Source organism: Flavobacterium hercynium, assembly GCF_002217285.1.
GTDB lineage: Bacteria > Bacteroidota > Bacteroidia > Flavobacteriales > Flavobacteriaceae > Flavobacterium > Flavobacterium hercynium.
Genome location: NZ_MUGW01000008.1, coordinates 158,707 through 216,377, shown reverse-complemented (window position 1 = coordinate 216,377; position 57,671 = coordinate 158,707). Strand labels below are relative to the sequence as shown.

The following is a 57,671-nucleotide window of genomic DNA, read 5'->3' as shown; positions in this document are numbered from 1 at the left end:
TATTTTTGAAGAATCTCTTTTACTCTTTGTGCACAGTCATAATGCTCATTTCCTAAGATTTGAGGAGTCAAAATTCTTGAAGTAGAATCTAACGGGTCAACCGCTGGATAAATACCTAACTCAGCAATTTTACGAGACAATACTGTTGTAGCATCTAAGTGAGCAAACGTTGTTGCAGGAGCCGGGTCAGTTAAGTCATCCGCAGGAACGTAAACCGCCTGTACAGATGTAATAGATCCTTTGTTTGTAGATGTAATACGCTCTTGCATAGCTCCCATCTCTGTTGCCAAAGTTGGTTGGTATCCTACTGCAGAAGGCATACGACCTAAAAGTGCTGATACTTCAGAACCTGCTTGTGTAAAACGGAAGATGTTATCAACGAAAAACAATACGTCTTTACCTTGATCTGTTCCTGCTCCATCACGGAAATACTCAGCGATAGATAATCCTGAAAGTGCTACACGGGCACGAGCTCCAGGAGGCTCATTCATTTGTCCGAAAACGAAAGTAGCTTTAGACTCTCTCATTCCTGGCATATCTACTTTAGATAAATCCCATCCTCCATTTTCCATAGAGTGCATGAAATCATCACCGTATTTAATAATTCCTGACTCTAACATCTCACGAAGCAAGTCATTTCCTTCACGTGTTCTCTCTCCTACTCCTGCGAATACAGAAAGTCCACCGTGACCTTTTGCGATATTGTTGATCAACTCCTGAATCAATACTGTTTTACCAACACCGGCACCACCAAACAATCCAATTTTACCTCCTTTTGCATAAGGCTCAATCAAATCGATTACTTTAATACCTGTAAATAAAACTTCAGATGAAGTTGATAAATCTTCGAATTTAGGAGCTTGTCTGTGAATAGACAAACCGTTTTCTCCTGTTTTTGGCAAGTTTCCTAAACCATCAATTGCATCTCCAATTACATTAAATAATCTTCCATATACATCTGGACCGATTGGCATTTGGATTGGATTTCCTGTTCCAACTACTTCATATCCTCTTGACAAACCGTCTGTAGAGTCCATAGAAATGGTACGAACAGTGTTCTCTCCAATGTGAGATTGCACTTCTAGAACTAACAATGTTCCGTCTTTTTTAGTGATTTCTAGTGAATCATAAATTTTTGGAAGTTCAACATCTTTACCGTTGAAAACTACGTCAACTACTGGTCCAATGATTTGAGCAACTTTTCCTATTACTTTTGACATTACTTATGTGTTTATTAAATAGCTATTTAGGTTTATCGAAAATACCTCTTTTTTCAGAGCGCAAAGATAATTTTTTAAAATATAAAATCAATATTTTTTTTATAAAAAATACTACGATTTTGTTTGATTAGTAAAAGACAGCCTATAAATATGTAAAATAACAATTATTCTTTCATTAAAAAAAGCCACAACATTTTAGAAATGCGTGGCTTTCTTGTTTATAAAATGGCTTTTTTATAAAGTTGACGGATATTGAATAGGATATGCTCCCAAATCAACATGTCTTAAAGTTGAACTGTATTTTACATTTATAGCATCTATAAAAATATTCGCTATTAAGGCATATCCTCTTGCACTTGGATGAATTCCATCTAAAGAAAAGGCTCCTCCTGTAACATAAGTCGAAGACATAGTATAATTCCCAAATCGGTATCCTCCGTTTGAAAGCTGCGTCATAATAGCGCGTGTATCAACAAAAGCTAACCCTTTTTCATTTGCTACCGCTTCAATAGTTACGTTGTAAGCATCTGTCGCTTTTTTAATTTCTGCTATTTCTGTCGGGATCAATACGTGTTTATCCTGCAACGGAAAAGTAACTCCAAATTTATCTAACGGTGCAGGCGGTGCAAACCCAACTCCGGAATCAGCAGCTGTAGGTGCAACACCAATAGCGTTTCTTGTTGGTAATATTACAATATCTGTAGCTTTAGCTTGTCTCGCCTGCCCAAAGACAGCGCCATAAAAAGCTGCATTTTGCGCTCCTAATGTTGGTGTAAAAGCCGCCGTTAACTGAGCAGACAAATTAAGAAGGGTTTCATCTTTTATCAAAACCGGATTTGAACCTGTCTCTGATAATAACGCAATTCTGTCTCCCGCATCAAAAGCGGTTAACGCTTGCTTTAATGGACCATATAACTGTAAGTTTAATGCTTTTATTGTTGCTATACCAACTGCCTCATTATTTGCACCCAACGATTTTGCCGTAAGAGGATTATAAGGAACTGTTGTAAAATAAGGTAATGTCGTAATATACGGCAAGTTGGCCACCACTCCTTTTGCCCCTGTTCCGGTTAAAGTTGTTGCTAATGTTGAAAATACATTAGCAAACACCGTTGGGTCTGTAATATCATTACTTCCGTAAGTAGCCGGATTCACATTTCCGGTCTGATCTTTCCCTACTCCTCCTGATGTTGCGTAAGCCAGAACATCATTCCCTCCAATAAACAAAGAGAAAAAAGTTGGTGCCTGCGCTACCGCATCTGCAATAACCGTAGTAGAAGGTGAGCTTGCAAAACGAACAAAGTAAGGATTTGAAGCTCCAATCGCTAAACCTGCAGGATTACCATATCCAGCCGCGACTAAGTGAAAACTTTTTGCACCTGGAATACCTAAATTATTAAACGAACCTGAAAGGTGCGCCATAACTTCTGTCGTTGGTGTTCCGCTTACAGGAACCGGCCCTGTACCATTAAAATATAATCGTACTCCAAAGGCAGGATTTGGCTGACCACCAAACAACAAACCTCCAACATTATCATTCATAAACGGAGTCGTAAATGCTCCACCTCCTGCTGCAGCAAATTGTTGTGCCAAAATATTAGTATAAGCACCTTCCTGCCCTCTTTTGAATAACGCATTATCACTATATCCCGCAGCAAAAGAATCTCCTAAAGCTACATATTTTGTAAAAACTGCTGACCCTGCAACAACTGGAACCTCTTCTGTTGTCCCATCACTATCATCATTATTACATGCTGCCAAGGTTAAAGAAACCAACAACAGCCATTTTATATTTTTTATCATGTCATTTCGTTTAAAATTATTATTTCTCCCTTTTCTATTTTATCCGTACAATAAAAGAGAGACAATCCTGTTTTTCCAAATCAGTTCACTCCAATTAAGGATTAATTGTCCAAGAAGCAAATACCAGTTTACCAATTGCTCCAGCTCCAATAACCTGAAGATAATCTGTTCCAAAAAGATTTGTTGCCCCTACCTTAATAACAGATTTTAGTTTAGGAATACCATAATTTATCTGAGCATCAAGAACAGTGTTCTCCGGAATCATTCCGTCTCCGAAAGAGGATTGCCATAGATATTCTGAATTCCATCTCACATTCACATTAAATCCTAAATTTTTAATCACGTTTGCATTTCCAAGTGAACCTTTGATTCTGTGTTTTGGTGTATTAAATCCAGCAATAAAACTTGGATCTTCTGCCTGATCAAAATCAAATTGAGCGTAATTGTAGTTCACTCCTAATTCAAAATCTTTGTATACTTTTTTAGCCAAACCTACACCAAAACCTAGTGAAGAAATTTGCGCTGCAGTATTGGTATACACTTGATAGACTCTTCTGTCTCCGAAAGCCAAAGCAGCATAACTCATCTGTACATTAGGATCTGAAGCATTTGTACCCGCAGTACCATAGTAAGGAGAAATAACTCTTGACGTATTCATGAAGTCATTGTAAATATTGTAATAAGCATTTAAATCGATTGACAAATCGTTTTGAACTACCGATCTGTACCCAACTTCAAAAGCGTGTACTTGCTCCGGTTTTACTAATCCGATATTTGCTACTACAAGATCTGCTGTATTTCCCGAAGCACTAAATGCCTGCACAGATGCTACTGTATACGCGTTGGTATAAGCATTGCGACCAGATAAATTTACAGTTGCAGGAGCCCCCATAGCCTGACCGGCAGCACTTACGTCTTTCGTCTCCTGAAAACGATCTAAATTTTCAGCTGCAGAACCAATTAAAGCAAATGGCCCTAAATCTAAACCAATGTATTGATCCTGTGTAGTTGGATTACGAAAACCTGTTTGATATGACAATCTGAAGTTGTGTCTTTTTGATTCTCCTGCTGAGTATACAAATGAAACTCTTGGCGAAACATTTCCATCAAAGTTTTGACTTTTATCATAACGTAACGATCCTGTAAATTTCAATCTGTCGTCCATGAATTTTTTTACCAATTGCGCATAAGCACCATATTCTCTGTATTCAATTGGTCCGTCATAATCTGTAAAAATTGTTCCTTTAGAATCCATGTGGTATTTTCTCCATGAACCCCCTACTTGAACTTCAGCAAATTTGATGATGTCTCTAAAATTATAGTTAACATCTGAATGGTACAATTTTGACTGATCGATAAATTTTGCTCCCTGTGTTAAATCAGGATTTTCTTTAACCATTGCCAGCGCATTATTAAACTCAGGAGAACCCGGTTCGAATCTAGGTTTTCCTGCTGGCGCCACCTGAAATTGTGACAAAGATTGTAATGCAGCAGGTAATCTGTTATAATCTGCATATTCTCTTGCGATTGCAGCAGATTGATTTGCATTTGATCCCATAACTGCCCCCGAAAGCTGGTACGCTGTTGCATAATTCGTAAACCATTCCTGATCTGATTTTGCAGCTCTGTTTACGTTCCAAGCAGCAAATCTCATGTCATAAGAATTTCCCGCATCTTCATCTGTAGTATAAAATCTTGCGAAAAAGTTTTTCCCTTTTACTTCAACTTTTGCTTGTTGCATCATGAAGTCTTTCAGTGCGTATCGGTTTGCACCTTGATAAATAGTACTTCCTAAACCAATTTTATATTGAAGAATAACTTCTGTTTCATCAGCCCAAGGTTTAATGTGTGCAGAGAAATCTGCTTTTATACTTTTTACTTTGTTATCTGTTATATCTTGTTCACGGTACCCTGTTCTGCTTACTTGTCCAACATTCGGAATAAAAGTTGTCACCTCGTCTCCGTAAAGGTTTAGTCCGTCATAATTTTGATTGTTTGCATGTCCTACAGAACCTCCGGTCATACTTCTATCATCAGCCGCGATCCATTCTGTAGCTGTCATATAGGTAAAGTTCCCTTTTAAAGCAAAGTGTTTTGTAAATGCTTTTGCAGCACGGATTCCAAAATCATTATAATCATTTGTTCCTGCTACTTTTTGACTTGTTTGTCCGTATTTGTAATAAACACTAATTCCCTCATTTGTAAAAGGACTTTTACTATTCATAAACATAATACCATTAAATGCATTGGCACCATAAAGTGCAGAAGATGCACCCGGCAAAAGTTCTACATTCGCTACATCAATATCTGAGATACCAATCAGGTTACCCAAAACAAAGTTTAATGCCGGAGAAGAGTTATCCATTCCGTCTACCAATTGCATAAAACGTGTGTTGGCTACAGAAGCAAATCCTCTGGTATTAACAGATTTGAATGATATACTGCTGGTATTGAAGTGAACTTCTTTTAAGTTTTCTAACCCATCATAAAAAGTTGATGCAGTTGTATTTTTAATTTCCTGAATTCCCATTCTCTCAATTGTCACAGGAGATTCGATTACACGTTCCGGTGTTCTGGAAGCCGAAACTACAATTTCGTCAAGTTTTGTTTCTTCATCTTTCAAAATCACATCTACTCTTTGACTGAATGAAGTAACGTTAATTGTTTTCGTCTCGAATCCTACTGCAGAAACCTTAAGAGTAAAAGGCGGCTTTGCCGTGGTATTCAGTTTAAATGAACCATCAAAATCGGTTGATGCTCCACCTGAAGTCCCCACGATATTGATATTGGCACCAGGAATTGATTGTTTGTTAGCATCGGTCACAGAACCGGTAACAGTCTGCTGCGCAAACGTAACTCCGCAGCATAACAACATTGTTAATAAATACACTTTCATTGGGCTAGTTTTTGTTAGTTTATCTAGCCAAATTACAAATAATTTTGATATTAATAAAAAAACGTTAAATTAAATTAATATTTACATTCAATTTTGCAACAATTTTAACTATTTAGCAATTCATTTTATTAAAGTAAAATCAAATAATAGATATGGAATAATTAAAATACTATGCATACATATAAATATTCTGTAATTTATTGAGGATTTACTAAAAATGATCTGCTTGAAAAAAACATCCGACAATAAAAAAAAGCAAGACGTAAATCTTGCTTTTTTAACAGTTCTTATTCTTTTGTTTAAAGAAATTAATCTTACTTTCTTCTTACTTCGGCTTCTAAATCAGATAACCTCTCTGACAATGATTTAAGAATTTTATTTTCTTCTCTAAGTTCTTTAACTTCTTTATTCTGCTCAATCATATAAAGTGTCAACTCTTCAATTTTCTTAAGCAAGCTCATATTCATTTCTGCCAGCATTAATCCCTTTGCTTCTATTTCTTTTGCAGATGGAATTTCCGGTAAATGATTATTTTGTTTGATATAGTCTTCTACTTCCTGCAATGATTTTAATTTATAATCATTGGCAAAGACATAGTCTGGAACAACAACACCTGCATTAAGTGTTACTTTAACCTCTCTGGCATGAATATTTCCAGCCACTGTAAGTCTTGAATCTGGATTCTTTGTTCCAATACCAACGTAACCATTAGCATCAATACGCACTTGTTCTGTATTGTTATTCGTACTAAAACTAATACCTCCTCCAATAGTACTACCCCCTCTAAAAAAGCTAATAGAACTATTTGTAATACCAAAGAAACTATGTTCAATGGCAAAACTTTTTCCATTTACAATTGAATTGCCATACCCCCTTACTCCCAAAAAAGTTCCTTCACCCGAAGTATCCCCTTCTGGCAAACGACCAAATACTGTCCCTAGAAGACCATTTCCAATAATATTTGCAACATCTAATGCCGCACGTGGCGCATTTGTACCCAAACCAACATACCCATCATTACCCCTCATGTAAAGAATATTATTCCTGTATCCGTTTCCGGTATGAGCACTAAATTTTATAAATCCCTTTTGCCCATCAAAACCCATGTCCATTCCGGCTACCGTTCCACTAACAAGACTTGTATTAAAAAGATCATCATTATTTATCTTAAAACTACCTAAAGCATACTCCTTTTGAGCAAAGCTGGTTTGAAAAACAAACAACACAATTATCAAGTAACTATTCTTCATCTTTTATTTTGTTTCTACTTTAGCTAATCTACTTTCTAATATAATCTGATTAGCTTTCATAACTTTATTTGCTTCTTGCAATTCATTCATTACTTTATTTTGCTGAATCATGTAAAGCATCAATTCTTCGATTTTCTTAAGCAAGCTCATATTCATTTCCCCCAACATTAATCCGTTTGCTTCGACTTCTTTTGCAGAAGGAATCTCTGGTAAATGACTGTTTTGGTTAATATATTCTTCTACTTCCTGCAATGATTTTAATTTATAATCATTAGCAAAAACGTAGTCTGGAACAACTCCCGCATTAAGTGTTACTTTGACCTCTCTTGCGTGAATATTTCCTGCCACTGTAAGTCTTGAATCTGGCGTGGTAGTTCCGATACCTACATTACCAATAAAATCAATACGCATTTGTTCTGTATTGTTGTTTGTACTAAAACTAATACCACCACCAGTAGTGCTATTTCCTCTAAAAAAATTAATCGCACTATTTGTAATACCAAAAAAGCTATGCTCAATTGCAAAACTTTTTCCATTTACAACTGAATTACTATATCCCCTTACCCCTAAAAAAGTTCCTTCACCATTAGTATTTCCTTCTGATAATCTTCCAAATACAGTACCTAGAAGACCATTCTCGATAATAGTTGCTACATCTAATGCTGCGCGAGGCGTATTTGTTCCCAAACCAAGATACCCATCAACACCTCTCATGTAAAGAATATTATTTCTATTACTATTACCGGTATGAGCACTAAATTTTATAAATCCCGTTTGTCCATTAAAGCCCATATCCATTCCTGCAACATTACCACTATTCAGACTCGTAAGATAAACATCATCATTATTGATTTTAAAACTACCTAAAGCATACTCCTTTTGAGCAAAAATGCTTTGAAAAACAAACAACACAATTATCAAGTAACTATTCTTCATCTTTTATTTTGTTTCTACTTTAGCTAATCTACTTTCTAATATAATCTGATTAGCTTTCATAACTTTATTTGCTTCTTGCAATTCATTCATTACTTTATTTTGCTGAATCATATAAAGCGTCAACTCCTCGATCTTCTTAAGCAAGCTCATATTCATTTCCCCCAACATTAATCCGTTTGCTTCTACTTCTTTTGCAGATGGAATCTCAGGCAAATGGCTGTTTTGTTTGATATATTCTTCTACTTCCTGCAATGATTTTAATTTATAATCGTTGGCAAATACGTAGTCAGGGAATACACTAGCATCAGCCGTCACTCTTACCTCCTCAGCTTGAATCCTACCTTTTACAGCAAGTTTTGACAATGGGTTTGTAATACCAATACCAACATTACCATTCCCAAGAATCCTAACTTTTTCCGTTTGACCTGTAAGATATGAATCTTGTGTAAAAAACTGCATTCCATAGATATTTGAAGTTGCACTTCCAGTAATTGATCTTATAGAAGTACCAAAAGTATCAAATTCACCTTCATTAATAGAATGCGCAATCATAATCGCAGAGCTATTATTAGCATTTAAAAGATTTCTAACAAGAATATTTCCATGTCTAACCTCAAACTTTGCCAAAGGAGTTGGAGTTCCTATACCAAAATTACCGGATTGAATACTTGAATTTGCACCATCTCTAAAAACCACATCTCTACCTATTCGTGTACCTCCCTTAAAATCACTTTCAAAATTAAGCATTAATACATTATCAGCACCGTGCACTATTGCTCTTCCTCCCGCACCATGATCATTATATCTCAAATTAACATCTGCTTTTCCAGTATAAGTAAAGAAATTTAATCCGTTTGGTGAATTAATTTGCGAAAAAGCATTCATTCCTATTATAAAAAACCCCAAGATGTATATTTTTTTCATTTTTAAAATTATTTCGATTTTATTAAATTATGATTGTCCGCAAAAGTAACGTTAAAAAGCCAAATCCTACAAATGAAACGTTAACCAATAATTAAAAAACCATAAAAAAAGCGAGACTTTCGTCTCGCTTTTTTTAACACTTTATATTTCAAACAATTACTCTACCGTAACTGATTTTGCCAGGTTACGAGGCTGATCTACATTACAACCTCTCATAACAGCAATGTAGTATGAAAGCAATTGCAATGGTATAGTCGTAATCAGTGGAGATAATGCATCTGAAGTTTCAGGAATCTCGATTACATAATCAGCTAATTCACGTACTTGTGTATCACCTTTAGTAACTACTGCGATAATTTTACCGCTTCTTGATTTAATTTCCTGAATATTACTTACAATCTTATCATAATGACCTTGTTTTGGTGCAATTACAATAACCGGCATGTGCTCGTCGATTAATGCGATTGGCCCGTGCTTCATTTCTGCAGCCGGATATCCTTCTGCGTGAATATATGAAATCTCTTTTAGCTTTAATGCTCCTTCAAGCGCTACAGGGAAGTTATAACCACGACCTAAATAAAGACAGTTTGGTGCATCTTTAAAAGTTGCAGCAATCTCTTTTGCTCTTTCGTTGGTTTCTAATGCCTCAGCCACTTTTTCAGGGATAATTTCTAATTCCTGTAAGTAGGCATGGAAATCACCATGAGATAAAGTTCCTTTTGCTTTTCCTAATCGCAAAGCAATCATAGTTAAAACCGTAATTTGAGTTGTAAATGCTTTTGTCGAAGCTACTCCAATCTCCGGCCCTGCGTGCGTGTAAGCACCTGCATGACTTTCTCTTGAAATAGAAGAACCTACCACATTACAAACACCAAAAACAAAAGCACCATTTTCTTTCGCTAATTTAATAGCTGCCATAGTATCTGCTGTTTCTCCTGATTGCGAGATAGCAATTACAACGTCATCCTTATTGATGATTGGATTACGATATCTGAATTCTGAAGCATATTCTACTTCTACTGGAATACGAGTAAATTCCTCAAAAATATATTCTGCCACTAAACCTGCGTGCCATGAAGTACCACAAGCTACGATTAGAATACGTTTTGCATTTAGGAATTTTTCAATATTATCCTCAACACCTGCCATCTGAACGATTCCTTCATTTGCATGAAGTCTTCCTCTGTAGGTATCTTTAATAACACTTGGCTGCTCGTAAATTTCTTTTAACATGAAATGTTCGTAACCGCCTTTTTCAATTTGCTCCAAGTTCATTTGAAGCTCTTGAATGTAAGGATCTACCAACGAGTCATCTTTTATTTTTCTAACCTTCAAAGGTTTGTGCAATCTAATGTTTGCCATTTCCCCATCTTCAAGGTAAATTGCATTCGAAGTATATTCGATAAAAGGCGATGCATCTGAAGCGATAAAAAATTCTCCTTCTCCAACACCAATAGCCAATGGACTTCCTAATCTCGCTGCTACAATTTCGTTTGGATTCTTTTTATCGAAAACCGCAATTGCATAAGCTCCCACAACCTGATTTAAAGCAATTTGCACCGCTTTACCCAATTTGATTCCTTCTTTCTTCTGAACTTCTTCGATTAAATTTACTAAAACTTCCGTATCGGTATCCGATTTAAAAGTATATCCTCTTTTGATTAATTCTTCTTTTAGAGGGGCATAATTCTCAATAATTCCATTATGAATAATAACCAATTCTCCTGAATTAGAAAGATGCGGATGTGAGTTCACATCATTAGGCACACCATGAGTAGCCCAGCGTGTATGACCAATCCCTATGGAACCAGCTATATTAAGTTCACTTTCAGCCTTAGCTTCAAGATCTAATACTTTACCTTTTGTTTTGCATGCTTTAACACCTGTCTCAGCATCATACAACATAACACCTGCACTATCATATCCTCTGTATTCGAGTCGTTTTAATCCTTTTATGATAATAGGATACGCCTCTCTATGACCGATATATCCAACAATTCCACACATATATATTTATTAATTTGGTTTCGTGTAATAAATTTGAAGCTGTAATCTTTTGTCCTCTGGGACAGTAGATTTTCCACCATACAATATTGTTCCTTGCGGACTCATTACTGATGCTCTTGGTGCTTCTGAAATTTCAGCATTTTTCAGCTTTAATCTGTTTGATGTTATCGTATTGATGTCTTCTGTAACCACCAAACCTAATGTTACATTCTTAGCAGTTGCATCTTTTATTAAATCACGAATATGATTCGTTAATCTAATTTTATAAGTCGCACCTTTTTTTGAAGCATCTAAATTAATGATTCCACTATAAACAATTCTTGACAATTTTACATTTCCCGACGGATCCGTACTTGAATCTGCATAATCCAAAATAGGCACATTATTAGTCAAGTCATACAAATACACTCTTTTTGGCTCGCTTGTATTCGTCATTTTTTCTGCATCAATATGAAATGTCAAATTAGCTTCGTTGATCAGCCACTTATTTGTTCTGATTTCCTCTAATTTAGCAGCAAAATCATTTAGTTTAATAACCGCAAGTGATCCTTGACCTCCTTTTAAATAAAGTCTTTCATCTCCTTGTTGCGTATCAACACCTGTTGTTACTGCAGTTTCAAATTCAGGCGTTTTTGTACTGGTAAGCAAACTAGCAGTAGCTCCCTTAAACTCAATAGTCAACGTCTTATCTTCTTTTGTTTCATCAGGATCTGTAGTGATCGCAGTTTTGGCTTTGTAATTAATTACAATTTTTCCTTTCGTAAAATCAAGCAATGCCAAAGCAGGATTACCTCCGCTTCTTTCAACTTTAAAATACAAACCTCTAAAATACTCTTGAAAAAGATCTGCTTTAGAAAGTTTTGAAGCATCAGCATTCAAGATTTTCTCCTGAAAAAATTGTGCATTCAATTTTAAACGCATTTCAGGTGCTACTTTACTTACTGTAACTTTACCATCAGTGCCTGTTACAGAATTCTCTAATTGAGCCGGATTAAAAAAGAATGTTTCATTTTGCCCTAAATCTGTCGCATCATCATTTAATGGTTTTCCTGATGTATGTATTTTTTTGTTTGTATCAAAATCACCATCCTGATCTGTATAATACATCTGAGCATATTGCGAACCATTATCAAAATAAGAAGCACGCATTTGAACTCCAGATTCATATACACTTAATTTAATTTTACCCTCACGATTTCCATAAATAGAATCTAAAGCATAAATATTAACATTGTCAGCTTTAGCCTCAGTAACATGACTAAAGTAAGGCACACTAAGGACTACACTTTCAACTACTGGTTCTTCTCCTATTGTTGGCGCATAAGTAGTAAGACTAACTTGTGTTACAAAATTGGCTGTAGTCGAACCAAATACAGGGTCATCATAAATACCTAAAGCATTAACCAGCAACGCATTGGATTGAATTGGACTTATTTCCTGATTGTATGACAAAACATCATATTTTACCGATTCCAATCCAAAATGATTATCACCAATCAGCCCTTCGCCGATGGCATTAAAATCTTTGTCGCAAGAATATAAAAGAACAACCGAAGCTGCTAGTACGATTTTCTTAATAAAAGAAGTATTATGCATGTTTAATTATAAAGTTAAAATTTAAAGCCCCATATCTTTGTAGAAATTTGTATACGCTTCTGCGAATGCATCTTTCGTGGCGAAAGGTAAAAAAGGTTTTCCTGAAGATTCTATAAATTTTGTTAAACTTGAAGATACATTTGGCGATGCAATAATTACAGCGTCAGAATGCAAAATACTGGCTTTCATTACATTTTCGTAATTTGGGATTTCCAAATCCGCAACTGAATCATGCGGAACACCATCAAATTTAACCTTATTGATCATCTCTAAATCTAAATTCTCATCGAAAGACTGACCATAAACAGAGGTTACAATTTTAGTTTCAGAAAACAAGGCTTCATTTTTATAATAATGTTTCATGTAAATTGGCAGCATCGCTGCAAGCCAACCGTGTACGTGAATAATATCAGGAACCCAATTTAATTTTTTTACAGTTTCAACAACTCCTTTTGCAAAAAATATAGCACGTTCGTCGTTATCAGGATAAAGAACACCTTCTTCGTCAGCAAAAGTTGCTTTTCGCTTAAAATATTCATCATTGTCAATAAAATAAACCTGAATTCTTTCCTTCGGGATTGAAGCTACCTTGATAATCAATGGCATATCTAAGTCATTCACTACCAAATTCATTCCTGAAAGTCTAATTACTTCGTGTAGCTGGTGTCTTCTTTCGTTTATATTTCCATACCTTGGCATGAAAATTCTTATCTGACCTCCTTGATCGTTGATCATTTTTGGAACGTCATAAGACATTAAAGAAACCTCATTTTCAGCCAAATAAGGCACGACTTCAGATGATACGTATAATATCCTCTTATCTTTCATAATAGTATTTTACTTAATTTTTGGTAATAAAAACGTTGCAAAATTACAAAAATTTATGCAGTTATTAACTAATATATTATGTTTGCACTAAATTTTAATAATACCCTCATGCATATTTTCTACGGTAAAGTCGCTCTGATAGCTTATTTAAAAACTATCAAAACCGCAAATTCGACCATCGGGTTTGTACCAACAATGGGCGCTTTACACCAAGGGCATCTCGCTTTAATGCAACGATCTCTAAAAGAAAACGACGACACTGTTGTTAGTATTTTCGTCAACCCCACTCAATTTAATAATCCTGAAGATCTGGAAAAATATCCAAGAACTCTGGAAGAGGACGTAAAAAAAATGCGCGTTTTAAGCGACAAAATCATTTTATATGCTCCTTCTGTTGAAGATATTTATGAAGGAAACACGGTTTCTCAAAATTTTGACTTTGACGGACTTGAAAATCAAATGGAAGGTAAATTCAGACCTGGACATTTCAATGGTGTTGGTACGATCGTGAAACGCTTGTTTGAAATCGTTACACCAACCAATGCTTACTTTGGAGAGAAAGATTTTCAGCAATTGCAGATTGTCAAAAAAATGGTTGAAAAAAATGACATTCCTGTGAATGTTGTTGGTTGTCCCATTTATAGAGAAGAAAGTCAATTGGCAATGAGTTCCCGAAATGAGCGTCTAACAGCCGAAGAACGAAAAGAAGCTGCTATCATTTATAAAGTTTTAACAGAGGCAAAAGCTATTTTCCAGACGGGCACTCCTGAGGAAACGATAGAATTTGTAGAAAATTCTTTCAAAGACAACAAGATGTTTGAACTAGAATATTTTGTTATTGCTGACGAATCAACATTATTACCTATCGATCTTAAAAGTAAAGACAAAAATTACCGTGCATTTATAGCGGTATTTGTTAATTCTATAAGGTTGATTGACACCATTTCATTAAATTAAATTACCTTTGCAAAATGCAAATTCAAGTTATAAAATCAAAAATTCATCGTGTAAAAGTAACTGGTGCTGATTTAAATTATATTGGCAGTATTACTATCGACGAAACATTACTGGAGGCTTCAAATATTATTGAAGGCGAGAAAGTATCTATTGTAAATATTAATAATGGCGAACGCTTTGAAACTTACGCGATTAAAGGAGAAAAAAATTCAGGTGAAATTACACTGAATGGTCCTGCAGCCAGAAAAGTTCAGAAAGACGATATTATTATCATTATTTCTTATGCAACCCTGGAATTCGAAGAGGCAAAAACCTTCAAACCATGGATCATTTTTCCTAATGAAAATGATAATTCGCTGACTTAAACTTTTTTTACACTTTCTTTCTCTCGATTTGTCAAATCTATTTTGTCAAAGAAGCTTGCTTTTGCCTGAAACAAAATAAATTTCAAGCAAGACCTTTATTCTTACTTTTTAAAATTACTAAATAATAAAAACGTAAATAAAGTGTTATATTGCTACATTATTTCAATACTTGATATTCACTGAAATGAACCAAATCATGAAAAAAGTTTACTTATTACTTACTTTAATCTCAGTAACTGCTTTCGCACAAAAGAGATTCGACAACATTAAATCTGTAAAACTTGGAGAAGAGCGCAGAATAACCATCGGACTTCCTGAATCTTACGAAGCAAATCCAGAAAAAAAATATCCTGTTTTATACCTTTTAGATGGTGATTATTTATTTGATCCTTTCTCGGGAGCTGTTAGTTATGGTTCTTACTGGGGTGATTTGCCGGAAATGATTATTATTGGTATTCATCAAAACAAAGATCAGGAACGTTATGACGATAGTACTATTGATGAAATAAATGGTCTTCCTTTTGAAAAAGGTGCAGATTTTTTTGAATTCATTGGGGCAGAATTAATTCCGCATATCGAAAAAAAATACCGTACCTCTCCTTTCAGAATTATTGCAGGTCATGACATTACAGCAAGTTTTATTAATTTCTTTTTGTACAAAGAGAAACCTTTATTCAACGGTTACATTTGCTTAAGCCCTGAACTTGCACCTAAAATGGAAGTTCGTGTTCCTGAAAAATTTGCTAAAGTAACAGAACCTTTCTTCTATTACCTTTCTGTAGCAGATGGTGACATCAAAAAAATCAAAGAACCAATCGAAAAACTAAACAGCAATATTAAACTTGCTAACAATCCTTTAGTCAATTATAAATTTGATGTTTTCAAAAACACAACTCACTATACTGAAGTTTTACCTTCTATTCCAAATGCCTTATACCAAATTTTTGAAGTATACCGCCCTATAAATTCAGCAGAATTTAATGATAAAATTGCCATACTTGAAAGCGGTTATGCTGATTACTTAGAAAACAAGTACAATACTATGTCTAAAGTTTTGGGTGTACAAATTCCGGTTAGAATGACTGATTTTAAAGTAATTGAGAATCTTATCCTAAAGAAAAACGCCTATGATGAATTAGGTAAAATGGCTGAAATTGGAAATGTACATTATCCAAAATCGATGTTGGGTGAATATGAATTGGGATTAATGCTTGAAAAAATGGGCGATCCTAAAAGAGCTTCAAAAAAATACCAGAATGCTTCGCAAATGGAGCCAATTGGCGATTTGAACAAGGATTTGATGTATGACAAGATTGATGAAATGAATACGCTTGCAAAAAAAACCAAATAATGTCAAAAGTTAAAACTTCTTTTTTTTGTCAAAATTGCGGAACTCAATATGCTAAATGGCAAGGACAATGCAATGCTTGCAAAGAATGGAATACTATTGCTGAAGAAATTATTCAGAAGCAGGAGAAAGTAGCCTGGAAGAGCGAACCTACTCCAACAAACAAAGCACCACGTCCGTTAAAAATTAACGAGATCGATTCGGCACAAGAAGTAAGGATGAACACCACCGACGGAGAACTAAATCGAGTTCTTGGCGGTGGATTGGTTCCCGGATCTTTAACACTTTTAGGGGGTGAACCGGGAATTGGAAAAAGTACGCTTTTGCTGCAAATCTCTTTAAAGTTACCTTATAAAACACTTTATGTTTCCGGCGAAGAAAGTCAGAAACAAATAAAGATGCGCGCTGAACGTATCACTCCAAATAGCGACAATTGTTATATTTTGACGGAAACTAAAACGCAAAATATATTCAAACAAATCGAAGCTATGCAACCTGAAATTGTCATTATTGACTCTATTCAGACTTTGCATACAGATTATATCGAATCAACTGCGGGAAGTATTTCTCAGATTAGAGAAACTACCGCTGAACTTATCAAATTTGCTAAAGAAACTAATATTCCGGTTATTCTAATTGGACATATCACCAAAGATGGAAACATTGCGGGACCAAAAATTCTGGAGCACATGGTTGATACCGTTTTACAGTTTGAAGGCGACCGAAACCATGTATACCGAATTTTGCGCTCTCTTAAAAACCGTTTTGGTTCTACTGCTGAATTAGGAATTTACGAAATGCTGGGAAGCGGTTTACGAGAAGTTTCTAATCCGTCAGAAATATTGATTTCCCACAAAGACGAAGAAATGTCTGGAACTGCAATTGCCACAACCATGGAAGGCATGCGACCGTTGATGATCGAAATACAATCGCTGGTGAGTACAGCCGTTTACGGAACACCTCAGCGAAGCACTACGGGATATAATGCTAAAAGGCTAAACATGATTTTGGCGGTTTTAGAAAAAAGAGCCGGATTTCGTTTAGGTGCAAAAGATGTTTTTCTAAACGTAACAGGTGGAATTTCTGTTGATGATCCTGCCATTGACCTTGCTGTTGTTGCTGCAATTTTATCGTCTAACGAGGATATTCCGGTAACCAAAGGTTTTTGTTTTGCCGGTGAAGTAGGTTTGTCTGGAGAAATTCGTCCGGTGAATCGTGTAGATCAACGTATACAAGAGGCTGAAAAACTGGGCTTCAACACGATCTTTGTATCTAAATACAACAAAATTGCATTAAAAAATACAGGAATAAAAATTGAACTTGTAACTAAAATTGAGGATGTAGCAAGCATTCTTTTTGGTTAATCTTTTTTCAAAACTACCTTATGAAATTTCCGAAACAAAAAATATATAAAGCACTCTTAATATTCATTTTGATATTAGTAGTGCTTTTTTTGGGCTTTTACTTTTTTCGTGATGCGCTTCTAAAAAAAGCAATTGCGAAAGTAACCACTAAAATGGATACCGAATACAACAGTACTTTTTCTGTAAAAACGGCTTCGTTTGAAGGTTTATCAGGTATAAAATTAACCGATGTTATTCTGGTTCCTAAAAATGCAGATACACTTTGCAACATCAAAAAAATAGAAACCAGCGTTAACTTATCAAGTTTGTTAGTTGGAGATGTTCAACTTGGAACTTTAAAAATCAACAATGGCTACATTCAATTTGTAAAAAAAGGAAAAGTACGCAATTTTGATGCTTTTCTAAAAAAGGATAAAACAGATAAGGATAATAATGAAAAGCGAAAATATGCCACATTTGCTTATCGTATTATTTCAAAGCTATTGAATCTGGTTCCTACTGACATGAAATTAGAGAATCTTAATTTCAAGATTGATGATAATGGCAAAAAAGCGACTGTAGCGGTAAATAAGCTCGTTTTAAACAACAAACAGCTCGAAACAAACCTTCATGTTCAAGCAAACAATTTTGACCAACGTTGGAACATAAAAGGTTTTGCTGATCCGAGAAATAAAAAAGCAGATATTCGATTTTTTAATCTCGATACAGGAGCAATCAAAGTTCCGTATCTGGATGAACGTTATAATTTGAAAGCAAGTTTTGATTCTATTCGTTTAAACGTAGCCAATATTGAAAAAGACGGAAGTGAATTGCACATCGACGGCTATACTTCTATCGCCAACTTGACATTAAATCATCCTAAAATTGCAAGTAAGGATGTTGTCATCAAAAGTGCACGTTTCGATTACCGCTTTTTATTAGGCGACGACTTCATTTCAATTGACAGCACATCTTCAATGCAGTTGAACAAAACAAAAGTTAAACCTTATGTTTCCTACAATACAGAATCTGATACTATTTATACACTGAAAGTTGAAATTCCTAAAATGCAGGCTCAGGATTTTATTGTTTCATTACCAGACGGTTTGTTTACCCATTTTCAGGGAATGGAAGCTACAGGAAGTTTTAATTATAGTCTTGATTTCAAATTCAACAAAAACAAACCCAATACTTTAGTCTTTGACAGTAAACTGAACAAGGAAAATCTAAAAATCACCAAATACGGTGAAGCAAATCTTAACAAGTTAAATGGCGAATTTGTTTACCGCGCTATTATTCAGAATGTAATGCAGAGACCTGTTTTGGTTGGCAATGCAAATTCGAATTATACGCCTTTAGATCAGATATCGCCTTATTTAAGAAAATCTGTTCTTACGACAGAAGATCCTTCTTTCTTTTCGCACCGCGGATTTATTAATGAAGCCTTCAAGCAATCGATCTTAAAAAACATTAAAACCAAAAAGTTCTCCCGTGGAGCAAGTACCATTAGTATGCAATTGATTAAGAATGTTTTTCTGACCCGAGAAAAAACCTTATCACGTAAACTTGAAGAAATCTTACTGGTTTACATTCTTGAAAACAATCGTGTGGTAAGCAAAGAAAGAATGCTGGAAGTTTATTTCAACATTATCGAATGGGGACCAAATGTATACGGAATTGGCGAAGCAAGTCATTTTTACTTCCAGAAAAGTCCATCTACATTATCGCTTGACGAATGTTTGTTCCTGGCAACTATAATTCCGAAACCACGAAAGTTCATGTATCAATTTAACGATCAGGGAAATTTAAAGGATTATGCTATAAAAAACCAAAAATTCCTAAGCAATTTAATGTTGCGACGTGGTGTTCTGATTTCTGAAGATACAATTAATCAATTGCCTGTTTATATTTCCGGAAATGCTCGTTCGTTATTACGAATTAAAGCACCGGATTCTACTGCAATAAAGCTTGATTCACTCGCTATTGAAGGTGAATTTGATTTATAAGATTCCGGATTGTCACGCAAAGTCGCAAAGTCGCAAAGTTTTTATTATACCTGACGCAAAGAATGAAATTGATCTTTGTGGATAAACTTGTGTGATTTACTTTGTCTATTCGCTATCTCTTCCTACTCTGTCAAAAATGACAAAAACTTTGCGCCTTAGCGTCTTTGCGTGAATAAACAAATTACTTAAAATTTCTTAAAAACTCCTCTTTATAAGTAAGAGAAACTTCAATTTCTAATCCGTCATTCAAAGTTACCAATCAGAAAAATCTAAAGGATTATGCTATAAAAAACCAAAAATTCCTAAACAGTTTAATGTTATGACGCGGGCGTTCTGATTTCTGAAGATACAATTAATCAATTGCCTGTTTATATTTCCGGAAATACTCGTTCGTTATTGCGAATGAAAGCACCGGATTCAACGGCTGTTCGTGCTGATTCTTTGGCTATTGGTGATGAATTTGATTTATAAGGTTCCGGATTGTCACGCAAAGACGCAAAGGCNNCTTTGCGTCTTTGCGTGAAAAAACAAATTACTTAAAATTCCTCAGGAACTCCTCTTTATAAGTAGGTGAAACTTCAATTTCTGCACCATCGTTCAAAGTTACAATACCGCCTTTATTGTATGATTTAACGCAATTCACATTGATAATATGTGATTTATGAACACGGATAAATGGCAAAGGTAGGATCTCTGAGAAATGTTTCAAAAACCTGCAAACCATTTTTTTACTTCCGTCATTCAAATACAAGTCTGTAAAATTTCCGTTGCCACGCAAACGCACGATTTCTTCCATTTTTACGACTTCAAAACCTTCCAGTGTTGGCAAAATAACTTGTTGCTTTTCTGGTTTTGATTCGCGAAAATTCTCTACAATGATTTTGTTTCGATTGAACAGCTCATGATTCATAATTTGATGGTGTACTTTATTTACCGCAACAATCAATTCTTCGATACTGATCGGTTTCAGCAGATAATACGCCGCGCTCTGATTCAATGCTTTTAGAGAATACTCCGAAAAAGCAGTTACAAAAATGGTTTCGAATTGTAAATCTTTACACGCTTCGAGAACATCAAAAGCGTTTCCAAAAGGCATTTCTACATCCAGAAAAACCAATTGCGGCTGTATTTCGTGCAACAACGGAACGGCTTCTTTTATATGCTGTGCCTCACCTACGACTTCGATCTGCGGACAATACTTGCTTAGATAATTTTTGAGTACTTCGCGTGCCGCCAATTCATCTTCGACAATTACACTTCTTATTTTTTGAAAACTCATCATAATTTGTCAATTAATGGAAAAACAATTTCGACAATTGTTCCGGATTCAGGCAATTCTTTTTCCTTAATGCTAAAAGAAATATTCTTTTTGTATAACTCGTTCAGTAATCCAATGCGTTCCTTTGTATTATTCAATCCTCGCGATTCATGTGCTTTCTGATTACTTGTTTTGAGTTCCTGACTTTTAACCAACCCAATTCCGTTATCTTCGATGATGACATGAACTTTTTGCTTTATAAAATTAAACTTCAAATGTAAAAAACCCTTTTTATCCAGATAACGAAGTCCGTGCCAGATTGCATTTTCTAAATGAGGCTGAATAATCATATTCGGAATAAAAACACTTTCGGCATCGAGCTGCTCATCAACCGTAATTTTAAAATCGAATTTATCCGCAAAACGTAAATGTTCGAGATCAAGATATTTCTTTAATTGTCCCACTTCCTTATCCAGCAAAATGAAATCTTTATTAGAATTTTCCATCATATTACGCATCAAATTCGAATAGGAAGTCAGGTATTTATTGGCTTCGAGTTCTTTGTTTTCTGCAATAAACTGATTGACGCTATTTAGGCTATTAAATATAAAATGCGGATTCATTTCTCGACGTAACGATTGCAAAGCGATTTCCTTATTTTTTGTTTTGATCGCATACAAAGCCTTTACTATAAAGAGAAACAATAGCAAGAGCAGTGCAACAGATCCTAAAAGAAAGTAATTGAAGGTATTTGTTTTGGTAATCAATTCGTCTTTTAAACCTTTTTCTTTTTCCAATTGGCGAATTTTACCTTCCGTAATCTCAAATGTTTTGGCGTTAATCAAAGTAGTATCGGACTTAATCAACTGATCGAGATTTTTAAAAAACGATTCATAAAGCTTCATACTTTCCTTGTCATTTCCAGCTGCTTTGTAATAATTCACCAATGCTGCGAGGCTGTTTTTCGCTTCCGCGGAATTTCCCTTTTTAGATGCCAGTTCATAAGCTTCTTTTAATGATACTAACGCCTTTTGCGGTTCTTCCTTTTTTAAATAAAGTGATGCTAACGATTGCAGCTGTTTGATTTGTGTATTGAAATCTTGTTTGGTTTTGGCTTCCGCCAATAATTTTTCGTTGATCCCAATTGCTTCTTCAAACTGATTGTCAGAAGCATACACATTGGCAATCTCGTTTTTAATTTTAATCACCGCTTCCGGTTTATTCTTTGCATAAACGAGTGCTTCTTTATAACTTTCTAATGCTACTGCTTTATCTTTCTGTTGCAATGAATTTTCGGCTTTCTGAACATACGCATCAGCTACTTCTTCTGATTTTTTCTCTTTTTTAAGCAACTCGATATTCGATTCCACGTATACCGCCTGCGCTACGGGAGCTGCTTGTGTTCTCAAACGCTTGGCATCATTTAGATTTATTTTTTCTTCGCTTTCATCTTTAGAAAAAGAACCTGCTGCTTCATAATTTTTAATGGCTGAGCCAAAGTTCTTTTGATTCTCCTGAACCTTTGCGAGACTTCTGGTCACACGCGTTTTATCTTCAGCTAATTTAAGTTTGGTAAAACCAGCTAATGCTTTCTTAAAGTATTCTTCCGCTTTCGCATTGTCACCTTTATTTAAAAACTCAACAGCAACTCGTTCATAATCGCGTGCAATTTGTCCTTCGTCATTTTTATCTAACGATACTTCCAGACTTTTGGTCGCGCTTCTCATCTTTGAGGCCGGTGCTGATTTTTTTCTGACAATGGTATCCTGTCCCATTACATTCAAAGAGGAGAAGAACAGCATTGTGACAAAAACGGATATTGATAGTAATCGATTCATAATTATGCATTTTAAATCACCAAATTCTAAAAGTCCATTACACTACTTTTCGATCTTAGCAACTCAGATTTTAAGCAACTTAGAACCTCAAAAATTAATACTGTAAAGTAAAGTATTTTATATCCTGTTTACAACTTGTTTCACCAAGTGAAAACCGCGTTTCACCCTTTCTGCAAAAAACGAACACTTTTAGTTTATAAGTTTGATCTGTAATTCAACAATTAAAAATCAGAAACTATGAAATCAAATATCTTTATCTCGACCATTTTTGCAACTACCATTTCATTAATAAGCTGCAATTCTTCTAACGCAAAATCAGTTGACAATCCTCCTGTTGAAAAAACAACAGCGGCTGAAACTACCAAAATACAGGTTGCATTATTACTAGATACCTCTGGAAGTATGGACGGTTTAATCGATCAGGCAAAATCACGCCTTTGGAATATTGTAAACACATTGACAACTTTAAAATATGACGGAAAAACTCCGGATATCGAAATTGCTCTTTACGAATACGGCAATGACGGATTATCTCAAAAATCGAACTACATCAGACAAGTTGCACCGCTTTCTACTGATTTAGATTTGATTTCAGAAAAACTTTTCGCGCTAAAAACTAATGGTGGAAATGAATATTGCGGAGCTGTTATTCAGGATGCAACCAAACAATTAAAATGGGCAAAAGACAACAACAATATGAAACTCATTTATATTGCCGGAAACGAAGAATTTAATCAAGGCGGAATTAATTACAAAGAAGCAATTAGTGATGCTTTAAAAAATGATATTTATGTGAATACTATATATTGTGGCGATAGAACGGAAGGCATCAATATTTTGTGGAAAGACGGTGCTGATTACGGAAAAGGGAAATACTTTAATATTGATTCTAACGAAAGTATCCGCTATATCGCCACTCCTTATGATGAAGAAATTACAAAATGTAATGAAAAAATCAACAAAACGTATATTGGCTATGGAGCAAAAGGTTCTGCTAAAAAGATGAATCAGGAAACGCAGGATAAAAATGCGCAACGTGTTTCTGCTGCAAATTATGCCGAACGTGCTGTAAGCAAATCAAAAGCGGTTTACAAAAACGAAAGCTGGGACTTAGTTGACAAAGTAAAAGATGATGCCGGAGCAATATCAAAAATCAAAAAAGAAGAATTACCAGCAGAGCTTCAGGGTAAATCTGAATCGGAACTAAAAACAATTGTTGCAGAAAAGACAAAGGAAAGAGCAACAATCCAGAAAGAAATTGGAACGTTAGCTAAAAAACGTCAGGACTATATTGATGCGGAATCTAAAAAATCTAAAAAACAAGATGATCTTGGAAATGCTATAAATACATCTATTGTAGCCTTTGCAAAAGTAAAAGGATATACTGTTGAAAAATAATACGATGAACAACCGTATATTTATACCTATCAATTTATATCTTACACCAACTTTAACCGAAATATTATGTATAAAAACATACTAACATTGTCCTTTCTTTTCGTTGCTGTAATTGGATTTGCTCAAAAACCAATCTTCACAACCGCAAAAGTAAAAGCTGCAACCGTTTATTTTAATGCTGCAGAAATTTCTCAAACTGCTTCTGTCACACTACCATCCGGAACCAGTGAAATTGTAATCAAAAATGTTGCGGTAGACGTGAATGAAAATTCGGTGCAAATTGGTACACCGGCAAACGTCACAGTACTTTCTGTTCAGTTTACTAATAATTACATTTCAGAATATGAAATAGACAGCAAATCGCCTGTTATCAAAAGAGTTCATGATAGTATTACTTTAGTTAAGAAAGAAATTCTGAAAGTAAATAATACAATTAATTCTGAATCGAAAACAATTCAGCTTTTAGATAAAAACATGCAAATCTCTGGCGTAAACTCGGGTTTGAATGTAACTGAACTTATAAAAATGGTTGATTACTATAAAAACAAGCAAATTGAAATTGCAAACAACATAGACAATCTGAAAACGAAACAGCAAAAGCTGAATGAAACACTGGTAAAACTGCAAAACAAACTTGAAGTTGATACAAGCAAAGAAGAAAAAACATCTTCCGGAAAGTTAATCGTTCAGGTTATGACGAATGCGCCCGGAATTATTCCACTGGAAATTTCATACTTATCGTATAATGCTACCTGGACTCCTTTTTATGACTTACGCTCTGAAAGTGTTACCGCACCAATCAATATGATGTATAAAGCACAAGTGGTTCAGAACACAGGAATTGACTGGAAGAAAGTAAAACTGACTTTATCTAGCGGTTTTCCAAACCAAAATAATCAGGCTCCAATATTAACTTCTTGGTTTTTAAGAGAAAACATTACTCAGAGAAGCCCTGGATATGGACAGAAAAGAAAAATGGCACCAATTCAAAATTTAGCAGAAGAGGTGCTTTATGAAAAAGAAATATCAGGCGCAATGCCATCTCCTGTTGTCGTAATGGCAGAATCATCTGTATCTAATTATACCACTGTTGAAGAAAATCAGTTAAATGTTTCTTTTGATATTGATATTCCGTATGACATTTTATCAAATGGAAAAGTGCACAGTGTATCTTTAAAAGAGATAAAACTACCGGCATCGTATAAATATTATGCGGTTCCTAAAGTAGAAAACGAAGCTTTCTTACTTGCCGAAATTGCAGATTACAGCAAATACAATTTACTACGAGGCGAAGCTAATATTATTTTTGAAGGAATGTATGTTGGAAAAACGTTCATCGAACCAAATGAAACCAGCGATACGCTTAATTTAAGTATGGGACGCGATAAAAAAGTATCTATTAAACGTGAAAAGGTAGCGGATAAATCGGGAACAAAATTCTTATCGTCTAAAAAAGAACAGACTTTTACCTATGACATTACGGTTCGAAACAATAAAAAAGAAGTGGTTGCCTTATTATTGAAAGATCAATATCCGTTAAGCACCAATAAAGAGGTTGAAGTTGAACTATTACAACACGATAGTGCAAAAGTGACTACTGAAACGGGACTGTTGACATGGCAATTGCAACTAAAACCAAATGAAACGAAAAAAATAAGAATCAGTTACAGGGTTAAATATCCTAAAGATCAGAATTTGAATCTCTAAATTCTTTTAAATAACAAATCCCGATTACTTCAAAAGTTATCGGGATTTTATGTTTTATAAACTGACTTGAAATTAAGGAGCCGGATCTGGAATAATAGCCTGAACTTTGTCTATTTCTGCCAGAATTTCTTTTGAAAGTACAATATCGATTGTTCCGATATTTTCTTTTAATTGCTCCATGGTCGTTGCACCAATAATTGCACTGGTCAAAAATGGCTGTTGCAACACAAACCCCATTGCAAGCTCTGTAAATGTCAATCCGTGTTTATGTGCAATTTCCTGATAAAGACGCGCCGCTTTTGTACTTTGCTCACTGCTGTAACGTGTGTACTGTGGAAAAAGATTTATTCGCGCATTTGGATGTTTCTCTCCTGTTAAAAATTTCCCTGTCAAAACACCAAAAGCCAAAGGTGAGTAAGCCAATAATCCCACATTTTCATGAAGCGCCACTTCTGCAGAACCTACTTCAAAAAGACGATTCAACAAATTATATGGGTTTTGAATGGTTTTTATTCTTGGCAAATTCTGATATTTACTTTCTTCCAGAAAACGCATCATTCCCCAGGCATTTTCATTGGAAACACCAATATGTTTTATTTTTCCTTCTTTTATCAAAATATCGAATGTTTCCAAAACAGCTCTAAAGTTATCTTCCCAGGCATCGTCCTGAACTTTAAAAGCACGTTGTCCAAAAGTATTGGTTTTTCTTTCCGGCCAATGCATCTGATACAAATCGATGTAATCTGTTTGCAAACGTTTTAAGCTGTTTTCTAAAGCGTATTTAATACTTGCCGGAGAAAAGTCTGCTTTCTCACGCATATAGGTGAAATTAGGATTTGGACCCGCAATTTTACTAGCCAAAACTATTTTTTCGCGATTACCTGATTTTTTAAACCATGTTCCAATGATTTTTTCGGTACTTCCGTAGGTTTCCTGACGAGCCGGAACAGAATACATTTCTGCTGTATCAAAAAAGTTTACTCCTTTTTCAAGTGCATAATCCATTTGAGCATGTCCATCAGCTTCGGTATTTTGCTGTCCAAACGTCATTGTTCCGAGACAGATTGTACTAACTTTTATATCGGTATTGGGTAAAGTTGTGTATTTCATTTTGCTTTGAGTTACTAAGTTGCTGAGAAACTAAGATGCTAAGTTTACAGCCTTGAATTATAAAACTCAAAGGTACAAAGGGAATAAGAAACGTGGAATAATAGAAAAGTTAAAAAAAGAATAAGGTTTTTTTATGAAGGTGCTGAGCTATTAAGATTCTAAGTTGCTAAGTTTTATACCGGCTACAAAAGGTTCATGATAAAACCTTTTAGATACTTTCTTAAAATTTACTCACTATCCCAATCTTGTATTTCTTTCAACAAATCTTCTCTTGAAATTATTCGATTGTATTTCACATCATTTAAACCTTCTTCTATTTTTTTATAATATTCTTCTAAGAGTTTTGAATCAACTTGGGTATCAAAATCTAACTTAATATACTTATCCTCTTCTTTTTTCAAGTCTTTCATTTTACTTTTATTTTAAAAAATATCCTCTATCTCCTTTTACTGCAAGGTTTTGAGAACCGTAAATGAGAAAAAAGGCTCAAAGTAAAAAACTTTGAGCCTTTGTATCTTAGAACTTCAGTCCCTTAGAACCTTAGTTTATGCTATTTAACATATCTGCAATTTCATCTAATCGTGGTGTTAAGATGATTTCGATTCTACGGTTTTTAGCTTTTCCTTCTGCTGTTGTATTACTTGCCAAAGGAGAAAATTCGCTACGTCCTGCTGCAGTCAATTTTTGTTTATTGATTTTAGCATTCTCGCTTAAAATATTTACAATTGCAGTTGCTCTTTTTGTAGATAAATCCCAGTTGTTTGCAATTGGACCTGAACCTGCATAAGGATCATCATCTGTGTGTCCTTCAATAAGAACCGAAAGATCCGGATTATCTCCTAATACTTTTCCTAATTCTACAACCGCTTTTCTACCTTCAGAACCTACAGCCCAGCTTCCTGAATTAAAAAGTAATTTGTTTTCCATAGAAACATATACTTTTCCGTTCTTGTGCTCAACTGTCAAACCTTTACCTTCAAAACCTGTTAAGGCTTTCGATAATGTTTCTTTCAGCTTGCGCATTGCTTCTTCTTTAGCGGCAATCATAGCTTCAAGTTCATTTAATCGGCTTGCTGTTTTATCCAAACGTGCTTGCTCTTCGGCTAATTTTTTCGACTTAGCTTCTAATTGCGCCAGCAAATCACGGTTTTTATTCATGTTGCTTTCTAATGCGTCGTTACTGTTTTTTTCAAGTGCATTGTAGGAGTCCTGAAGAACTTTATACTTTTTTTGCTCTGTTGCTAAATCTGCTTTTTGTTTCGCTAAATCCGCTTTTGTAGCATTTAAATCTTTTGTCAGGTTATCGCGTTCCAGTTCCAGTTGGTTCTTTGCTTTATTTAAATTACTGTTTTCATCAGCAATATTGCGATTCTCTTTTTTAAGATCTGAATACTTTGTTTCCAGATCATTATAAATTTTCTTAGAAACACATGAAGTTGTGGATAACGCTAAAATTAGTAATCCGATGGATGCTTTTTTAATCATAATTTTTATTATTTTATTAATTTGAGGCGTTTATTAACAAACTCTCTCATCAAGAACAATACCAAAATTACTCTATTTCCACCAAAACCGGACAATGGTCTGAGTGTATCGCATCCGGAAGGATAACGGCACGTTTTAATCTGTGCTCCAATGTGTTGCTCACCAAATTATAGTCGATTCTCCATCCTTTGTTGTTTCCTCGGGCTCCCGCGCGGTAACTCCACCATGAGTAGTGATGTGGGTCTTTATTAAAATGACGGAAACTGTCTACAAAACCCGATTTCATAAATCCATCAAGCCAGGCACGTTCAGCTGGTAAAAATCCTGACACTGTTTTGTTACGAACCGGATCGTGAATATCTATGGCTTCATGACAAATGTTGTAATCACCACAAATGATAAGATTTGGAATTGTAATTTTCAGCTCGTTAATATACGTTTGAAAATCATCCATAAACATAAATTTATGATCTAATCTTTCAATATTTGTTCCTGAAGGAAGGTACAAACTCATTACAGAACAGTCGTCAAAATCGGCACGAAGGTTACGTCCTTCGAAATCCATGTGCTGAATTCCGGTTCCAAAAACCACATTATTGGGTTTTATTTTAGATAAAATGGCGACACCGCTATATCCTTTTTTAGTTGCAGGATAATAGTATTGATACGGATAACCTGCATCTGTGATTAGATCAACCGGAACCTGATCCTGCGAAGCTTTTATTTCCTGAAGACAGATGACATCAGGGTTTGCTTGTCGTAACCATTCGATAAATCCTTTAGAAATTGCAGCTCTTATTCCGTTTACATTATAGGAAATTATTTTCATTAAAATTATTTTTTTTAGGATTTCAAATGTAATAAAAAAGTAGAAAGTTTGTGTTTCTAACGACGAAAAGTAGACTTTTTTGTTATCTTTGTTCACTGCTCTAATAAATAAAAATAGTACATGGGTTTAGTTACCGCGAAAGAAGTTGCAAAAGCAATAAATGTTGACAAGTACGGGGTATTGGGTACTTTCTCGGGTTGGATGCTTATGAAGGTTCTCAAAATATCGACCCTTAATAAAATTTACGACCACAATAAACACTTAGAAGACGTTCCATTCTTAAATGGAGTCTTAGACGAATTACAAATTAAATTTGAAATTCCAGAAGAAGATTTAAAACGTTTACCCAAAGATGGCGCGTACATTACGATTTCAAATCATCCACTTGGAGGAATTGATGGAATTTTGTTATTGAAATTAATGCTTGAAAGAGAACCTAATTTCAAGATTATTGCTAATTTTTTATTACACCGAATTGTTCCGTTAAAAAAATACATCATGCCGGTTAATCCTTTTGAGAATCATAGGGATGCTAAATCAAGCGTGGTTGGAATTAAAGAAACCCTTCGTCATTTGAGCGATGGTAAACCTTTGGGTATTTTTCCGGCCGGAGAAGTATCGACTTATAAAGATGGCAAACTGGTTGTTGATAAACCTTGGGAAGAAGGTGCTCTTAAACTAATCAGAAAAGCTAAAGTTCCTGTTATACCTATTTATTTTCATGCAAAAAACAGCCGATTATTCTATTGGCTTTCTAAAATTGATGACACTTTGCGTACGGCAAAATTACCATCGGAATTGCTTACGCAAAAAGATCGTGTGATTAAAGTTCGTATTGGTAAACCGATTTCTGTAAACGAGCAAAACGAAATTGAATCGTTTGAAGAATACTCTGAATTTTTAAGAAAGAAAACCTATATGCTGGCAAATCCTTTTGAAAAGGACAGCAAATTATTGGACACTGCAAGTTTAAAAATTCCGAAAGCGCCTAAAAAAATAGCAACTCCGGCGAACGAATCAAAACTAATTGATGAAGTAAATGCACTTCGCGATGGTGACTGCAGGCTATTGCAAAGTAAAAACTATGAAGTGTTTTTTGCAAGAGCGAAATTTATACCGAATATTTTACATGAAATTGGCCGTTTGCGCGAAATCACTTTCCGTGAAGTAGGTGAAGGAACGAACGAATCTATTGACTTAGATAAATTTGACCAATATTATCACCACATGTTTTTATGGGATGATGAAACTAAAAAAATTGCCGGTGCTTACCGCATGGGATTAGGTTCTGAAATTTATCCTAAATATGGTATTGAAGGTTTCTATTTGAATGATTTATTCCGTTTTGAACCGGAATTGCATGATATGATGCACAAATCAATCGAAATGGGACGTGCTTTTATCATTAAAGAATACCAGCAAAAACCAATGCCTTTGTTTTTACTATGGAAAGGTATTATTCATACTACATTGCGTTATCCTGAGCATAAATTCTTAATGGGTGGTGTGAGTATCAGTAATCAATTTTCGGACTTCTCTAAATCTTTGATGATTGAGTTCATGAAGTCTAATTATTACGATCCGTATATTGCACAATACATCCATCCTAAAAAAGCATACAAAGTAAAACTGAAAGATGCTGACAAGGACTTTATCTTTGATGAAGCGGAATCAGACTTGAATAAATTCGATAAAATTATTGATGAATTAGAACCAGGAAATTTACGTTTGCCTGTTTTAATTAAAAAATACATCAAACAAAATGCACGTGTAGTTGCTTTTAACGTAGATCCTTTGTTCAATAACGCTATAGACGGTTTAATGTACATTAGAATAGCTGATATTCCGGAAAGCACTATGAAGCCGGTAATTGAAGAATTTCAAATAGAACTGGAACGTAAATTAGCTGAGAAAGAAGATTAAATTATCCTTTTGACATAAAATAGAAATCCCATTTGCTAAAATGTAAATGGGATTTTTTTATCTAAAATCTGTTTTAAACTTTTACGTTACGCTTTAAACTACCTCTTCACGCTCCAAATTGAATATTTCTTCGCCGATGCTATCAAGTTTATTCAACACCGTTTCCGAACCGGATTCTTTCATTACATCCAATTCAGCCTCTGAAATAGGTACCATCCATAAAAACAAAATATCTGAATTATAAAAAGCAGTAAAATTTACTTTTGGTAAAACTTTTAATTTATTAGTAAGAACTGCATATTTAAACTTCTCACTTACGCTGGTATTAAAACCTACAGTATGTCCTTCTGCCAAAAAAGTAATATAATCCCAAGGTATGGCTGTAATACCGCTTACAATACTCGCAACGCTCTGTATTTGATCATTTGACAATCCCGACTTCAAAATAACCCCAAGCTCAATTCGATTAACTTTGGAAGGATTTTCATGATACATCTCAATTTTCGGCTGTGGTCGTAATGAAACTGCTACAGTTCCTAAAACAATCTTTTCTGTACCTTCAAACACATACAAACCTTTTGGAGGCCATTCTGAATTATCAATTGCATAGTATTTTTCGCTTTTCCCGAATAATTCATCATAACCATTTAAAATTTCCGGCTGTAAAACCTGAAAAGGATTTATTTCTTTATCCCATTCTTTTAAATCTGCAATTGCACTATCAACTCGTTTGTGGAGCTCATTATCCTCTGAAAGTTCCCAGGCAAAATGCCCTTCACCTTTACAGTCACGTGCATAACCATAAAATCCGCCATCACCTCCCCAGCCAGGAATTATACATAAAATCTCTCCGTTTTCTAATAAAGCAGCTCCATCTCCCTCCTCTAACCAAACAATTTCCAGATTCTTCTCCACAAGTTTATCTTGCCCTTCAGGAAATGCACAAAATTCTTTAGTTAACATGGGCGGAACACCTTTTTCCATCAATTTTGTTTCTAACTCTTCTGGCGCAACGGTTAGATTTCTAACCCAACAGCTTTTCACACCAAAATCTTCATGATCACCAAATAAATAAAAATAAACAGTTCTATTATCTTGTTCTGCAATTGCAGTTATTGGACAACTAGGACTTCTTGATTCAAGGATAACTTTAGGTTTTTCAATCGTATTATTGCTTTTATTAAATAACCTCATAACTTTTATTATATTTTTTTAAAGATTAAATTTCATAATGAAGTAACGAATTTTTATTCTCAAAAGATATTTTTTTTAATAAACAGCGTTTTTTGAACTAACTAATATTACAATAAGTTAAAAATCCCATCAGTAGTTTGAAAATTACTGATGGGATTTTTATGTTTTAGAACCAGATTGACTGGTGCAGAATATCATCGATAGAATTATTTTTTACAAAGAGAATCAATCTTATAAAATGATAGAAAGCTAAAAAATAGGCTAAACTGTAGGCTAGTTTTCTATTGTACATATATTTCGTAAAGTATTCTTTTTTGGTAACAATTTCAGTGACAAGCACTATAATGGTCAACCAGCAAAAAGCAATTACAAACGGACCTAATATGTGATAGCTAATCGATTTATAAAGATCTCCGTGGTAGAAATACACTAATGATTTTGTTATACCACATCCAGGGCAAGGAAAACCGGTAACCATTTTGAAGGGGCAAAAAGACTGGTCCGATTCGAGATGATCGTTATGATTGTCGATCATTAAAAAAAACGGAACTATCAGTGTAATTGCTGCACCGATAATTCCGTAAATTTTACGTTTTATTCTACTATTATTTGTATAATCTGTTGATATCACCTTGTACGATCATTGCTGCTGCAATAGGAAAAAAGAAACCTAAAACAATTAATAAAGTAGACTGATCTTTTTGAAGTTCACCTGTTCTTTCATAAACTTTTGGCAATGCTTCTTTTCCAGCTAAGTAGTAAAAATAGATATTTACCGGCATACAACAACCTGCAAATATTGCGATAGGCTGAGAAACTACTTCTTTTTCAGCTACAGCATTAAAAACCTCTGCTACTTTAATATTCCAATAAATTAAATATAACCCGCAAGTTAAAAAACCAAAAACCAATACCATGATAGGATCTACTTTGAATACTGGAATAGGCTCGTTAAAATTTGACGTTTCTTTAAAATTGTTTTCCATTTTATTATTTGTGGTATTTAATTAGTTTATCCCTACTCTTTTAGGATTTTCGGCTACTCCTTATTATAATTTTTTGTTAAAACAGCAGCAATATTAAATAAAATTTATCTTAAAAACTAATAATAACCATCACATTTAAAGAAATCAATTTTTATGTAATTATAAAGTTATTTTTTACATCAATTGATATTAATTCTAATGAAAACAACAAAGTTGCTATCTAAATAGGGCTTTAATTTTATCTACAATTACCTGCGCCAAACGTTCATGACTTTCAAATGTCCATCCTGCAATGTGTGGTGTTAGCAATACATTTTTGGCTTCCAGTAAATATTGAAACGCTTCTGGAGTGTTTTTATCCTGAAAAAGTGTTTCAAAAGAAAGTTTCTCATACTCCAAAACATCTAAACCTGCCCCCAGAACTTTTTTAGCCTTCATTGCTTCAACTAAATCTGCCGTAACAACATTTTTACCACGCGAAGTATTTATAAGCCAAAATGGCTTCGAAAATGCATTTATAAAATCGTGGTTGACCATTTTATCAGTTTCGGGTGTCCAAGGCAAGTGCAAACTTAAAACATCCGCTTTTTGTTGTAATTCCTGTAAAGAAACTTGTCGTGCATTTTCATCACCAACATTTTCTAAAATATCGTAACATAGAACCTGTGTATCAAAACCACGAAGTTTTTTTGCAAATGCTTTTCCCATATTACCGTAACCAATAATCCCAACTGTCTTTCCATCGAGTTCATGGCCACGATTGCTTTCTCTGTTCCAATGACCGCTTTTTATTTCGGCGTCAGCCTGATTCAGATTATTGAATAATGATAAAATAACACCTAGAGAATGTTCTGCAACAGCGTTGCGATTACCTTCCGGAGCCGCTATAAGACTGACTTGCATGCTTGTAGCATAATCACAATTTATACTTTCGAGACCTGCACCCACTCTGGCAATAAATTTTAAATTGGTGGCTTTGTCTAAAAATGTTTTATCAATTTTAAAACGGCTTCTGATTACAATTCCGTTATACTCATGAATTTTTGCTTCGACTTCTTCTTTAGACGATTTAAAATCGGCATGATTCTCAAAACCTGCTTCTTCTAATTGTGCCCAAAGAATGGGATGATTGCTGTCGATATGTAGAATTTTTACGCTCATAAATTAAAACTTAGATTAGAACAACAAAGTAACAAAAAAAGCCATTTATTATGGCAACAAAAGGAATTCCGTCAAAAATACGTAAATTAGCACAAAAGGGAATTATGAAAAAGATTGGCTTAATTGGTGGAATGTCATGGGAAAGTTCTACATTATACTATCAAATAATAAACCGGAACATTCAGGAAAAACTGGGAGGTGTTCATTCTGCAAAATCTGTATTATACTCTGTAGATTTTAATGAAATTGCCCTGTTACAAAAAGAAGGAAACTGGGAGAAATTAGCTGAATTAATGATCGAGGCTGCCCAAACACTGGAAAAGGCAGGCGTAGATTTTATTGTTTTATGCACCAACACCATGCATAAATTATCTGACGCCATAGAAAACAGCATTAGCATTCCGCTGGTTCATATCGTAGATGCAACTGCAGAAAAAATTAAAGAACAGGATTTTAGAAAAATTGGCTTGCTTGGGACTTCATTCACAATGGAGCAAGGTTTTTTTAAAGACCGTTTACTCGAAAAACATCAAATCGAAACGATAATACCTAATGAACAACAACGAGCAGACATACATCGAATCATTTATAACGAACTTGTCAAAGGAATTATAAAAGACGAATCAAGAACTATTTATTTAGAAATAATAAAAGATTTGATAAAAAATGGTGCTGAGGGAATTATACTCGGCTGTACCGAAATTGAATTACTGGTTACTAACCACTTTACTAATGCCAAATTATTCAACACTGCTGAAATTCATGCAAAGAAAGCGGTTGAATTATCACTAGAATAAACTTTACACACAACAATGAAATTGACCAAAACTTTTACAGCATTCTTTGAAAACGAAAAATCCGGAGGTATAATCCTGCTCTTTGTAACCATTGCTTCTCTTTATCTGGCAAACTCTTCATTTCAGACGGAGTATATATCACTTTGGGAAAGCGAACTGGGCGGACACTCCATAACGCACTGGATCAACGATGGTTTAATGACCATTTTCTTTTTACTAATCGGACTAGAATTGGAACGCGAAATATATCATGGCGAATTATCAAGTATAAAAAATGCCTCTTTACCAATCATGGCAGCCTTTGGCGGAATGCTGGTTCCTGCCGCTACCTTTCTTGCTTTGAACTTTGGAACAGCGACACAAAGCGGAGCCGGAATTCCTATGGCGACAGATATTGCCTTTGCAATCGGAATTTTATCTTTATTAGGCAGCAAGGTTCCTGCTTCACTAAAAGTATTTTTAACCGCCTTAGCTGTTATAGACGATTTGGGCGCTATCATTGTTATCGCTGTTTTTTATACCTCAAGTATTGCATTTGTTAATCTTGCGATTGCATTAGGAATCTGGGCATTCTTATTTGTTTTAAACCGAATGAAAGTTCAAAACCTGATTCCGTATTTGATTGGAGGTGTCGCAATGTGGTATTTTATGCTTCATTCCGGTGTTCACGCTACGATTACGGGTGTTATTTTGGCTTTTGTTATTCCGTTTGGGGACGGAAGCGAAAATTCAACATCGTATAAATTACAGCATTTCCTTCACAAACCGGCTGCCTTCATCATTTTACCGCTATTCGCAGTTGCAAACACTTGTATTGCAATTGCCCCAAATTGGTATCAGGGCTTAACAAACAGTAATTCTCTGGGAATTATTCTAGGTCTTGTTATCGGAAAACCACTAGGTATCGTGCTTTTTTCTTCTATAGGTATAAGTTCCGGTTTATGTGCTTTACCCAAAAGCCTCAAATGGCCTCATATTGTAGGAGCCGGAATGTTAGGAGGAATTGGTTTTACCATGTCTATTTTTATCACACTCTTAGCTTTTGACAATCCTGAAATAATCGTGTCTTCTAAAATCGCCGTTATCATTGCTTCTGTGCTTTCGGGAATTCTAGGTTTTGTGTTTTTAAAATCTATTTTAAAGAAAGAAAAAAGCGGCGAATCAAATTAAATGCAACATAAAGTTTTTAATTAAACAAAATATAGTAACACAAACATATAAAAGATGTTACAACAAAACAGCCTCGATTTTAGAGTATAAAATCGAGGCTGTTTTTATTTGAATATTTTTAGAAACCTATCCTTTAATTTGTTTTAAAGAGGTTTTAATTCCTTTTATCAGAGAAGAGCTGAAACCATTGTGCTCCATTTCGTTTAAACCAACAATAGTACAACCTTGAGGTGTTGTTACACGATCGATTAATTGTTCCGGATGTACTTTTTCTTCTAATAACATTTTAGCTGCTCCTTTAACGGTTTGCGCCGCGATTGCTAAAGCGGTCTGAGAATCAAATCCTATTTCGATTCCTGCCTGCATAGAAGCGCGAATGTATCGCAAAGCATAAGCGGTTCCACATGCACCAAGTACAGTTGCGGCATCCATTAGTTTTTCATCGATAACCGGAGCAGTTCCTAAATCCTGAAACAAGCTTACAATTGGCAAGGCTTTTTCTTTGTCTTTTTCAGGAAACGAAATACAAGTAGCCGATTCGCCAAATTGTGCTGCGATATTAGGCATGATTCTAACTACCGGAAAAACATTATTTGTTTTTGCCTGAAGCATTTCAAGCGAGACACCACTTACTGCCGAAGCAATTGTTTTGCCTTCTATCACCGGCAGAATCTCTGCTAAAACAGTATCTACCTGATACGGTTTTATGGTTAAGATCACCACATCAGCTTCCTGAATATTATGTTTGTTATCAGATGAGACTGTTATTCCGTACTCAGACAAATACTGAATAGCGGCAATATTGCGTCTTGTAACGGTTACCTGATTGTTTTTTGAAAACTTTGCAATTCCTAAGGCTATAGAAACGCCCAGATTTCCGCCTCCAATTATGTGTACTTTCATGGCTTATTTTTTGGCTAATTAATAGTCTGTTTTTCAGCCACAAATTACACAGATTTTAGAGAACTTAAATCACTGGTATCTATTAATTTGTTGCAAAAAATTTAAAATCCAAGAATCAGTTTGGCTACTCCAAAGTAAAGCATGATTCCAAAAACGTCGTTGGTTGTGGTAATAAAGGGCCCTGTAGCAATTGCAGGATCAATTTTATTTTTATTTAGGAAAAGCGGCACTAAAGTTCCTAAGGTTGCAGCAAACAAAATAACTACAATCATAGAAATGGAAATCGCAATTCCTACCAAATACTGTTGGTACATAAGCGAATGGTATGCTAACAGTAACAATGAAATAATGGTACCTGATATCATAGAAACCGTAATTTCTTTGGTAAAATAACTGCGGCTAAATTCCTTTAGAGTTCCGTTTGCTAAACCCTGCACTACAATTGCCGATGCCTGAACACCAATATTTCCGGCTGTTGCAGAAAGTAACGGAACGAAAATAATAAGTGTAGAGTATTTTTGAAACGTAAGTTCATTTCCTTTTAAAACAAAAGAAGCTACAATTTCGATCACCATTCCGATAAGAAGCCAAGGCAAACGCGCTTTTGTTAATTCCAGAACACTATCGTTAGATTCAACGTCTTGCGTAATACCCGCTGCTAATTGGTAATCTTTATCAGCTTCTTCCTTGATTACGTCTAAGATATCATCGATGGTAATTCTACCTACCAAACGCCCTAACTCATCTACAACAGGAATTGCTTCTAAATCGTATTTTTGCATAATACGCGCCACTTCGACATCTTCGGTATCTACGTTTACGAAGTTTAATTTTCTTATGTAGATATCGCCAATTTGTGTTTTGGTAGAAGTCGTAAGTAAATCTTTGAGGGATAAACGGCCTTTTAATCGGTTTTCATCGTCTACTACATAAATCGAATGCACTCTGGATACGTTTTCTGCCTGAATACGCATTTCTTTTACGCAAGTAAGCACATTCCAGTTTTCATTGACTTTTACAAGCTCTTTTCCCATTAAACCTCCGGCAGAGTTTTCGTCGTAACGCAACAAATCGACAATGTCTTTTGCGTGCTCTACATCGACCATCTCCGAGATTACTTCTGCCTTAATATCTTGCGAAAGCTCTGCGATAATATCTGCCGCATCATTGGTTTCAAGCTCATCAAGCTCTTCTGCAATTTCTTTAGGCGAAAGTCGGCTTAAGATATTTTCACGCAAATCATCTTCTAACTCAAGAAGAATCTCTGCGGTTTTATCACTATCTAAAACCTTAAAAATATAAGTTGCTTCGTCAAAATCCAGTTCATCAAGGATTTCGGCTATATCAGCATGGTGCAGATCGTTAAGTAAAATTTCAAGTTCCTTGTCGTTTTTATTAACAATATGTTCTTCTAATTGCTGAATTAAGTCTTTACTAACTTTGAACTCCATCGGCTTCTATTTTTTGAGTCAAAACAATAAATTCGTCCACGCTAAGCTGCTCAGGACGTTTATCAAAGATAGTATCTAATCGAAGATCATCTGATAAATTTAATGTTTTCAAACTGTTACGTAATGTTTTTCGTCTTTGCTGAAAAGCTGTCTTTACTACTGTAAAAAATAACTTTTCACCACAAGGAAGACTATAATCTTCCTTTCGGGTCATTTTCATCACACCCGATTTCACCTTGGGAGGAGGAATAAAAACATTTTCATCTACCGTAAACAAGTACTCTGTATCATAGAAAGCCTGGGCTAATACAGATAAGATTCCGTATGCCTTCGAGCCTTTTTTCTCGCAAATTCTTTCTGCTACTTCTTTTTGAAACATCCCTGAAAACTCAGGTATCTGATGTTTGAATTCTAAAGTTCTAAAAACAATTTGTGTCGAAATGTTATAAGGAAAATTTCCAATAATAGCGAATTGCTTATTTTCGTAAACCTCATTTATATTGTATTTCAGAAAATCCTGAGAGATAATTTTATCTTTTAATTTTGGATAATTTTCACCCAAATACGCTACCGACTCGGTGTCAATCTCAATTACATGCGTATTAATTGGTTTATCAAGCAAGTATTTAGTCAACACACCCATTCCTGGTCCTATTTCTAAAACCTCATCATATCCTTTTAAACTCAACGTATCAGCAATTGCCTGAGCAATACTTTCGTCTTTCAGGAAGTGTTGTCCTAAATGTTTTTTAGCTTTTACTTTTTCCATTTTTTCTTATTAGATTATTAGAACTTTAGATTCTAAGATTGTTAGATTACTCGATATTTCGAAAAATCTATTTTTTATGTTGATTATTAGATTCTTATATTTTTCGAAATATCGAACTATCAAAGAATCTAATAATCTAAGAATCCACCCTAATGTTCCGAAATAACCTCCAACTCGGTTCTGAAAGAAAGCATTTTATCCGCAAATAATTCCAGTGCTTCTTGTCTGAATTTTGGTGCATGATCTAAATAATACTCCTCCAAAGTTGCTTTACTGTCTGTAACATATTGAACGGAATAGGTTTGCCCGCCCATTTCTTCTTCAACCAGCACTTTTACAATTCGTGCCGAAGAAAACTTTTTAGTAGCCAAGACTTCCGGTATATGTTTTTCCTGCATCCATTTTAACCATTGGTCATGAACACTCTCGTGTATATTTGTTGTAACGTTATAAATTATCATTTTTTCTAGATTGTTAAATCACTTAAATTATTAGAAGGTTAGAATTTTTAAAAATCTGAACGCTCTAAAAACTTAATTAATCTGAATTATAAATTAGTATCTCCTCTTAACTGTCGGTATTTTTTTCTGGCATTTACAAAATGAATACTATCCTGATGATTAAAAATCACCTTTTCGTATAAAGGCTTTGCTTTTTCAGGATCGCGTAACTCATCGTTATAAATTTCTGCAGAAAAAAACAAAGCTTCATCGACATATATTCCGTCACTATGATTATCAATTATCTGTTGATATTGACTCAAAGCCGACACATAATCCTTCTGAATTTCAAACACTTGACCTAAACGCAACAATGTTACAGCTTCTATTTCCTGTCCTTTGAAAGACTTTAAAATATTCTGAAACTGTGCAATCGCTTCCGGTTTTTTATTTTGATACATCAAAAAATCTCCTTTGGCAAATTGCTTTAAGGCTGTAAGCGTCGAATCTGCGGCTATATTATCGTTTATCAATAAAAAGTATTCCAGTGCATCATTGGCAATCAATTGCGTATTTGCTGACTTTAATTCTTTAAACTGTTTTAATGCCCAGTCAAAATCTGTTTTAAAATAACTTGTCTTTGCCGCTTTTAAACTTGCTTCATGAGACATGACATCATTTTTTAAATCTAATTGAATTTGCGAATAATAAATAAGCGCCTGATTGAACTTTTCCTGAAGAAGTAAAATATCTCCCAACTCCATTTTAGCATCTGCACGCTGATATTCGTTTAAATTAAGATCTAATGCTTTCTTTACAATTGCGATCGCCTCCTCAGGTCGTTTACAATTAAAAGCCAAAAAATGTGCCTGAATTAATTGCAAAGATAAGGTAAAAGGGCTTATCTCGTAAGTAACGAGCAATTGTTGTAATGTTGCATTAATCTGCGGATAATCTTTTTCCTCTCCTTTTTTTATTTTAATCTCCATTAAACTTGCATTGGTATCAATAAGTAAATCAATGTTTTTAGTATTTAATAGAATAAAATTCAGAATCTCCTCAGCGGTTTCTATATCATCTTCATTTAGCGCGAATCTGCTTAGGTTAACAATACTCATCAACGATTCCGGTTCTCGCTTGTAGATCGCTTTTTCCTGAATAAAAGCTTTTCCAAATTCTTTCTGCTGTACATAAAACCAACTTAGATAATGGTTCCAGAAAACATCCTGTTCTTTTTGAGTTTTGAGAATTAATGCTTTTCGCATTGCATCCTTAAAAGCGGTATTATCTGTTTCACCATTCATGAAACGTGACAATTGCGTTTGAATCAGGTTTGTATTTTGCGGATTCTTGAATGATTCTGTCAATAAAAGATCGATCATCTTATCGGTTTGCCCCAATTGTCCGTACAGCATTCCGATCTGGAAATTGAAATTATAATTGGGCTGCAGCTGCATCGCTGTTTCGTACGATTTTAAAGCATACTCTAGCAATACTTTCTTTTCGAATGAATTTCCTATTCCGTAAACATCATTTGGATTGGTCTTAATTTTATCTATTGCCTGATCGTAAAAACTCTTCGCTTTTGAATCATTTTTTTGCAATTGATAATTATATCCCAATTCCACTAAAAAGACACCTTGTTTGTATCTGTTGTATCGTTCCTGAATTAGTTTTTGGGCTATATCAAACTGTTGCAACTGCTGATAACAATCTACTGTTCTTAAGAAATACTGCGTATTAGAAGGCACACTTCTTAAAAGTTCTTCGTAGCTTATTTTGGCTTTTTCGAAATCGCCTTTATCGAAGTAATATTGCGCTAGCTGCTCGTTTTGTGCCAAGGCAAAAGTAGACCACAACAAAACGATATAGATAAAGATATTTTTCATATTTCAGTCTTTTTTAAGTTGTAGTTTTATTTGCCATTAAAACATAATTTATTGTTTTTCAAAAACATAAATAACAAAAACTAAACCATTACTTTATTTCAACACTTGTTTTTGATTTCCAGATCACCAGAGCTAAACCAATTAAAATGAAAGGAATACTTAATATTTGTCCCATATTAATTAGCATACTATTCTCAAAAGCTTCCTGGTTTTCTTTAAAAAATTCAATAATAAATCGAGCCAGGAATACTAAAGTTATAAAAGTTCCGAAGATTAATCCGTTTACATTTCTAAAACGTTCTGTTTTATACATCTGTAATACAATAAGCAAGATTATGAAATAAGCAAAAGCTTCGTATAATTGCGTCGGATGCCTCGGGATCATATCGTCTCTTTCAAAAACTACTCCCCAATTTCCGTTAGTCGGTTTCCCGTAAATTTCAGAGTTCATAAAATTCCCTAATCTTATAAAAACTGCGGTAACCGGAACTCCAATTGCCATTTTATCTAAAAGCCACAAAAATTTTACTTTGTATTTACGGCAATATAAAAGCATTGCGATTAACACTCCTATTGATCCACCATGACTTGCTAAACCTTGAAAACCAACAAATTTATAAACTCCGGCTATCTTTTGAATTGGTAGTAAAATTTCTATCGGATGTTCTAAAAAATAGGCTGGTTCATAAAATAGGCAATGTCCTAATCTGGCACCCAAAATGGTACCGACAATGACATAAACCAACAAACTGTCGAGATTATCCAGCGGAAGACCTTCTTTATTGTAAATATTTCTAACAATGTAATATCCCAGTAAAAGTCCACATGCAAAAAGAGCTCCATAATATTTTAGCGGAAAGCTGTCTGTAATCATATAAATAACAGGATCTACATTCCAATTTAAAATTCCGTCCATCTTTTGCTGTATTTTATTGAGGTTATTATTTTAAACTAAGAAACCTAACAGATTTTTAAAACCTGTTAGGTTTAGTATTTCAAAACTATAAAAGTTTTAGTTTATGATATCGAATCCACAGTAAGGACGTAAAACCTCAGGAATTACAATACCTTCCGGCGTTTGATAGTTTTCTAAAATTCCCGCAAGAACTCTTGGCAAAGCCAATGAACTTCCGTTAAGTGTATGTGCTAATTGGTTTTTTCCATCTTTATCTTTGAAACGTAATTTCAAACGATTTGCCTGAAAAGTTTCGAAGTTTGAAACTGAACTAATTTCTAACCAACGATCCTGTGCTGTAGAAAATACTTCAAAATCATACGTTAACGCTGATGTGAAACCCATATCGCCACCACAAAGACGTAAAACTCTGTATGGTAATTTAAGTTCATTCAGGATTTCTTTTACATGCTCTACCATCCCGTCCAAAGCTTCATATGATTTTTCAGGATGTTCGATACGTACAATCTCTACCTTATCAAACTGGTGCAAACGGTTTAATCCGCGAACGTGTGCTCCATAAGAACCTGCTTCACGACGGAAACATGGCGTGTATGCTGTATGCAATACAGGTAAATCAGTTTCGTTTAAAATTACATCACGAAACAAATTCGTAACCGGAACCTCAGCCGTTGGAATCAAATACAAATCATCAACTGTAGAGTGATACATTTGTCCTTCTTTATCCGGTAATTGTCCTGTTCCGTAACCTGAAGCTTCGTTTACCAAATGAGGTACTTGTACTTCATTGTATCCTGCAGCCGTATTTTTATCTAAAAAATAGTTGATTAAGGCACGTTGCAAACGAGCACCTTTTCCTTTATAAACCGGAAAACCTGCTCCTGTAATTTTCACACCCAATTCAAAATCGATGATATCATATTTCTTTACCAATTCCCAGTGAGGCTGTGCACCTTCATGCAAAACCGGAATATCTCCTTCCTGAAAAACATTTAAATTGTCATCCGGAATTTTCCCTTCAGGAACAATATCTGCCGGAAGGTTTGGCAATGTGTATAATTTATTCAGCAATTCAGCTGCTAAAGCTTCTGCTTTTTCGCCTAATTCTTTACTTTTTTCTTTTAGTGATACCGTTTTTTCTTTTAAGATAGCGGCTTTCGATTTCTCTCCTGCTTTCATCAATTCTCCGATATCTTTGGACAATTTATTAGATTCTGATAAAGTATTGTCTAATTCTACTTGTGCAGCACGACGGTTTTCGTCTAATTGCACTACCTCTTCTACAACACTTTTAGCATCGATATTTCGTTTTGCTAAAGCCTTGATTACTTTCTCCTGATTCTCTCTAATAAATGCGATTTGTAACATAGCTTGGTTTTTATAACTATTGTATTTTTATATAAAGGAAGCAAATTTAAGCAAATGTTTGCTAAGATCATTACAAAGTTTATAGTTGAGGGCGATTTTTAAAATTACCCATGCCAAGTACTGTTTTTAATATCTTAAAATCGTATCAAGAAAAAAGATGACTTCCCGGAACAAGCCTGATTAAATTAGTTGTTTTTTTGTTTCCCTAGGTATGTTCTACCAATAATTCTTTTAGTTGTGCCGTTTTTAAAAACGTGGCATAACGTCCTGAAAGCAATAACATTTCTCTTTCAATTGGTTCTATACGCAGCTTTGTTTCTACATGAGAAGTATATTCATAAAGAACTAAAATCTGCGAAGGACTCAATTTTGCAAACTTATCTCTGTTTAATGTAGCCAAATTAACATTGCCGTTCAGATCTTTCTTAAAATTACCTTCGCCAAAATTATTTATTAACTCGAATCTAAACCGCTGATACAATTTTTGCCAGCTTGCGGCGTCATTGTTCGTGTTTTTTAGCTCTATAACTAAATTTTCATAAGGCTGATCTTTTTCCAGCTTCCGTAAGTGATCTCTTAAAGTGTTAAAACCAATAATCTGATAATTCGAAACCGGAATATTATACTGTTCTAGCATCCTCTGAAGATCTTTTTCAAAAGTGATATACTTTGTATATACGGTATACAAAGAGGCTGTTTCTAACAATGTAAACAAGCCAATTTTTTTATCGCTGATGTAAGGACTCTTTTTGCCCCTTCCTATACAGTCGATAAAAAGTGCTTTTTTATTTCTATTATCTACGGCATTATCACTCTTTAGCAATTCTAACAAAGTTTTATATCCTGTATTATCTGAGACACCGCCATCAACAATGCATAGTATTTTTTCTTTATCTTTAATTCCAAATTTAACTTTTGGAAGCACACCCGGAAAAGCTGAACTTGCTGTAATACCATACGTCAAAGGAAAATCGTAACCATTATTTATTTGATTTTCATTCAGCGAGAGTATGCCTTTATTGGGTGCCAAAGAAGATTCTAATTTTAGCCCCCTGATAATATGTGGCATAAATGGAATACGTTCTCCATTATTGTATGCTGAACCATTTGCTACCATAATAGGCAAATATGGTTTGTTTTGGCTGTCTTTAGCAATAAAGAAATCAGACAAAACCATTTGTTGATTAAATTTTTCAGGATTGTCAGGATTATCTCTGTCATATTGCAAAACTTCAAAATCTAAGCGTTGACTCATCGATATTTTTTCTCCTCTTTCGTTTTTGTAGTTGTTCAGCAAAGTAAGTATGCCGGCTGATTTATCAACGTAATCTTTATAAGCGCTGCCTTTAGAAAAATAAAACTTGTTAAATGAAATTTTATCCTGATAAAGTTTGTTTTTCAGAATCGCCAGATAATATCCTGCAGAAAAACAGCCTCCTGAAACTGTAGAAAAATAATCAATCTCGGTTAGAAAATTACGACTGGATTTTTTTTCTTCTATTTCTTCTAAACCCAAAAGCACGCCCATACTAAAAAATTGCGATCTTGATCCTCCGCCTGAAATTCCAATTCCCAGAGCTATATTGGGATTCTGGTATTTTGCATCACGTTCCTGAATCGATTTGTAATCACGCAAGCTGACACTGGGAATAGTATCGTACTGGATTTCAGAAAACAACTTAATTTTTTTCTGAGAAAATCCAAACTGAAGACTACAAACAACTAAAACACAGGAAATCAAATACTTCATAACAACTTTATTATACAATAAAGCGAAGTTACTAAAGAAAAATATTAGATAAAGACAATTATCTGACACTTAATAATCATTTAATTACCAATAAATAAAAACCTATGGTAAGGAGTATCATTCTTTAAATAATTAAATTGCACTTAAAAAAACAACCATGATAAATATTGACCACTTTATCGAAAATTTTTCAACAATCTTCAAAAATCAATCACAGTTAGCGCCTTGGCAAATTACTAATGACCTCAAGATTATAATAGAAAAAATGATTTTAGATCTGGATGATAATTATGTTATTAAGGATCAGATTGCTATTCATAAATTAGCAGTAATAGAAAACAATGTTACAATAAAAAAGCCCGCTATTGTTGGTGCGAATTGCCACATTGGTGCCAATGCTTATTTTAGAGAAGGAGTTTATTTGGCTGATTCTGTAAAGATTGGTCCCGGCTGTGAAATCAAAAACAGTATTATTTTCTCCAATAGTGCAGTTGCTCACTTTAACTATATTGGAAACAGCATTATCGGAAGAAATATAAATTTTGAAGCAGGATCAATTGCCGCCAATCATTATAACGAACGCGCTATCAAGAAAATTTCTGTACTTTATAAGGGAGAAGTCATCGAAACAAATTCAGAAAAATTTGGCTCACTTGTTGGCGACAATTCAAAGATTGGCGCAAATGCTGTATTATCGCCGGGAACTATACTTTCTAAAGATTCAATTGTAAAAAGACTGGAATTGGTTGAGCAAGTTCCATTGAAATAAAAAAACTAAGCTCTCTTAATCTCATGTCCCACAAATTCCTCTAAAGCAGCAAACATATCATCGACCGAAAGAACTTCTGTATCAGGATGAGATTTTAGAAAAGCAGCATTCAATTCGGCTAGATTTTCATCCAATTCATAAAACAAATCATTGTTCAACAGATCACGAAAAGGATTTGGCCCTTCAAATTTTCCTTTTAAAAATTTCCCTAATTTTATAGTGCTTTGCAAACGCAGTTTTCTGCTTTGCTCCTGAAACAATGCCAAATGCTTTTCGGCACCAATCAAAGCCAAAGCTTCTTCAACCAATTCGTTTAGTTCTTTATTCCAACCTGAATCATATACAAATCTTGCAAAATTGCCTTCGGTATATTTTGAAGTATAATAATCTAAATAGTAACTCATCAAAGCATCTTCGTGAATTAAATCGTCGTCGATTTTTTCCTCACGCATCAGGTTAATTACCGAAATATTAGAATTAACAACATCCTGAGGATTTTCGCTATCTGCTGCCGTTTCTGAAATTATGATTCTGCCGAATTCCATTTGAGTCTGTTTTTTGAGATTATGAATGCAAATTTCTGTTAAATAAAAACAGAAATGAAATTCTATCTTTAATTTCTTCTTTATTCTTCCTTGCTTTCGTTTTTCATAGCATTCATTTTGGCAACCAAAGCTTTCAAACGCAATGCCTGGGCTTTTTTCTCTTCCTGAAGTTTTGCTTTTTTTCGGTTTAGCAATTTGGTATGCAAAGCCTTGTTTTTAGTATTTTTTTCGGGTCCTTTTGCCATGATTTATACCTTGTTATGAATTTGCAAAGATACAAAAGTGTTTTTGAGGAAGAAGAAAGAGAAAAGAATAAAGAAAATAGAATTGTTGAATTATGGCGTTTCCCTGCGGGTCGGGCTATTCGCTCCAAGTCCTCGCCTCCCTTCGTCCGGCTGTGGGCTTTCTGCTGCTATCCCTAACGCAATCACATTTCATAGATTATAAAAAAACACCTATTTCCACATAAACCAAATGTTATCAATACATTACAATTATTTAATTTTAAATTGATGTTTTAATTCTAAAAAAAATAAAAAAACACTTAATAAAACATATACATTAGCACTTTTTTAACCCAAATCAATCATTATTCTAAAAATTTATGAAAAAAAAATTACTTTTTTCATTCGTTTGCATCGGTGCTTTTTCCTTAACCGGATGCTCAACAAACGAAGCAATAGTATGTTACCTGCCTTCTAACGAAATTACAAGCAACTCTCCACTTGTACCCGGAGCTACGCTATTGTTAGAAGCTTCACCAAACGAGAGTTTCGAGGTAACTTACAATTGGTCAGGACCAAATAGCTTTAAATCAAATTTAAAAAATCCGATTCTTAGCGATATCACTACAGCTATGGCGGGAGAATATAAGTTAAAAACAACAAAGGGAATTTGCGAAAGCACCGAAAGTTCAATTCTTGTTGAAATTAATGCTCCAATTATCTCCTGTAATCCTACTAAAAATACCATGATATTTGAAGGAACTACATTTGCGCCAATTACCTTTAATTCTGTTTACACGACTAATAACACTGACAACTTTACCTTGCAAGCCGGAACTTTAAGAGCTGATCTTACCATAGAATTTGCAAGTGAAGCAAAACCAACTCCGGGAATTTACAGTATCTGCAGTAGTTGTCCAACATCTTTTATGGAGGATAATGAAGTTTGTGTAAGCTTAAATTATCTTGAATTTTCACGTGCCCGAAGTGGATCTGTGTACATATCTTCAACAAATGGAAAATTGACGGCTGTTTTTTGCAATGTGCTTTTCGAGCAATCTTCTTTTAAACTGAATTCATCAGCAACTATAACCGAAAGATAAAATGAAGAAATTAGTTATAATGCTGCTCTTTACTTTTTCAGTTTCTTTTGCTCAAAACTCTTATATCGTTAGTAAAGAAGGAACTAAAACCTTTATTACAGATAACCGTGCTGAAGTTATATTAGTCGACAAGAGAATATCTTATGTAAATGTTGGGAAAACCTGGGAGAAGTACATCAAATTCGATGATCTTGATTATGCAGTGATTGGCTCCAGTTTGCTAAAATCATTTCATCTAAACCAAAAGAGAAGACCTGATGTGTATTTCGTATATGGAGAAAAAGAAGATAAAAAACTTATTGGTGTTGCTATAACGATGACCTCTTCGCAAGCCGGTATGGTTACAAGCAAAGTACTTTATGAATTATATGTAATTGATAACAGCGAAACCATTTTAGATCAAATTGTATTGACCTCCACAAGTTCATCAAAAAACATAGAAACACGCAAAGAAATAGCTCCCATGATTAGAAAACATTTCTCTGATTGCCCTGACATCATGGCAAAAGTTCAGAAATATGATATCGCTGATGAAAAAAACGCGACTATTTTTTCCTTTCTAACTGACACAGAATATATTAATTGCAAATAACACCTTTAATAATGAAAAACCAAATATTACTTTTTATAAGTGCTTTCCTTTTTACTTTATCTATATATAGCCAGGCACCGAGAGGATTACATCTTGCCGCAGGTTTTGCTCAAACCAATCTAAAATCATCTGATTTAATTACCGAATCACAACCTGGTTTTTATGCGGGATTACACGGCGTTATGGGCTATCATGAAAACTATAATTTTCAAATAGAATTTACCTATAAACAAAACCCTTTAGATGTAAAATATGTAGAAGATACATTTGAAGAGGCTAAATCATCAAAATACAAATACTCAGACATTAGTCTTGGTTTATACATCAACTATTACATTTTAAAACCTGAAGAGGATAAATTTTATGTAGGACCGCAAGCGGGTGTCTTTCTATCTTATGTAGATGCTCTGACACCTTCTAAAGGAGCAAATGCCGATTACCAGTATTATCTGCCTCATTTACTGGAGGAATCTGATTTATCTGATTCTACTAAGTATAATTATGGTTTTGGTGCAGGTTTAACGGGCGGATATAATAATTTCAGATTCGATTTAAGATACAGCTTAGGTTTGGCAAATGTATTACAAGATGTAGAACTAAATAGTTATAGCAGTACAAATACGTATACAGGACCAACGCTTCAAGGGAAAACCAGTACAATATCATTTGGAATAAGTTATAATATCCTGCATTAAGATTTTCCTAAAAAATCTTTCCTAAAAAGCAGCATTGCCTAAAGCAACATTTAAAATTAATGCCCGTAACAAGTTTACATTCAATATTTAAAAATGAAATCGTTAACTTTTACGGGCATAAATTTACAATCTATAACCTATATGATTTTGAAGAATGTAACTAAAAAAACAACAGTGGTATTGATTCTTGCAGTAATCGCCGTTGCCGTTGATTTATTTTTTGCCTTATCTTTGTTAACCGGAAATTCATCATCAAGCATAGAAATGGGTATCTACTTTTTATTGAGTCTGATTCCTATTTTTATACTAGTAGTAATAGATCGCATTCTGATTCAGAAGTATGGAAATCAAAAAGTAAATAAAGTTCAGTTTTCCATCCTGATATTGATACTGTTTTTATGGTTTATGGGAGAAATACAATAGCGATTTCGCAAGATTGAAAACAAATTAGCAGCATGCTTTTTGTGGAAATTGGTTTAAAAAGAAATTATGAGAGAAGAAAGAACAGCATTAGAGTATTATGTATTAGATGTATTTTCAAATACAAGCTATAAAGGAAATCCTTTATCAGTCGTTTTTACAAAAGGCATTCTTGATCTTGAAGTATATCAAAATATTTCTAAGGAATTTGGCTATTCTGAAACTTCTTTTGTTTACTATTCATCCTCGCAAAAAGCGCTGAATGTGCGTTCCTTTACACCCACAGGATTTGAAATAGATGGTGCCGGGCACAATTTGTTAGGTGCTGTTTGTGGTGCATTGCTAAAAAGCAAATCTATATTTCATGAGCAAAACGAAAACAACCGTTTTGTTATCATGAAAAATGCTCCAATACCAGTAAGTGTAAGTTTTGATCCTGAAACACAATACCCAATTGTACAAATGCATCAAAAATCTGCCGTAATTAAACAAGAGATTCCAACTTACAAAATCGCAGTAGCACTTGGTTTAAAAATCGAAGATTTAGATATTCATCATTACGTTCCAACAATTGTTCAAACCGAAGTGGCTCATACCATGGTTCCCATCAAAAGCAGTAAATTGCTTAATGAATGTGTTCCCGACCTGCAATTGCTGATTGAAATTTCGAAAGAATATTCGTTTGAAGGATTTTACTGTTTTACACTTACGGGCGAAAGTGAAGACTATCTAGTCGAAGCCCGCTTTTTTAATCCTATAATTGGAATAAATGAAGATCCCGCTACAGGAACTGCAGCCGGACCTTTAATTGGATTCTTAACTAAAAACAAGTATACTAAACTCAATCAGGAATATAAAATTCTGCAAGGCGTTAAACTAAAACAACCTTCGCTTATTGAGGTAATGTGCAGAGAAAATGATATTTTAGTCGGAGGCTCGTCTATCATTACAATGCGAGGAGAACTATACTATTAGTTTATTGTTTTTTGTTAATTGTTTATTTGTTGAATCGTTTAATCGATTGTTGCTCAATTCTTCAATCTTTTAATCATCCAATCTTTAAATTTCAAATCTAAATTAACTCGTTTTCATTGGAGGTAAATCAAATGCGATAGAATCGTGTTCGAAGTTATTACGGTGTCCACCATCGCAAAAAGGTTTGTTTGCAGATAAACCACAACGGCAAAGACCTAATGCTGCTCTTCCTTGTAGTCCGTAAACTGTTCCTTCTGAATCCATGATTTCAAAATCACCTTCTATTTTTATAGAACCATTTTTATTGATAATTAATTTTGTCTTGCTCATAAAATTGCTTTGTTTTTTAGGCAAAGATTGCAAAATATATTTTGAAGATTTAGCATAAAACCGTGGTTATTATTGTTTCAGAGACTAGTTTAAATTGGTTCTATTTTGATTACCAATTTCTGTTTATACTAAAAACAGCCCGCTAAATGCCGGCTGTTATACTTTGACTGTATTTTATTGAATACGGTCTATTTTTGAGATTTAGCTTTTTCGAATGAATTATAGACAATACTTTGAATTGTTTTCTCAATTTCTATACGCCCTTGTTCTTCATTTATATTAATTCCGCAAATAGTGCTTCCGTTGTTTTTTGCATGCAGCGTAAGAAAATATACGCCCCCTAATAAAAGAGCTGCTATTGCTCTAATATTTACATCTGTATTGGTAAATTGAGGATCTATTAATTTTAATAATCCTTCCCCAATTTCCTCACGCTTTTCTGCCATGACTCTCAATACCTTCTTATCTTCACCAAGCTCCCAGTGAATAATTTTATGCAAATACCTATCTTTCATTAGCGTGGTAAGCTGGGCTTGCAATAGTTTGTTAAATTCTTCAGCTCCAACATCATTAGGATTAGATAACATATCGTCGATAACAGGTTTTGCTCCTGTTTTCAAAAAATCTTTACTTTGCAGGAATACCTCAATAAGATTATCTATTCCTCCAAAATAAGTCCATACTAACTTTTTATCTACTCCTGCTGCAAGGGCTATATTCGGTGCGGTAAGACCTGTATAACCTTTTTTCTGAATTACCTTTCCAACTGCTTCAACCATTCGGGCCATTGTCCGGGATTTATCCCGAAGTGGTCCCGAAGAAACTTTTCGTTGTTTAGGTACTGCTACTTGTTCAGTATCTTCTGATTTTTTCTTTTTCTCCATTTTTGTTAATACAATTAAACTGGCTTTTGGTTTTGCAATTTCCAATTTTTTCTTGACATAATCAAACACAATCAACGTTTTATAAAGCTGTTCCTATTGTTTTTACTACAATTATACCCATTTGAATATCAGAATATTTCGAATTCAAAATTCGACGTCAGAATATACATATTGAAGTGCAAAACAACTATAACGAAAAGTAAAGAACAGTTATTTTATAACAGTACTAAATTACTTACATGCTTCCTAATTTAACCATAAGAAGCATAAAAATAACGAAACACAAAGGAGAATAGTATTTGGAGTCCATTCTTGCAAACATGCTTTCTTTTATTTTTTTAAAAAATCCAACGTATTTGAAATCACCAATCGCTCTAATTAAAAAAATTAAGGCAATGACGATTACTATTATCTTATTTACTTTCTGAGGAATAAAATCTAAATGCCCAAAGTTTATTAAAAAAATAAAGCAAATAAATCCCATTGCTACAACAAAGCAATCCAAAAAACCTGGGTTAAAAAGAGGCGCTCCTGTTTTGGTGGTTGGAATCGTCTCTTTTTTTCCCCAGTTGCCACCAAAAGCCCAATACAAATGGACGATCGATATGCAAGCAAAAATCAAGGTTAAAACTATGTTCGTTACTACATTCATAATGAATAAATATCTAATATTTTTTTTGTATCTCTATAAGCCAATTGAGAAGGAACAACACTCATGATTGCATTCCTTATCCATATTGCGGCGGTATAATTAATTTGTGACATCTTACCAAACATTCTGCTTCGCTCTACAATCCATGATGCTTTATTGCCTCTTATCTCGTTGAACTTTTCAAATGCCTGATCACTTTTGTATTTTTTTAAACATTCTGATAAAATATAAGCATCTTCTATTGCCTGACATGCTCCTTGCCCCAAATTAGGAGTCATAGCATGGGCTGCATCACCAATTAAGCATACTCCTTTTTTATGCCATTTTACTGGTGTCTTAAAATCCAAAACCTGCCTTGTTGTAATCGTCTCTTCTTCTGTACTATTGATAATATCCAGAATATCCGGATGAAAATCGCTATACAAATCATTAAGCTCATCTATTGTAATAATACTGGAGTTTGTATTGTTTTTATTTCTGAGAGCATACCAGTAAACCTGATGCTTATTAATTTTTACAAATCCAAAGCGTTTTCCTTTTCCCCAAATTTCATTGAGTTCATGTTGATATTTGGTCATTTCGACATTGGCAATTCCTCTCCAGCATATCTGTCCTGCATCACGAAATTTCACCTCTGGAAAACAGTTATTCCTTACCTTCGAATTCAAGCCATCTGCCCCAATAATAATATCAGACTGCCTATGAGTATCATCTTCGAAAATCATATTCAATTGACTCTGCTCCACATTTATTTTATCTAATCGTTTTCTCAAAAAAGTTTCGCTTTTAATCTTTGAACTAATGATGTCATGCAATTTTTCTCTGTGAATGGCAACAGTATTTACATTATATAATTCAGAGAAAGGCCTAATATTAGCACGAGACAGCACTTTCAAATTTTCATTGGTAATATTCATCCTTTGCAAAATGTGTCCCTGTCTTTGTATTTCATCATGCAAGCCTAATTTCTTCATTATCTGCATGGCATTGCACGCTAAAATAATCCCTGATCCTTTCGCAAATTCTTTAGCTGTTTTTGACTGCTCATAAATTTTAAAATTATTATATCCAGCCCGCTCCAAAGCATATGCCAATGTAAGCCCGCCTATCCCCTTGCCGACAATGCTCATCGAAAGTTCATTAATATTTTTCATTTTGTAGGTTTTAAATTTGTTTCTCTCTTCTATTTTTTTCCTAATAAAATAAGGAAATAATTTAAGGGCAATATATCGAAAAAGAAATGCTGCATTCTTTTCTGTGATATTAGTTTAATATAGTACTGATTATCCGCATTAAGATCGATGCTGATTTTTCCGGATGCTGAATAACAAATAAATGCCCTCCTTGCGTTGAGTAATACTCTGTTTTATCAGAGGTATGGCGTTGCCAGTCTACGTAATAATCTATCGTAGGAAATAATTCATCCTGTTCCCCAATAATTACAGTTAATGACTGCTTTAGAATAACATCTGACCAATTTATCGTATTGCTATCTTCAAGGATAGCAATATCTTTCTCCATAATTTCCAATCCTTTTTTCTGAGCTCTCTGAAACAAAAGAGAGGTTCTGTTTCTTTCATTTTTTATGGGCAAAATTTGCGAAAGTAACAGTGTTCTCTGATCTTTAAATGATTTTGTATTTGTAGGTTCAATGAAAAAAGGTGCTTTCATACCAGAAACAATCAACCCTGCAACGTTAAAATTGTTTTCTTGAAATTGGTGTGAAATCAACAATCCTAAAAGAGCTCCTAAACTATGTCCCCAGAATATCACGGGTTGTTGACGGTTTTTCAATCTAGCTTCGACATTTTTACACAGATCACTAATCGCCTCACCTACTGAAGACACAAATGGCTCATTACTTCTCAATCCTCTTCCCGGTAACTCCAAACAATGAATCTCTAATCCCTCAATATTTATAAAACGAGTAACATTAGAAATCGACATCGATGAACCTCCTGCATAAGGAATACAAAATAGTATTGCATTATTACTCATCTTATAAAAAAAGTTTGTTTTTATCTACCATCATTACTGTTATCTTTCCTTTTGCACATACAACACCTTCTACTGATGCTTTTACGTTAATAGAACAAGCGGGGCCTTTTCGCCAATTTACATTGACATCTAATTCTAACAAACTCCCGGGCAGTACTGATTTTAGAAAATTAATCTGTGTACTTCCTAAAACACCAATGACGTTTCTTTTTTCAGACGGAATTGGATCTCCCACTTCCCATCCTAAATCATCTAAAGCCACCATAAGCGAAGCTGCCTGACTTAAAGCTTCTGTTATCAGCACTCCGGGCATAATGGGAAAGTCCGGAAAATGTCCAGCGAAATACGGCTCTCCCATAGAAACTGCTTTGATTGCCTTCAGTTCTGTTCCTTTGGTATAATTCGTTACCTTATCTATTAACAGAAAAGGAAAACGATAATTTAATATTTGTAAAATTTGATAAGACTCTAAAATTACCTGCATGAAATATAATGTATTAGTTTCCTCTTTCTATTAGGGCATAAATAATAGTTCCTGTTTTGTCTACTGAAAGAACAACAATGTTATCATGATCTGTTTTGTAATCATTTTTATCGTTAAAAATTGAAATACCATAAGCAATACCAAGCATTCCGCCCACATTATCAAAATCTCCAAATGTACTTTCAGGATAAAGCACCGTAATATCAAGATTATTCTCTCCCAAGATATTTTCAAAAGAAGAGGTGTCAATAACAGATAAACCTCCGGAAATAATAACGGTATCAAAATAAAATGAATCAGCTATTTCAGAAAGCATTTCATATAAATGAGTTTCTAATGATGTTGTCTCGTCGGTATGTGTTTCAGAATACATTTTTTTTAGGATAGCCAAAGGCATTCTTCCATCCTCTTCTACCGACTCTAAATGTTCTAAAATCATAGAAATTCCCAACTCAGCAGACGGATTCAATTTGTTTTGGTGTCCGGTTCGAATGGCTTTCTGATAATCATTACGTATCTCTGTCGAAGCAACGACACCGTAATCGATCATATCTTGTCTCAAATGCATACTCGCAATATCTAATGCCTGCAAGCTGCCTGCCATACCCGCACAAACACTAAAGTTTGGTCCTTTTATTCCTGCCTGTATTGCCATTTGACTTGCAGCTGCATTAGCAATTGTACTTGGCGATTTCATAGGACTTACTCTGTCAGGCCCCTGATTTTTAGCTGTTAAATCAAAAACAAAACAATCATCGAGATTAGAAAGTTCTGTACCATCGTACAACCCAACTCTGTGTGGTGCTTTTTTTATTTTCTTAGTCAAATTCCGACCATGAATAGCATCAAAAGCGGTGTTGCAATAAATTAAAGTAGCCTTGTTGAGGAAACGTTGTCCTTTTGCTTTTAGATATTCCTGAGGATCATGGTCGTCAAGAATAAGGGAACGTACAGGATTAGCTTCTGCTTCAGAGAAAAACGTATTTATTTCTGTTCCATACGGACTGTTAAATCCTATTTCTGAAATGGCTATATCGATGTCCCAAGAATTATTTTTTTTCATATTTACTAAATATTACGCTGCAAATGTTACCGCCAAATGCAAATGAGTTACTAAGCACATTTTCTACGTTATTTTCTATTTTCGAACTGGGCTGTATATGAAACGTTTTATTAAATGACTCGTCTATTTTATCTGTATTGTAATTTCTGGGAACTTGCTGATTGTATAAGGATAGTAATGCCGAAATGCCTTCGATAGCACTTGCTGCACCCATACAATGCCCAAGCATAGATTTTATTCCGTTGACATACAAGCTGTCTATTTTCTTTCCAAAAACATTGCTCATCGCCTTTACCTCATGAGCATCGTTGGCTTTAGTTCCTGTTCCGTGTGCACTTACATAAGTAATACTATCGATATCAATATTACTGGCATTCAAAGCATTGTTCATTGATAATGTGGCTCCTGAACCTTCCGGATCAGGTGCTGTTGGATCATAAGCATCGCAAGCCAATCCGTAACCTTTTATTTCTCCATAGATTTTAGCTCCTCTTGCCAAAGCATGTTCGAGTTCCTCTAAAATTAAAACAGCTGCTCCTTCTCCCACGACCATTCCGGTTCTGTCCTCATCAAATGGTCGGCAATCATTTTTTGCCATTGCTCCCAAGCGATAAAACACGGTATAACAGGAACGGGTAAACGGGTCAGCTCCTCCTGCGATCATGATAGGAGAACGTCCTTCTCTTATCATGGAGCTGGCTGTTCCAATGGCATAGTTACCAGCTGCACAAGCAGTAGGAATTACCATATTGGTACCTCCTAAATTGTAAAACTTAGCAATACTTGCACTAAGCTCAATGGGTCTGAAGTAAGTAAGGTTTTTTGCAGCAGTGGAATTAAGCGTGTCATGTTTCATTTCGAGATTCCACTCATCTACGATTCTTTCTACTATATCCTGATTACCATTTGTCGTTCCTAATATAATACCGTAATTATTTTTATGGGTAATTCTTTCTTCAAGTCCTGCATCTTTCAATCCCATATCTACTGCAGCCGCAGCGTAACTAACCGCTTTCCCGTAAGGCTTAAAATAATCCAGTACTTCTGTATTTCTATATTCATTTTCAAGATGCACTTCTGCAGATCTTGTAGTTCCTTTGTAACTAGAAGGGTCCA

At 34.6% G+C, this 57,671-nt stretch carries 53 protein-coding genes (2 of these 53 only partly in view); 16 read left to right on the top strand and 37 right to left on the bottom strand.

Annotated elements, in window-relative coordinates; all coding sequences use genetic code 11:
• From atpD to B0A66_RS03820, 9 genes are all read right to left on the bottom strand, one after another.
• On the bottom strand, nt 1–1,220 hold the 5' portion of the coding sequence (atpD, locus tag B0A66_RS03860; protein ID WP_089048532.1) for a F0F1 ATP synthase subunit beta. 292 nt of this gene lie to the left of the window's left edge; the window shows 1,220 of its 1,512 coding nt (coding positions 1–1,220); its start codon is at nt 1,218–1,220; its stop codon lies off the left edge, out of view.
• A gap of 234 nt (nt 1,221–1,454) precedes the next feature.
• Nucleotides 1,455–3,023 carry an SGNH/GDSL hydrolase family protein gene (locus B0A66_RS03855; RefSeq protein ID WP_089048531.1) on the bottom strand — a complete coding sequence of 523 codons (1,569 nt, stop codon included), beginning with the start codon at nt 3,021–3,023 and terminating at the stop codon, nt 1,455–1,457.
• A gap of 94 nt (nt 3,024–3,117) precedes the next feature.
• Nucleotides 3,118–5,919, bottom strand: coding sequence for a carboxypeptidase-like regulatory domain-containing protein (locus B0A66_RS03850; protein WP_089048530.1), 2,802 nt, complete (start codon nt 5,917–5,919; stop codon nt 3,118–3,120).
• A 314-nt stretch (nt 5,920–6,233) separates the two neighbouring features.
• Nucleotides 6,234–7,169: a vacuolar protein sorting family 37 protein gene (locus B0A66_RS03845; RefSeq protein WP_089048529.1), complete on the bottom strand. Its 936-nt coding sequence runs from the start codon at nt 7,167–7,169 to the stop codon at nt 6,234–6,236.
• A gap of 3 nt (nt 7,170–7,172) precedes the next feature.
• Nucleotides 7,173–8,105, bottom strand: coding sequence for a tail fiber protein (locus B0A66_RS03840; RefSeq protein WP_089048528.1), 933 nt, complete (start codon nt 8,103–8,105; stop codon nt 7,173–7,175).
• Nucleotides 8,106–8,108: 3 nt separating this feature from the next.
• Entirely contained in the window at nt 8,109–9,011 is a 903-nt protein-coding gene (locus B0A66_RS03835) for a tail fiber protein (protein ID WP_123868200.1), read from the bottom strand.
• A gap of 174 nt (nt 9,012–9,185) precedes the next feature.
• Nucleotides 9,186–11,036: a glutamine--fructose-6-phosphate transaminase (isomerizing) gene (glmS, locus tag B0A66_RS03830; protein WP_089048526.1), complete on the bottom strand. Its 1,851-nt coding sequence runs from the start codon at nt 11,034–11,036 to the stop codon at nt 9,186–9,188.
• A 9-nt stretch (nt 11,037–11,045) separates the two neighbouring features.
• Nucleotides 11,046–12,632 (bottom strand): DUF4270 domain-containing protein, encoded by a 1,587-nt coding sequence (locus B0A66_RS03825; RefSeq protein WP_089048525.1) that lies wholly within the window; start codon nt 12,630–12,632, stop codon nt 11,046–11,048.
• 21 nt (nt 12,633–12,653) lie between these two features.
• Nucleotides 12,654–13,460: a glycogen/starch synthase gene (locus B0A66_RS03820; RefSeq protein WP_089048524.1), complete on the bottom strand. Its 807-nt coding sequence runs from the start codon at nt 13,458–13,460 to the stop codon at nt 12,654–12,656.
• Nucleotides 13,461–13,538: 78 nt separating this feature from the next.
• Between B0A66_RS03820 and panC the strand changes: the two genes are divergently transcribed.
• The 5 genes from panC to B0A66_RS03795 all read left to right on the top strand — a co-directional run bounded on the left by panC (nt 13,539) and on the right by B0A66_RS03795 (nt 19,479).
• Nucleotides 13,539–14,417: a pantoate--beta-alanine ligase gene (panC, locus tag B0A66_RS03815; protein WP_089048523.1), complete on the top strand. Its 879-nt coding sequence runs from the start codon at nt 13,539–13,541 to the stop codon at nt 14,415–14,417.
• Nucleotides 14,418–14,431: 14 nt separating this feature from the next.
• Nucleotides 14,432–14,782, top strand: a complete 351-nt coding sequence (gene panD / locus B0A66_RS03810; protein WP_026727479.1) for an aspartate 1-decarboxylase — start codon at nt 14,432–14,434, stop codon at nt 14,780–14,782.
• A gap of 196 nt (nt 14,783–14,978) precedes the next feature.
• Nucleotides 14,979–16,133, top strand: coding sequence for an alpha/beta hydrolase (locus tag B0A66_RS03805; RefSeq protein ID WP_089048522.1), 1,155 nt, complete (start codon nt 14,979–14,981; stop codon nt 16,131–16,133).
• A complete protein-coding gene (radA, locus tag B0A66_RS03800; RefSeq protein ID WP_089048521.1) occupies nt 16,133–17,494 on the top strand; it encodes a DNA repair protein RadA in 1,362 nt (453 codons plus the stop codon). Before B0A66_RS03805 ends, radA begins: the two co-directional genes overlap by 1 nt.
• Nucleotides 17,495–17,514: 20 nt before the next feature.
• Nucleotides 17,515–19,479 carry a transglycosylase domain-containing protein gene (locus tag B0A66_RS03795; protein WP_089048520.1) on the top strand — a complete coding sequence of 655 codons (1,965 nt, stop codon included), beginning with the start codon at nt 17,515–17,517 and terminating at the stop codon, nt 19,477–19,479.
• Between the two features lie 532 nt (nt 19,480–20,011).
• On the opposite strand, the gene B0A66_RS03790 is transcribed toward B0A66_RS03795, so the two are convergent.
• Together B0A66_RS03790 and B0A66_RS03785 are read right to left on the bottom strand one after the other, a co-directional pair.
• Complete coding sequence (locus tag B0A66_RS03790) at nt 20,012–20,761, bottom strand: LytR/AlgR family response regulator transcription factor (protein WP_089048519.1); 750 nt, start codon at nt 20,759–20,761, stop codon at nt 20,012–20,014.
• On the bottom strand, nt 20,758–22,575 hold the full coding sequence (locus B0A66_RS03785; protein ID WP_089048518.1) for a tetratricopeptide repeat-containing sensor histidine kinase: 1,818 nt from the start codon (nt 22,573–22,575) through the stop codon (nt 20,758–20,760). Before B0A66_RS03785 ends, B0A66_RS03790 begins: the two co-directional genes overlap by 4 nt.
• A gap of 237 nt (nt 22,576–22,812) precedes the next feature.
• Between B0A66_RS03785 and B0A66_RS03780 the strand changes: the two genes are divergently transcribed.
• Together B0A66_RS03780 and B0A66_RS03775 are read left to right on the top strand one after the other, a co-directional pair.
• Nucleotides 22,813–23,973 carry a vWA domain-containing protein gene (locus B0A66_RS03780; RefSeq protein ID WP_089048517.1) on the top strand — a complete coding sequence of 387 codons (1,161 nt, stop codon included), beginning with the start codon at nt 22,813–22,815 and terminating at the stop codon, nt 23,971–23,973.
• 66 nt (nt 23,974–24,039) lie between these two features.
• On the top strand, nt 24,040–25,680 hold the full coding sequence (locus tag B0A66_RS03775) for a DUF4139 domain-containing protein (protein ID WP_089048516.1): 1,641 nt from the start codon (nt 24,040–24,042) through the stop codon (nt 25,678–25,680).
• Between the two features lie 72 nt (nt 25,681–25,752).
• Here B0A66_RS03775 and B0A66_RS03770 read toward each other — a convergent pair whose 3' ends face one another.
• The 4 genes from B0A66_RS03770 to B0A66_RS03755 all read right to left on the bottom strand — a co-directional run bounded on the left by B0A66_RS03770 (nt 25,753) and on the right by B0A66_RS03755 (nt 29,104).
• Nucleotides 25,753–26,790, bottom strand: a complete 1,038-nt coding sequence (locus B0A66_RS03770; RefSeq protein WP_089048515.1) for an NADP(H)-dependent aldo-keto reductase — start codon at nt 26,788–26,790, stop codon at nt 25,753–25,755.
• Between the two features lie 227 nt (nt 26,791–27,017).
• Nucleotides 27,018–27,200 carry a hypothetical protein gene (locus B0A66_RS03765; RefSeq protein ID WP_089048514.1) on the bottom strand — a complete coding sequence of 61 codons (183 nt, stop codon included), beginning with the start codon at nt 27,198–27,200 and terminating at the stop codon, nt 27,018–27,020.
• Between the two features lie 130 nt (nt 27,201–27,330).
• Complete coding sequence (locus B0A66_RS03760) at nt 27,331–28,275, bottom strand: OmpA/MotB family protein (protein WP_089048513.1); 945 nt, start codon at nt 28,273–28,275, stop codon at nt 27,331–27,333.
• A gap of 67 nt (nt 28,276–28,342) precedes the next feature.
• The gene (locus tag B0A66_RS03755; protein WP_089048512.1) at nt 28,343–29,104 is read right to left on the bottom strand and encodes an exodeoxyribonuclease III; all 762 of its coding nucleotides are present in this window, start codon (nt 29,102–29,104) and stop codon (nt 28,343–28,345) included.
• A gap of 120 nt (nt 29,105–29,224) precedes the next feature.
• Between B0A66_RS03755 and B0A66_RS03750 the strand changes: the two genes are divergently transcribed.
• Nucleotides 29,225–31,027: a GNAT family N-acyltransferase gene (locus B0A66_RS03750; RefSeq protein WP_089048511.1), complete on the top strand. Its 1,803-nt coding sequence runs from the start codon at nt 29,225–29,227 to the stop codon at nt 31,025–31,027.
• A gap of 93 nt (nt 31,028–31,120) precedes the next feature.
• Here B0A66_RS03750 and B0A66_RS03745 read toward each other — a convergent pair whose 3' ends face one another.
• The 4 genes from B0A66_RS03745 to B0A66_RS03730 form a co-directional block, all read right to left on the bottom strand.
• Nucleotides 31,121–32,221 (bottom strand): suppressor of fused domain protein, encoded by a 1,101-nt coding sequence (locus tag B0A66_RS03745; RefSeq protein ID WP_089048510.1) that lies wholly within the window; start codon nt 32,219–32,221, stop codon nt 31,121–31,123.
• 166 nt (nt 32,222–32,387) lie between these two features.
• Nucleotides 32,388–32,852, bottom strand: a complete 465-nt coding sequence (locus B0A66_RS03740; RefSeq protein WP_095381486.1) for a DUF2752 domain-containing protein — start codon at nt 32,850–32,852, stop codon at nt 32,388–32,390.
• Nucleotides 32,827–33,207 carry a DUF4234 domain-containing protein gene (locus B0A66_RS03735; RefSeq protein WP_089048509.1) on the bottom strand — a complete coding sequence of 127 codons (381 nt, stop codon included), beginning with the start codon at nt 33,205–33,207 and terminating at the stop codon, nt 32,827–32,829. Before B0A66_RS03735 ends, B0A66_RS03740 begins: the two co-directional genes overlap by 26 nt.
• Before the next feature lie 216 nt (nt 33,208–33,423).
• The gene (locus B0A66_RS03730; protein ID WP_089048508.1) at nt 33,424–34,368 is read right to left on the bottom strand and encodes a 2-hydroxyacid dehydrogenase; all 945 of its coding nucleotides are present in this window, start codon (nt 34,366–34,368) and stop codon (nt 33,424–33,426) included.
• A 50-nt stretch (nt 34,369–34,418) separates the two neighbouring features.
• Between B0A66_RS03730 and B0A66_RS03725 the strand changes: the two genes are divergently transcribed.
• Nucleotides 34,419–35,165, top strand: a complete 747-nt coding sequence (locus tag B0A66_RS03725) for an aspartate/glutamate racemase family protein (protein WP_244283382.1) — start codon at nt 34,419–34,421, stop codon at nt 35,163–35,165.
• Between the two features lie 15 nt (nt 35,166–35,180).
• Nucleotides 35,181–36,335, top strand: coding sequence for a Na+/H+ antiporter NhaA (gene nhaA / locus B0A66_RS03720; protein ID WP_089048507.1), 1,155 nt, complete (start codon nt 35,181–35,183; stop codon nt 36,333–36,335).
• Between the two features lie 126 nt (nt 36,336–36,461).
• On the opposite strand, the gene proC is transcribed toward nhaA, so the two are convergent.
• The 8 genes from proC to B0A66_RS03680 all read right to left on the bottom strand — a co-directional run bounded on the left by proC (nt 36,462) and on the right by B0A66_RS03680 (nt 45,821).
• A complete protein-coding gene (proC, locus tag B0A66_RS03715) occupies nt 36,462–37,238 on the bottom strand; it encodes a pyrroline-5-carboxylate reductase (protein WP_089048506.1) in 777 nt (258 codons plus the stop codon).
• A gap of 101 nt (nt 37,239–37,339) precedes the next feature.
• Nucleotides 37,340–38,689, bottom strand: coding sequence for a magnesium transporter (gene mgtE / locus B0A66_RS03710; RefSeq protein ID WP_089048505.1), 1,350 nt, complete (start codon nt 38,687–38,689; stop codon nt 37,340–37,342).
• Nucleotides 38,673–39,458, bottom strand: coding sequence for a 16S rRNA (adenine(1518)-N(6)/adenine(1519)-N(6))-dimethyltransferase RsmA (rsmA, locus tag B0A66_RS03705; RefSeq protein WP_089048504.1), 786 nt, complete (start codon nt 39,456–39,458; stop codon nt 38,673–38,675). The genes mgtE and rsmA overlap by 17 nt, the downstream gene beginning before the upstream one ends.
• Nucleotides 39,459–39,607: 149 nt before the next feature.
• Nucleotides 39,608–39,919, bottom strand: a complete 312-nt coding sequence (locus B0A66_RS03700) for a DUF4286 family protein (RefSeq protein ID WP_089048503.1) — start codon at nt 39,917–39,919, stop codon at nt 39,608–39,610.
• An 86-nt stretch (nt 39,920–40,005) separates the two neighbouring features.
• Nucleotides 40,006–41,787 (bottom strand): tetratricopeptide repeat protein, encoded by a 1,782-nt coding sequence (locus B0A66_RS03695; RefSeq protein ID WP_089048502.1) that lies wholly within the window; start codon nt 41,785–41,787, stop codon nt 40,006–40,008.
• An 88-nt stretch (nt 41,788–41,875) separates the two neighbouring features.
• Nucleotides 41,876–42,703, bottom strand: coding sequence for a prolipoprotein diacylglyceryl transferase (gene lgt / locus B0A66_RS03690; protein WP_089048501.1), 828 nt, complete (start codon nt 42,701–42,703; stop codon nt 41,876–41,878).
• Between the two features lie 96 nt (nt 42,704–42,799).
• Entirely contained in the window at nt 42,800–44,071 is a 1,272-nt protein-coding gene (gene serS, locus B0A66_RS03685; protein WP_089048500.1) for a serine--tRNA ligase, read from the bottom strand.
• Between the two features lie 205 nt (nt 44,072–44,276).
• Nucleotides 44,277–45,821 (bottom strand): patatin-like phospholipase family protein, encoded by a 1,545-nt coding sequence (locus B0A66_RS03680; protein ID WP_089048499.1) that lies wholly within the window; start codon nt 45,819–45,821, stop codon nt 44,277–44,279.
• Nucleotides 45,822–45,978: 157 nt separating this feature from the next.
• Here B0A66_RS03680 and B0A66_RS03675 point away from each other — a divergent pair, with 157 nt between their 5' ends.
• Entirely contained in the window at nt 45,979–46,590 is a 612-nt protein-coding gene (locus B0A66_RS03675; RefSeq protein ID WP_089048498.1) for a DapH/DapD/GlmU-related protein, read from the top strand.
• Nucleotides 46,591–46,595: 5 nt separating this feature from the next.
• Here B0A66_RS03675 and B0A66_RS03670 read toward each other — a convergent pair whose 3' ends face one another.
• Nucleotides 46,596–47,135: a DMP19 family protein gene (locus B0A66_RS03670; RefSeq protein WP_089048497.1), complete on the bottom strand. Its 540-nt coding sequence runs from the start codon at nt 47,133–47,135 to the stop codon at nt 46,596–46,598.
• An 80-nt stretch (nt 47,136–47,215) separates the two neighbouring features.
• The gene (locus tag B0A66_RS22800) at nt 47,216–47,380 is read right to left on the bottom strand and encodes a hypothetical protein (protein ID WP_165766577.1); all 165 of its coding nucleotides are present in this window, start codon (nt 47,378–47,380) and stop codon (nt 47,216–47,218) included.
• A gap of 359 nt (nt 47,381–47,739) precedes the next feature.
• On the opposite strand from B0A66_RS22800, the gene B0A66_RS03665 reads away from it, so the two are divergent.
• The 5 genes from B0A66_RS03665 to B0A66_RS03645 all read left to right on the top strand — a co-directional run bounded on the left by B0A66_RS03665 (nt 47,740) and on the right by B0A66_RS03645 (nt 51,144).
• Nucleotides 47,740–48,462: a YgdI/YgdR family lipoprotein gene (locus B0A66_RS03665; protein ID WP_089048496.1), complete on the top strand. Its 723-nt coding sequence runs from the start codon at nt 47,740–47,742 to the stop codon at nt 48,460–48,462.
• 1 nt (nt 48,463) lies between these two features.
• Entirely contained in the window at nt 48,464–49,054 is a 591-nt protein-coding gene (locus tag B0A66_RS03660; protein ID WP_089048495.1) for a hypothetical protein, read from the top strand.
• Between the two features lie 11 nt (nt 49,055–49,065).
• Nucleotides 49,066–49,749 (top strand): outer membrane beta-barrel protein, encoded by a 684-nt coding sequence (locus B0A66_RS03655; protein ID WP_089048494.1) that lies wholly within the window; start codon nt 49,066–49,068, stop codon nt 49,747–49,749.
• A gap of 93 nt (nt 49,750–49,842) precedes the next feature.
• Nucleotides 49,843–50,172 carry a hypothetical protein gene (locus B0A66_RS03650; protein ID WP_089048493.1) on the top strand — a complete coding sequence of 110 codons (330 nt, stop codon included), beginning with the start codon at nt 49,843–49,845 and terminating at the stop codon, nt 50,170–50,172.
• Between the two features lie 66 nt (nt 50,173–50,238).
• Nucleotides 50,239–51,144 carry a PhzF family phenazine biosynthesis protein gene (locus tag B0A66_RS03645; RefSeq protein ID WP_089048492.1) on the top strand — a complete coding sequence of 302 codons (906 nt, stop codon included), beginning with the start codon at nt 50,239–50,241 and terminating at the stop codon, nt 51,142–51,144.
• Nucleotides 51,145–51,246: 102 nt separating this feature from the next.
• Here the strand turns inward: B0A66_RS03645 and B0A66_RS03640 are convergent, their stop codons facing one another.
• From B0A66_RS03640 to B0A66_RS03605, 8 genes are all read right to left on the bottom strand, one after another.
• The gene (locus tag B0A66_RS03640) at nt 51,247–51,474 is read right to left on the bottom strand and encodes a CDGSH iron-sulfur domain-containing protein (protein WP_089048491.1); all 228 of its coding nucleotides are present in this window, start codon (nt 51,472–51,474) and stop codon (nt 51,247–51,249) included.
• Nucleotides 51,475–51,662: 188 nt separating this feature from the next.
• On the bottom strand, nt 51,663–52,358 hold the full coding sequence (locus B0A66_RS03635; RefSeq protein WP_089048665.1) for a TetR/AcrR family transcriptional regulator: 696 nt from the start codon (nt 52,356–52,358) through the stop codon (nt 51,663–51,665).
• A gap of 235 nt (nt 52,359–52,593) precedes the next feature.
• Nucleotides 52,594–53,010 (bottom strand): DUF3995 domain-containing protein, encoded by a 417-nt coding sequence (locus B0A66_RS03630; protein ID WP_089048490.1) that lies wholly within the window; start codon nt 53,008–53,010, stop codon nt 52,594–52,596.
• The gene (locus tag B0A66_RS03625; protein ID WP_165766576.1) at nt 53,007–54,140 is read right to left on the bottom strand and encodes an FAD-dependent monooxygenase; all 1,134 of its coding nucleotides are present in this window, start codon (nt 54,138–54,140) and stop codon (nt 53,007–53,009) included. The genes B0A66_RS03630 and B0A66_RS03625 overlap by 4 nt, the downstream gene beginning before the upstream one ends.
• Before the next feature lie 133 nt (nt 54,141–54,273).
• Nucleotides 54,274–55,008 (bottom strand): thioesterase II family protein, encoded by a 735-nt coding sequence (locus B0A66_RS03620; RefSeq protein WP_089048488.1) that lies wholly within the window; start codon nt 55,006–55,008, stop codon nt 54,274–54,276.
• A gap of 1 nt (nt 55,009) precedes the next feature.
• Nucleotides 55,010–55,492: a 3-hydroxyacyl-ACP dehydratase FabZ gene (fabZ, locus tag B0A66_RS03615; protein WP_089048487.1), complete on the bottom strand. Its 483-nt coding sequence runs from the start codon at nt 55,490–55,492 to the stop codon at nt 55,010–55,012.
• Nucleotides 55,493–55,505: 13 nt separating this feature from the next.
• Nucleotides 55,506–56,555: a beta-ketoacyl synthase N-terminal-like domain-containing protein gene (locus B0A66_RS03610; RefSeq protein ID WP_089048486.1), complete on the bottom strand. Its 1,050-nt coding sequence runs from the start codon at nt 56,553–56,555 to the stop codon at nt 55,506–55,508.
• Nucleotides 56,542–57,671 carry the 3' portion of a beta-ketoacyl-[acyl-carrier-protein] synthase family protein gene (locus B0A66_RS03605; protein WP_165766575.1) on the bottom strand. 115 nt of this gene lie beyond the right edge of the window, so the window shows 1,130 of its 1,245 coding nt (coding positions 116–1,245); the start codon falls outside the window, past its right edge — the gene reads right to left on this strand; its stop codon occupies nt 56,542–56,544. Before B0A66_RS03605 ends, B0A66_RS03610 begins: the two co-directional genes overlap by 14 nt.

What these genes read in the sequence shown, in the direction of transcription:
- B0A66_RS03855 (WP_089048531.1), bottom strand. Translation starts at nt 3,023, where the DNA reads ATGATAAAAAATATAAAATGGCTGTTGTTGGTTTCTTTAACCTTGGCA.
- B0A66_RS03850 (WP_089048530.1), bottom strand. Translation starts at nt 5,919, where the DNA reads ATGAAAGTGTATTTATTAACAATGTTGTTATGCTGCGGAGTTACGTTT.
- B0A66_RS03845 (WP_089048529.1), bottom strand. Translation starts at nt 7,169, where the DNA reads ATGAAGAATAGTTACTTGATAATTGTGTTGTTTGTTTTTCAAACCAGC.
- B0A66_RS03840 (WP_089048528.1), bottom strand. Translation starts at nt 8,105, where the DNA reads ATGAAGAATAGTTACTTGATAATTGTGTTGTTTGTTTTTCAAAGCATT.
- glmS (WP_089048526.1), bottom strand. Translation starts at nt 11,036, where the DNA reads ATGTGTGGAATTGTTGGATATATCGGTCATAGAGAGGCGTATCCTATT.
- B0A66_RS03825 (WP_089048525.1), bottom strand. Translation starts at nt 12,632, where the DNA reads ATGCATAATACTTCTTTTATTAAGAAAATCGTACTAGCAGCTTCGGTT.
- B0A66_RS03820 (WP_089048524.1), bottom strand. Translation starts at nt 13,460, where the DNA reads ATGAAAGATAAGAGGATATTATACGTATCATCTGAAGTCGTGCCTTAT.
- panC (WP_089048523.1), top strand. Translation starts at nt 13,539, where the DNA reads ATGTTTGCACTAAATTTTAATAATACCCTCATGCATATTTTCTACGGT.
- panD (WP_026727479.1), top strand. Translation starts at nt 14,432, where the DNA reads ATGCAAATTCAAGTTATAAAATCAAAAATTCATCGTGTAAAAGTAACT.
- B0A66_RS03805 (WP_089048522.1), top strand. Translation starts at nt 14,979, where the DNA reads ATGAAAAAAGTTTACTTATTACTTACTTTAATCTCAGTAACTGCTTTC.
- radA (WP_089048521.1), top strand. Translation starts at nt 16,133, where the DNA reads ATGTCAAAAGTTAAAACTTCTTTTTTTTGTCAAAATTGCGGAACTCAA.
- B0A66_RS03795 (WP_089048520.1), top strand. Translation starts at nt 17,515, where the DNA reads ATGAAATTTCCGAAACAAAAAATATATAAAGCACTCTTAATATTCATT.
- B0A66_RS03790 (WP_089048519.1), bottom strand. Translation starts at nt 20,761, where the DNA reads ATGATGAGTTTTCAAAAAATAAGAAGTGTAATTGTCGAAGATGAATTG.
- B0A66_RS03785 (WP_089048518.1), bottom strand. Translation starts at nt 22,575, where the DNA reads ATGAATCGATTACTATCAATATCCGTTTTTGTCACAATGCTGTTCTTC.
- B0A66_RS03780 (WP_089048517.1), top strand. Translation starts at nt 22,813, where the DNA reads ATGAAATCAAATATCTTTATCTCGACCATTTTTGCAACTACCATTTCA.
- B0A66_RS03775 (WP_089048516.1), top strand. Translation starts at nt 24,040, where the DNA reads ATGTATAAAAACATACTAACATTGTCCTTTCTTTTCGTTGCTGTAATT.
- B0A66_RS03770 (WP_089048515.1), bottom strand. Translation starts at nt 26,790, where the DNA reads ATGAAATACACAACTTTACCCAATACCGATATAAAAGTTAGTACAATC.
- B0A66_RS03765 (WP_089048514.1), bottom strand. Translation starts at nt 27,200, where the DNA reads ATGAAAGACTTGAAAAAAGAAGAGGATAAGTATATTAAGTTAGATTTT.
- B0A66_RS03760 (WP_089048513.1), bottom strand. Translation starts at nt 28,275, where the DNA reads ATGATTAAAAAAGCATCCATCGGATTACTAATTTTAGCGTTATCCACA.
- B0A66_RS03755 (WP_089048512.1), bottom strand. Translation starts at nt 29,104, where the DNA reads ATGAAAATAATTTCCTATAATGTAAACGGAATAAGAGCTGCAATTTCT.
- B0A66_RS03750 (WP_089048511.1), top strand. Translation starts at nt 29,225, where the DNA reads ATGGGTTTAGTTACCGCGAAAGAAGTTGCAAAAGCAATAAATGTTGAC.
- B0A66_RS03745 (WP_089048510.1), bottom strand. Translation starts at nt 32,221, where the DNA reads ATGAGGTTATTTAATAAAAGCAATAATACGATTGAAAAACCTAAAGTT.
- B0A66_RS03735 (WP_089048509.1), bottom strand. Translation starts at nt 33,207, where the DNA reads ATGGAAAACAATTTTAAAGAAACGTCAAATTTTAACGAGCCTATTCCA.
- B0A66_RS03730 (WP_089048508.1), bottom strand. Translation starts at nt 34,368, where the DNA reads ATGAGCGTAAAAATTCTACATATCGACAGCAATCATCCCATTCTTTGG.
- B0A66_RS03725 (WP_244283382.1), top strand. Translation starts at nt 34,419, where the DNA reads ATGGCAACAAAAGGAATTCCGTCAAAAATACGTAAATTAGCACAAAAG.
- nhaA (WP_089048507.1), top strand. Translation starts at nt 35,181, where the DNA reads ATGAAATTGACCAAAACTTTTACAGCATTCTTTGAAAACGAAAAATCC.
- proC (WP_089048506.1), bottom strand. Translation starts at nt 37,238, where the DNA reads ATGAAAGTACACATAATTGGAGGCGGAAATCTGGGCGTTTCTATAGCC.
- mgtE (WP_089048505.1), bottom strand. Translation starts at nt 38,689, where the DNA reads ATGGAGTTCAAAGTTAGTAAAGACTTAATTCAGCAATTAGAAGAACAT.
- rsmA (WP_089048504.1), bottom strand. Translation starts at nt 39,458, where the DNA reads ATGGAAAAAGTAAAAGCTAAAAAACATTTAGGACAACACTTCCTGAAA.
- B0A66_RS03700 (WP_089048503.1), bottom strand. Translation starts at nt 39,919, where the DNA reads ATGATAATTTATAACGTTACAACAAATATACACGAGAGTGTTCATGAC.
- B0A66_RS03695 (WP_089048502.1), bottom strand. Translation starts at nt 41,787, where the DNA reads ATGAAAAATATCTTTATCTATATCGTTTTGTTGTGGTCTACTTTTGCC.
- lgt (WP_089048501.1), bottom strand. Translation starts at nt 42,703, where the DNA reads ATGGACGGAATTTTAAATTGGAATGTAGATCCTGTTATTTATATGATT.
- serS (WP_089048500.1), bottom strand. Translation starts at nt 44,071, where the DNA reads ATGTTACAAATCGCATTTATTAGAGAGAATCAGGAGAAAGTAATCAAG.
- B0A66_RS03680 (WP_089048499.1), bottom strand. Translation starts at nt 45,821, where the DNA reads ATGAAGTATTTGATTTCCTGTGTTTTAGTTGTTTGTAGTCTTCAGTTT.
- B0A66_RS03675 (WP_089048498.1), top strand. Translation starts at nt 45,979, where the DNA reads ATGATAAATATTGACCACTTTATCGAAAATTTTTCAACAATCTTCAAA.
- B0A66_RS03670 (WP_089048497.1), bottom strand. Translation starts at nt 47,135, where the DNA reads ATGGAATTCGGCAGAATCATAATTTCAGAAACGGCAGCAGATAGCGAA.
- B0A66_RS22800 (WP_165766577.1), bottom strand. Translation starts at nt 47,380, where the DNA reads ATGGCAAAAGGACCCGAAAAAAATACTAAAAACAAGGCTTTGCATACC.
- B0A66_RS03665 (WP_089048496.1), top strand. Translation starts at nt 47,740, where the DNA reads ATGAAAAAAAAATTACTTTTTTCATTCGTTTGCATCGGTGCTTTTTCC.
- B0A66_RS03660 (WP_089048495.1), top strand. Translation starts at nt 48,464, where the DNA reads ATGAAGAAATTAGTTATAATGCTGCTCTTTACTTTTTCAGTTTCTTTT.
- B0A66_RS03655 (WP_089048494.1), top strand. Translation starts at nt 49,066, where the DNA reads ATGAAAAACCAAATATTACTTTTTATAAGTGCTTTCCTTTTTACTTTA.
- B0A66_RS03650 (WP_089048493.1), top strand. Translation starts at nt 49,843, where the DNA reads ATGAAATCGTTAACTTTTACGGGCATAAATTTACAATCTATAACCTAT.
- B0A66_RS03645 (WP_089048492.1), top strand. Translation starts at nt 50,239, where the DNA reads ATGAGAGAAGAAAGAACAGCATTAGAGTATTATGTATTAGATGTATTT.
- B0A66_RS03640 (WP_089048491.1), bottom strand. Translation starts at nt 51,474, where the DNA reads ATGAGCAAGACAAAATTAATTATCAATAAAAATGGTTCTATAAAAATA.
- B0A66_RS03635 (WP_089048665.1), bottom strand. Translation starts at nt 52,358, where the DNA reads ATGGAGAAAAAGAAAAAATCAGAAGATACTGAACAAGTAGCAGTACCT.
- B0A66_RS03630 (WP_089048490.1), bottom strand. Translation starts at nt 53,010, where the DNA reads ATGAATGTAGTAACGAACATAGTTTTAACCTTGATTTTTGCTTGCATA.
- B0A66_RS03625 (WP_165766576.1), bottom strand. Translation starts at nt 54,140, where the DNA reads ATGAGCATTGTCGGCAAGGGGATAGGCGGGCTTACATTGGCATATGCT.
- B0A66_RS03620 (WP_089048488.1), bottom strand. Translation starts at nt 55,008, where the DNA reads ATGAGTAATAATGCAATACTATTTTGTATTCCTTATGCAGGAGGTTCA.
- fabZ (WP_089048487.1), bottom strand. Translation starts at nt 55,492, where the DNA reads ATGCAGGTAATTTTAGAGTCTTATCAAATTTTACAAATATTAAATTAT.
- B0A66_RS03610 (WP_089048486.1), bottom strand. Translation starts at nt 56,555, where the DNA reads ATGAAAAAAAATAATTCTTGGGACATCGATATAGCCATTTCAGAAATA.